This is a genomic window from Moraxella sp. CTOTU47915, from assembly GCF_031986685.1.
GTDB classification, from domain to species: domain Bacteria; phylum Pseudomonadota; class Gammaproteobacteria; order Pseudomonadales; family Moraxellaceae; genus Faucicola; species Faucicola tetraodonis.
On the sequence record NZ_DAMAAE010000004.1, the window covers coordinates 115,343 to 173,013 of the forward strand.

42 protein-coding genes, 1 other RNA gene and 1 pseudogene (1 of these 44 cut by a window edge) are annotated in these 57,671 nt (G+C 44.8%); 26 read left to right on the plus strand and 18 right to left on the minus strand.

Annotation, left to right across the window (positions count from 1 at the left end):
• On the plus strand, positions 1-717 hold the 3' portion of the coding sequence (locus RTL34_RS04910) for a multidrug resistance efflux transporter family protein (RefSeq protein ID WP_312115038.1). It extends 327 nt beyond the left edge of the window; only the last 717 of its 1,044 coding nucleotides appear in the window; the start codon falls outside the window, past its left edge; it ends in the stop codon at positions 715-717.
• A gap of 80 nt (positions 718-797) precedes the next feature.
• On the plus strand, positions 798-2,180 hold the full coding sequence (gene purB, locus RTL34_RS04915) for an adenylosuccinate lyase (RefSeq protein WP_312115040.1): 1,383 nt from the start codon (positions 798-800) through the stop codon (positions 2,178-2,180).
• Positions 2,181-2,291: 111 nt separating this feature from the next.
• On the opposite strand, the gene nfsA is transcribed toward purB, so the two are convergent.
• The 6 genes from nfsA to pepN all read right to left on the minus strand — a co-directional run bounded on the left by nfsA (position 2,292) and on the right by pepN (position 10,333).
• Positions 2,292-3,068, minus strand: a complete 777-nt coding sequence (gene nfsA, locus RTL34_RS04920) for an oxygen-insensitive NADPH nitroreductase (RefSeq protein WP_144917809.1) — start codon at positions 3,066-3,068, stop codon at positions 2,292-2,294.
• Between the two features lie 70 nt (positions 3,069-3,138).
• Complete coding sequence (locus RTL34_RS04925) at positions 3,139-4,002, minus strand: HpcH/HpaI aldolase/citrate lyase family protein (RefSeq protein WP_312115043.1); 864 nt, start codon at positions 4,000-4,002, stop codon at positions 3,139-3,141.
• A gap of 111 nt (positions 4,003-4,113) precedes the next feature.
• Positions 4,114-5,469 carry a solute carrier family 23 protein gene (locus tag RTL34_RS04930; protein WP_312115044.1) on the minus strand — a complete coding sequence of 452 codons (1,356 nt, stop codon included), beginning with the start codon at positions 5,467-5,469 and terminating at the stop codon, positions 4,114-4,116.
• A gap of 39 nt (positions 5,470-5,508) precedes the next feature.
• Positions 5,509-6,279 (minus strand): nitroreductase family protein, encoded by a 771-nt coding sequence (locus RTL34_RS04935; protein ID WP_312115046.1) that lies wholly within the window; start codon positions 6,277-6,279, stop codon positions 5,509-5,511.
• A gap of 21 nt (positions 6,280-6,300) precedes the next feature.
• Positions 6,301-7,578, minus strand: coding sequence for a YbfB/YjiJ family MFS transporter (locus RTL34_RS04940; protein ID WP_312115048.1), 1,278 nt, complete (start codon positions 7,576-7,578; stop codon positions 6,301-6,303).
• Between the two features lie 55 nt (positions 7,579-7,633).
• A complete protein-coding gene (pepN, locus tag RTL34_RS04945) occupies positions 7,634-10,333 on the minus strand; it encodes an aminopeptidase N (protein WP_409455440.1) in 2,700 nt (899 codons plus the stop codon).
• Positions 10,334-10,573: 240 nt separating this feature from the next.
• On the opposite strand from pepN, the gene RTL34_RS04950 reads away from it, so the two are divergent.
• Complete coding sequence (locus RTL34_RS04950; protein ID WP_312115050.1) at positions 10,574-10,984, plus strand: MgtC/SapB family protein; 411 nt, start codon at positions 10,574-10,576, stop codon at positions 10,982-10,984.
• A gap of 93 nt (positions 10,985-11,077) precedes the next feature.
• Here RTL34_RS04950 and uvrB read toward each other — a convergent pair whose 3' ends face one another.
• Positions 11,078-13,195, minus strand: a complete 2,118-nt coding sequence (uvrB, locus tag RTL34_RS04955) for an excinuclease ABC subunit UvrB (RefSeq protein WP_312115053.1) — start codon at positions 13,193-13,195, stop codon at positions 11,078-11,080.
• A 441-nt stretch (positions 13,196-13,636) separates the two neighbouring features.
• On the opposite strand from uvrB, the gene metK reads away from it, so the two are divergent.
• Both metK and RTL34_RS04965 read left to right on the plus strand, forming a co-directional pair.
• Entirely contained in the window at positions 13,637-14,803 is a 1,167-nt protein-coding gene (gene metK, locus RTL34_RS04960) for a methionine adenosyltransferase (protein WP_007115720.1), read from the plus strand.
• Between the two features lie 88 nt (positions 14,804-14,891).
• The gene (locus tag RTL34_RS04965) at positions 14,892-15,203 is read left to right on the plus strand and encodes a DUF3144 domain-containing protein (protein ID WP_050325523.1); all 312 of its coding nucleotides are present in this window, start codon (positions 14,892-14,894) and stop codon (positions 15,201-15,203) included.
• Positions 15,204-15,311: 108 nt separating this feature from the next.
• On the opposite strand, the gene RTL34_RS04970 is transcribed toward RTL34_RS04965, so the two are convergent.
• Positions 15,312-15,671 carry a hypothetical protein gene (locus RTL34_RS04970; protein WP_159676441.1) on the minus strand — a complete coding sequence of 120 codons (360 nt, stop codon included), beginning with the start codon at positions 15,669-15,671 and terminating at the stop codon, positions 15,312-15,314.
• Between the two features lie 373 nt (positions 15,672-16,044).
• Here RTL34_RS04970 and prpB point away from each other — a divergent pair, with 373 nt between their 5' ends.
• The 3 genes from prpB to acnD all read left to right on the plus strand — a co-directional run bounded on the left by prpB (position 16,045) and on the right by acnD (position 20,878).
• Positions 16,045-16,938, plus strand: coding sequence for a methylisocitrate lyase (prpB, locus tag RTL34_RS04975; RefSeq protein WP_050325521.1), 894 nt, complete (start codon positions 16,045-16,047; stop codon positions 16,936-16,938).
• A gap of 62 nt (positions 16,939-17,000) precedes the next feature.
• A complete protein-coding gene (prpC, locus tag RTL34_RS04980; protein WP_312115064.1) occupies positions 17,001-18,173 on the plus strand; it encodes a bifunctional 2-methylcitrate synthase/citrate synthase in 1,173 nt (390 codons plus the stop codon).
• Positions 18,174-18,271: 98 nt separating this feature from the next.
• The gene (acnD, locus tag RTL34_RS04985; protein ID WP_312115066.1) at positions 18,272-20,878 is read left to right on the plus strand and encodes a Fe/S-dependent 2-methylisocitrate dehydratase AcnD; all 2,607 of its coding nucleotides are present in this window, start codon (positions 18,272-18,274) and stop codon (positions 20,876-20,878) included.
• 66 nt (positions 20,879-20,944) lie between these two features.
• Here the strand turns inward: acnD and RTL34_RS04990 are convergent, their stop codons facing one another.
• Both RTL34_RS04990 and serS read right to left on the minus strand, forming a co-directional pair.
• Positions 20,945-22,522, minus strand: a complete 1,578-nt coding sequence (locus RTL34_RS04990; protein WP_312115069.1) for a GmrSD restriction endonuclease domain-containing protein — start codon at positions 22,520-22,522, stop codon at positions 20,945-20,947.
• A 314-nt stretch (positions 22,523-22,836) separates the two neighbouring features.
• Entirely contained in the window at positions 22,837-24,102 is a 1,266-nt protein-coding gene (gene serS / locus RTL34_RS04995) for a serine--tRNA ligase (protein WP_312115073.1), read from the minus strand.
• A 292-nt stretch (positions 24,103-24,394) separates the two neighbouring features.
• Here serS and RTL34_RS05000 point away from each other — a divergent pair, with 292 nt between their 5' ends.
• The 5 genes from RTL34_RS05000 to rpoD all read left to right on the plus strand — a co-directional run bounded on the left by RTL34_RS05000 (position 24,395) and on the right by rpoD (position 29,877).
• Complete coding sequence (locus RTL34_RS05000; RefSeq protein WP_076774109.1) at positions 24,395-25,081, plus strand: YcxB family protein; 687 nt, start codon at positions 24,395-24,397, stop codon at positions 25,079-25,081.
• Between the two features lie 273 nt (positions 25,082-25,354).
• Positions 25,355-25,948, plus strand: a complete 594-nt coding sequence (locus RTL34_RS05005; RefSeq protein WP_409418194.1) for a Dps family protein — start codon at positions 25,355-25,357, stop codon at positions 25,946-25,948.
• 318 nt (positions 25,949-26,266) lie between these two features.
• Positions 26,267-27,400 (plus strand): class Ia ribonucleoside-diphosphate reductase subunit beta, encoded by a 1,134-nt coding sequence (nrdB, locus tag RTL34_RS05010; protein WP_312115078.1) that lies wholly within the window; start codon positions 26,267-26,269, stop codon positions 27,398-27,400.
• Between the two features lie 40 nt (positions 27,401-27,440).
• Complete coding sequence (locus RTL34_RS05015; protein WP_128682112.1) at positions 27,441-27,701, plus strand: 2Fe-2S iron-sulfur cluster-binding protein; 261 nt, start codon at positions 27,441-27,443, stop codon at positions 27,699-27,701.
• Between the two features lie 271 nt (positions 27,702-27,972).
• Positions 27,973-29,877, plus strand: a complete 1,905-nt coding sequence (gene rpoD, locus RTL34_RS05020) for an RNA polymerase sigma factor RpoD (RefSeq protein WP_203172040.1) — start codon at positions 27,973-27,975, stop codon at positions 29,875-29,877.
• A gap of 57 nt (positions 29,878-29,934) precedes the next feature.
• On the opposite strand, the gene RTL34_RS05025 is transcribed toward rpoD, so the two are convergent.
• Both RTL34_RS05025 and RTL34_RS05030 read right to left on the minus strand, forming a co-directional pair.
• Positions 29,935-30,654: a hypothetical protein gene (locus tag RTL34_RS05025; protein ID WP_312115086.1), complete on the minus strand. Its 720-nt coding sequence runs from the start codon at positions 30,652-30,654 to the stop codon at positions 29,935-29,937.
• A gap of 77 nt (positions 30,655-30,731) precedes the next feature.
• Positions 30,732-31,172 (minus strand): hypothetical protein, encoded by a 441-nt coding sequence (locus tag RTL34_RS05030; protein WP_312115088.1) that lies wholly within the window; start codon positions 31,170-31,172, stop codon positions 30,732-30,734.
• A 330-nt stretch (positions 31,173-31,502) separates the two neighbouring features.
• On the opposite strand from RTL34_RS05030, the gene RTL34_RS05035 reads away from it, so the two are divergent.
• Positions 31,503-31,850, plus strand: coding sequence for a YbeD family protein (locus tag RTL34_RS05035; RefSeq protein ID WP_312115090.1), 348 nt, complete (start codon positions 31,503-31,505; stop codon positions 31,848-31,850).
• Positions 31,851-31,970: 120 nt separating this feature from the next.
• Here RTL34_RS05035 and RTL34_RS05040 read toward each other — a convergent pair whose 3' ends face one another.
• Entirely contained in the window at positions 31,971-34,349 is a 2,379-nt protein-coding gene (locus RTL34_RS05040; protein ID WP_312115092.1) for a hypothetical protein, read from the minus strand.
• 229 nt (positions 34,350-34,578) lie between these two features.
• Between RTL34_RS05040 and RTL34_RS05045 the strand changes: the two genes are divergently transcribed.
• From RTL34_RS05045 to RTL34_RS05070, 6 genes are all read left to right on the plus strand, one after another.
• Positions 34,579-35,484, plus strand: a complete 906-nt coding sequence (locus tag RTL34_RS05045; RefSeq protein WP_312115094.1) for an ATP-binding protein — start codon at positions 34,579-34,581, stop codon at positions 35,482-35,484.
• A gap of 1 nt (position 35,485) precedes the next feature.
• Positions 35,486-36,835 carry a DUF2868 domain-containing protein gene (locus RTL34_RS05050; protein WP_312115096.1) on the plus strand — a complete coding sequence of 450 codons (1,350 nt, stop codon included), beginning with the start codon at positions 35,486-35,488 and terminating at the stop codon, positions 36,833-36,835.
• 2 nt (positions 36,836-36,837) lie between these two features.
• On the plus strand, positions 36,838-37,395 hold the full coding sequence (locus RTL34_RS05055) for a hypothetical protein (RefSeq protein WP_312115098.1): 558 nt from the start codon (positions 36,838-36,840) through the stop codon (positions 37,393-37,395).
• Between the two features lie 32 nt (positions 37,396-37,427).
• Complete coding sequence (locus RTL34_RS05060; protein WP_312115100.1) at positions 37,428-38,972, plus strand: DUF3482 domain-containing protein; 1,545 nt, start codon at positions 37,428-37,430, stop codon at positions 38,970-38,972.
• A gap of 169 nt (positions 38,973-39,141) precedes the next feature.
• A complete protein-coding gene (locus RTL34_RS05065) occupies positions 39,142-39,840 on the plus strand; it encodes a VIT1/CCC1 transporter family protein (RefSeq protein ID WP_312115102.1) in 699 nt (232 codons plus the stop codon).
• A 215-nt stretch (positions 39,841-40,055) separates the two neighbouring features.
• A complete protein-coding gene (locus tag RTL34_RS05070) occupies positions 40,056-41,549 on the plus strand; it encodes an alanine/glycine:cation symporter family protein (RefSeq protein WP_312115104.1) in 1,494 nt (497 codons plus the stop codon).
• A gap of 89 nt (positions 41,550-41,638) precedes the next feature.
• Here the strand turns inward: RTL34_RS05070 and RTL34_RS05075 are convergent, their stop codons facing one another.
• Complete coding sequence (locus RTL34_RS05075) at positions 41,639-42,805, minus strand: MFS transporter (protein ID WP_312115167.1); 1,167 nt, start codon at positions 42,803-42,805, stop codon at positions 41,639-41,641.
• 484 nt (positions 42,806-43,289) lie between these two features.
• Here RTL34_RS05075 and RTL34_RS05080 point away from each other — a divergent pair, with 484 nt between their 5' ends.
• On the plus strand, positions 43,290-44,306 hold the full coding sequence (locus tag RTL34_RS05080; RefSeq protein ID WP_312115106.1) for an alpha/beta hydrolase: 1,017 nt from the start codon (positions 43,290-43,292) through the stop codon (positions 44,304-44,306).
• An 836-nt stretch (positions 44,307-45,142) separates the two neighbouring features.
• On the opposite strand, the pseudogene RTL34_RS05085 reads toward RTL34_RS05080, so the two are convergent.
• A pseudogene (locus RTL34_RS05085) lies at positions 45,143-46,723 on the minus strand (DEAD/DEAH box helicase); the annotation flags it as partial.
• Positions 46,724-47,291: 568 nt separating this feature from the next.
• An RNA gene (gene ffs / locus RTL34_RS05090) (signal recognition particle sRNA small type) lies at positions 47,292-47,388 on the minus strand.
• Between the two features lie 312 nt (positions 47,389-47,700).
• Here ffs and RTL34_RS05095 point away from each other — a divergent pair.
• Positions 47,701-48,492, plus strand: a complete 792-nt coding sequence (locus RTL34_RS05095; RefSeq protein WP_312115108.1) for an SIMPL domain-containing protein — start codon at positions 47,701-47,703, stop codon at positions 48,490-48,492.
• Between the two features lie 97 nt (positions 48,493-48,589).
• Here the strand turns inward: RTL34_RS05095 and pal are convergent, their stop codons facing one another.
• Together pal and RTL34_RS05105 are read right to left on the minus strand one after the other, a co-directional pair.
• Positions 48,590-49,108 carry a peptidoglycan-associated lipoprotein Pal gene (gene pal, locus RTL34_RS05100; RefSeq protein ID WP_007115689.1) on the minus strand — a complete coding sequence of 173 codons (519 nt, stop codon included), beginning with the start codon at positions 49,106-49,108 and terminating at the stop codon, positions 48,590-48,592.
• A 232-nt stretch (positions 49,109-49,340) separates the two neighbouring features.
• Positions 49,341-49,928, minus strand: a complete 588-nt coding sequence (locus RTL34_RS05105; RefSeq protein ID WP_312115111.1) for a DUF6231 family protein — start codon at positions 49,926-49,928, stop codon at positions 49,341-49,343.
• 216 nt (positions 49,929-50,144) lie between these two features.
• Here RTL34_RS05105 and ilvD point away from each other — a divergent pair, with 216 nt between their 5' ends.
• The 4 genes from ilvD (at position 50,145) to RTL34_RS05125 (ending at position 57,597) form a co-directional block, all read left to right on the plus strand.
• Positions 50,145-52,046, plus strand: a complete 1,902-nt coding sequence (gene ilvD, locus RTL34_RS05110) for a dihydroxy-acid dehydratase (protein WP_312115113.1) — start codon at positions 50,145-50,147, stop codon at positions 52,044-52,046.
• Between the two features lie 303 nt (positions 52,047-52,349).
• Positions 52,350-55,022 (plus strand): alanine--tRNA ligase, encoded by a 2,673-nt coding sequence (gene alaS / locus RTL34_RS05115; RefSeq protein ID WP_312115115.1) that lies wholly within the window; start codon positions 52,350-52,352, stop codon positions 55,020-55,022.
• A gap of 272 nt (positions 55,023-55,294) precedes the next feature.
• A complete protein-coding gene (yghU, locus tag RTL34_RS05120) occupies positions 55,295-56,086 on the plus strand; it encodes a glutathione-dependent disulfide-bond oxidoreductase (protein ID WP_312115117.1) in 792 nt (263 codons plus the stop codon).
• A gap of 227 nt (positions 56,087-56,313) precedes the next feature.
• Entirely contained in the window at positions 56,314-57,597 is a 1,284-nt protein-coding gene (locus RTL34_RS05125) for an aspartate kinase (RefSeq protein WP_159770956.1), read from the plus strand.
• Positions 57,598-57,671 lie beyond the last annotated feature (74 nt).

Below are 57,671 nucleotides of genomic sequence, written 5' to 3' on the forward strand. Positions count from 1 at the left end.
GTGGTGGCAAGCTTGGTGGTGCTGAGTTTTTTTGGGCAATCATTTCAAAAAAAAGTCATTGTGTATTCGGTGATTGTATTTATCGGTGTGGTACTTGCCAATGTGGGTGAAGGGTTAAGGCATAGCACGAGCCAAGGCACTGATTGGCATGCTTTGTTGCTATTTGGTGCGCTACCTGCCTTTATTGCCAGTTTTTGTTTTCCCTTAGGTAATCAATTGATTTGGCAAGCAGCACAACCCAAAGGGGACTCTACCCATCATACCCATGAAATAAGCAAGGCAGCGAACAATGAAACGCGCAAAGTAACGAGCGAATTGGCAACGAGCAAATTGTTGCAAAAAGTGCCGCAAGTGACTTCCCCGCTGCTATCAAATCCCCTGCATAAGGTCTGGCTGATGTCGCTAGGGTCATTGCCAATGTGGTTGGTATTAGGCTTTATGGTACAACCGCCCGCGCCCAGTGTCTCACAAATGACCATTAGTTTTTTGGTTGCCTTGATGGCAGGTGTGCTCGGTACGACCACTTTTTTACATGCCCGTAGTCTTGCCAAACAGCCACATCAACTGGCCGCCGTCGATGCCACACAAGGCAGTGAAATTATTTTTGCGTTGTTAGGCGGCATGTTGCTGCTGCACACGCCGATGCCGTCAGGCTTAAGTTTTGTGGGGATTGCGTTGGTGATTATTGGGCTTGTGCTGTTTGCCAAGCAACGCTAGCGGTAGTCCACGTTGTGATAGTTTGCTATAATGCAGGCACTTTTATTTTAACCCTTTATTTAACCGATTAGGATTATTTGATGAATACTTTGACCGCTCTTTCACCTATTGATGGTCGCTATGCCAGTAAAGTGGATAGTTTACGTCCTTACCTGTCAGAATTTGGCTTGATTCATGCCCGTGTGACGGTGGAAGTGCGCTGGTTGCAGACCCTTGCCAATCATGCCGATATTCATGAAATTCAGCCTTTTTCGGCAGCGACCAATGAGCGCTTGGACGCGATTATAGCCAATTTTAGCGAAGCAGACGCGATGCGTATCAAAGACATCGAACGCACCACCAACCATGATGTCAAAGCCGTTGAATACTTTTTAAAAGAAAAAATTGCCGACATCGATGCGCTAAAAGACGCGGGTGAATTTATCCATTTTGCCTGTACCTCTGAAGATATCAATAACTTATCACACGCATTGATGTTAAAATCTGGTCGTGACGTACTGGCGCAATCGATGCAAAAAATCATTGATGAGATTGCCGCACTCGCCGAAACCCATGCCGACCAACCCATGCTCTCACGCACGCATGGGCAAACCGCGAGCCCAACGACTTTGGGTAAAGAAATGGCAAACGTGGCATACCGTCTGCATCGCCAGCTCAAGCAATTTAATAACGTAGAGTTGCTAGGTAAAATCAATGGTGCGGTGGGTAACTACAACGCGCACCTGTCAGCCTACCCACAAATTGACTGGGCAAAAAATGCCGAAGACTTTGTCACCAGCCTTGGGTTGACCTTTAATCCCTATACCACCCAAATTGAGCCACACGACTATATCGCCGAATTGTTTGACGCGCTGCGCCGTTACAATACCATTTTGATTGATTTTAACCGTGATGTATGGACGTATATATCCTTAGGCTATTTCAAACAAAAACTTAAAGATGGCGAAGTGGGCTCATCCACCATGCCACACAAAGTCAACCCAATCGACTTTGAAAACTCAGAAGGTAATCTAGGTATTGCCAATGCCATGCTCGCGCATTTGGGTGAAAAATTGCCGATTTCTCGTATGCAGCGCGACTTGACTGACTCGACAGTCCTTCGCAATATGGGGGTAGGTTTTGCCCAAAGTCTGATTGCCTTTGACGCCTGCTTAAAAGGTATTGGCAAATTAGAGCTTAACGCCAATCGTCTCAATGAAGACCTAGCGCTTGCCCAAGAAGTATTGGCAGAGCCAATCCAAACCGTGATGCGTCGCTACAATGTTGAAAAACCCTATGAGAAACTAAAAGCCTTGACCCGCGGTCAAGCCATGACCCGTGAGATGATGGTCAACTTTGTCAATGGCGATGAACTGGCAGCCGTACCAGAAACTGAGCGTCAACGTTTGGCTGATTTGACCCCTGCCACTTATACAGGTAATGCAGCACAGCAAGCCAAAAACTTAAAAAATTTATTAAAATAATATCTTCCCACTTATAAAAAAGGACGTCTAAGCGTCCTTTTTTTGCGTGACTTTTTTACATGGTTGTTTTACATAAATTTTTTTAGATAAATTCGTTGATTGAGCTTTGGGTTATTTTTTGGCATAGCCTTGTTGGTTAAGATAAGGCAGCACCTCGGGACGGACGGGTTTATCCAAATAACTTTCAATGGTTTGCACCCAATCTGACCCTGCTTGACCACGCGCCGCATAATAATCTGCAACGGTTTGGTTATACTGGTCTAATGCGGATTTGTCAGCGGGTTGATATTGGTTGGTGGAAACCACCAATGCCTTTGGCAAACGTGGACGCATGGCAGGATTTTGGTCAGGATAACCCAATGCCATGCCAAATAGCGGCACCACGCCTTGTGGCAGTTTAAGTATGTCGCCCATCCGTCTGATATCATTGCGGATACTGCCCAAATACACACCACCCAATCCCATGCTCTCAGCCGCTAGTAGCAGATTTTGCGCCATAATGGCTGCATCAACCGCCCCAACAATGGTGACTTCAGTCCAATCAATTTGCGCATTGGGTACAAGGGTTTGGTGGCGGTGGTTGTCCATACAAAAAATTAGCAGCTCGGCACACTGCTCCACATAGGGATGACCGTATTTTTCTCCGTCTTTGGCTTGCTGGGCATCGGCGCAAATACGGCGTATGTCATAGCGCTGCGTTGCATCTGTCACCCGAATGATGCTTGCTGACTGCAAAAATCCCGATGATGAGCCTGCCATCCCCGCTTCGATAAGCTGCTCAAACGTCGCTGCATCTATTGGCTGATTGGTGAATTTGCGAATTGAACGATGATTGAGTATCGTCTCTAGGGTGGGTTTACTGTCGCTATGCTCACTATGCGTTGTCATGATTTTCCTTGTTATGATTTGCCTTGTTATGGTTTGTGTTGTTATAAGTTGGGTTAGGGTTTGATTAGCCTTAGGGTTGGTATGTTTGAATCAGCTTTTGGGCTTGCACAATCACCGGCGTATCGACCATTTGTCCATCCATGGCAAATGCCGCAAGCCCTGTCTGTGCATAATGGTCAGCCACTTTTTTGGCAAAGGCAAGCTGTGCTTGGCTGGGTCTAGCCAGTGCATTGACAATGGCGACTTGGTTTGGATGAATACACAGCATCCCTGAAAAACCCAAATCGCGCCACCCATTTACCCGCTGGGTTAAACCGTCATCGTCATTAAAAGGCGGGTATACGCATTCAATCGGTGGGGTGAGCGCATTGATGGCACTATGCAAGCTTAGCTGATAACGGATTTGGTTGGCAACCATCTGCCCTGCCTCGCTGTCTGCACGCACGCCCAATTTTTCACAGATATCCAAAAAGCCAAAACTCAGCGCAGTCAATCCTGCGGCAGCGGCGATGTCGGGTATATTTGCCATGCCTTTGGGTGTCTCAATCAGGGCAATCATGGGTTTGGCGAGCGCATGACGGACGCGGTCAATCTCTATGGCGTGCTCGACTTTGGGTAGCACTACCCCAATCACATTGTTGATTGCGGACGCTGGCAAAGATTTGAGCAACTCAATATCGCCCGCTTGGTGGTTGCTACTTGCGGCATTGATACGCACCCAAACAGGCTTAGCATCGGCGCCGCTTAAATAATTGACCACATTGTCACGCGACTGCATTTTGACACTATCACTGACCGCGTCTTCTAAGTCAATTATCACCGTATCTGCGCCACGGGCAAAGGCTTTTTCCACCCGCTCAATATTGATGGCGGGTACAAACAAATAACTGGTTGCGCTCAATCCCTTGGGTTTTGCTACATTGTTTTCGCTCATGCGACATCCTTTTTCGTCCATTTTTGGTGACATATTTTTCTTTTTGGCAAACAACTTATCAAACAGCTTATCCAGCAACAACGCCCTACCCAAAGTAGCGCGTTTTTTAAGTTATTTTAAAACCGTCAATTTGGCTTTTTCACTGCGGCTAAACAGTAAATTTAACACGATGGCGACCACTGTCGCAGTACCGATACCACCCAAATTAAATTGTCCAATATGTAAGCTAAAATCCCCAGCACCCATAATGACGGTCACCGCAGCAATGATTAAATTAGCATTTTTGCTAAAATCAATGTGATTATCGAGCCAAATTTTGACCCCTGCTACCGTGATAAGCCCAAACACCACGATAGAGGCACCGCCCAATAACGGCGCTGGGATAGTATGGATAAGCGCGCCAAATTTTGGTGACAGCCCCAGTAGCACAGCAATCAAGCCTGCCACCACAAAAACCGTAGTCGAGTATACTTTGGTGACTGCCATCACGCCGATATTTTCCGCATAGGTTGTCACGCCCGTACCGCCCATGCTCGATGACATCGCCGTACACAGACCATCGGCGAAAAACGCTCGTCCCATATAAGGCGATACCGCTTGTCCTGTCATGGCTTCTACCGCTTTGATATGTCCTAAATTTTCGGCGATTAAAATAAAGGCAACTGGGGCAATTAAAATTATTGCGTTGATATCAAACGTCGGATGATAAAAATTGGGTAATCCAACCCAAGCTGCTTGGGCAACTGGGGTAAAATCAATCGGCTTGCCATACCCAAGCACATTGGTGAGCACAAAATATGCCATATACGCCAATACCAATCCAATCAGTAGCAACAAACGACGTAGCATACCGCGGCTAAACACAGCGACCGCACTAATACACAGCACCGTCATCAACGCCACCCAACTATCAAACTGGTTCCCCGACACGCCTTTGATAGTCACTGGCGCCAAATTTAGCCCGATAATCATCACAATCGCACCGGTTACCACAGGCGGCATGAGTTTCTCAATCCAGCCAACCCCTGTTTTCATCACCAGTAATCCGACCATGCCATAAAAAATACCACAGACAAAAATACCACCGAGCGCCACGGATAAATTACCGTTAAAGCCTGAACCTGTATAAGCCGTCGCGGTAATCACGGGCGCGATAAACGCAAAACTTGACCCTAAATAACTGGGTACTCGCCCACCCGTCAAAAAGAAAAACAGCACCGTACTGAGCCCCGCCATCAAAATCGCAAGGTTGGCATCAAATCCCATCAATAGCGGCGCAAGCACAGTTGCCCCAAACATCGCAAACGCATGTTGCAGCCCAAGTAACAGACTTTTATCAGCAGGTAAATACTCATGAATACGCACAGGATGATGATCTAAATGCCCATCGTAAGGCTGCCATTTTGGGAACCAGCCGCTATCATTGCCGGTATTTTGATGGGTGGGTTGTCTTTGCGAATTTGCCATAATTTTGCTCTCATCTGTCAACTGCGCGAATTTTACACGTTATTTTTGTTTTGTCAAAAAACCCTGCGCTTTGAGCCAATCTTCTGCAGCAGCGACATACGGTTGACTGTAGTAATCGGCAAATTTTTGACGGTATGGCTTACGCTCACGCGCTTCATTAAAGGCCAAAATGGTTTGCTCATAATCGGCGAGCATTTGTGGTAACGCGTCAACTTGATACTGATTGTCAAAATACACCGCAGATTTTGGTAAACGCGGTTTTAGGCGCATTTCCACGCTAGGTTTACCAATACATAAGCCGAAAATTGGATAGGTATATTTTGGTAGCTGAAGCAGTTCGATTAAGTCATTGGCAATCATACGCAAACCGCCAATCGGACAGGTGGCATAACCCAAACTCTCTGCCGCCACTGTGGCATTTTGCGCCGCCAATGCCGTATCGGTAGCGAGGGTAATCAATGTATCACTATCCTTAAACCCCTCAAAGCTGCCGTCATACGCTTGACTGCTCAAATAGGAGCGATAGCCATCCATCACAAATACCAAAAACACACTACATTGGGCTATTTGTGGGTTACGCGGTTGCAAATCGACGATTTTTTGACGTAACGCTTTATCACTGATGTTGATAATGCTGTAGTGCTGTCCGTTTTGCCAACTTGGCGCTTGCTGGGCGCATTTGATGATGTCATTTAATTGCGAATCTGGCACACTCGCGCTACTGTCAAATTCTCGATACACCCGATGATTTTGTAAAAGCTCAATGGTTTGATTACTCACAGTTTGATTACTCGTAGCTTGGTTATTCATGGTTGCCCCGTTAAAAGTGATTTAAACATGATTTGATGATTGTTGATGTTGATACGGTCGCCAAAGTAGCGCCACCCCAATAAGCAAAACAATAGCTGAGACGGGTAACAACGCAAGCCAAATATTTTTGCCTGTTGCAACTAGCGCGGTTAAGGGTCCGATAAGCTGCCCAAACGCAAAACTTGCCGTCATCAGCGCACTTAGATTGTATTTAGGGTAGTGCGTGACTTGGCTTGCTGCCACTTGCAGCCCTGCCATCGTCACCACCATAAAGGTGCCGCCCACCATCAGCGCTGACAACATCAAACCTGCCAACGACTGCCAAAGCGCAGGCAATAACGTGCCAACCGCCATGATGATTTGCGACACTCGCCAAACACCGAGCAAAGAAAAGTTGTGATAACGGCGCTGTAATCCCTGCGACAACACCACCGACAAAGCCGCCGCCAACCCAAAAAACGGCCAAATCAGCAAATAACTTTGCCCCGATAACCATTGCTTGGCGATTTGTGGCAAAAAAGTCGCAGGTAAAATATAGCCAAACCCGAATAAACCATAGGCGGTTAATACATTCGCTAATTTTAGCTTGGCAGGTGTTATGCTAGCGGTAGGATTGGTATGGCTGGCGTTGGTATGAGCAGCTTTGCTAGGGTGGGCTTTGGCAGCGGCTGTTGTGGCAGCAGCTGTTGAGGCAAACTGTGAGTTGATTTTCGCCAGCAAAAAGGTGACAACCAAGGTGGCGAGCAGTGCAATCACGCCTAAATACTGCCATAATCGACTCGATAATGGACTGAATGATGACTGGGCCGCGATAGTCGCCGTCGCTGATTGAAAAATAAAATAGCTACAAATCAATCCTGTAAGGGTGATACCGATACCCACACCCGTATAAATCAAGCCGCTAGTGACTACCCGTCTTGATTTCAACCAATTGATTGCAAACGCACTGATAGATACCAGCACCCAAGCGCTTGCCACACCCGCCAAAAAGCGTAACACCAGCAACCAGCCAAAGCTGCTTAGCGAAGCCAGCCAAGTGGTAAGCGTGACTAAGGTAAGACCTAACACGACAAAAAGCGGATGTCGGTTATTTTTAAGCAGTGACAGCGCCCCGACCAAATAGCCAATATAGTTGCTACTTGATAACCACGCCGTTTGCGCAAGATGCACCGTGCCTTCTTGTATCATTAAAGGCAAAATCGGTGTAAAAGCAAATCGCCCGATTCCCATTGCCACCGCAAGCGCGGTACTCGCTAGGATAAAGCAAAATATAATCTGTTGTCGGTCAGATTGTGACATTTTGCATTACCCCTTGATTTTATTGATACGGCTTGTCAGCGTTTAAGCTTGCATTTTAAAGATTATTGAGCATACTTTGCAAGGTTTCCTTCACATTTTTGGACGACATATTAGCTTGGCTTAATATCAAAGCCTGTTTAACCATTGACTTTTTGTCTGCTACCAAGGCATTCCAATTTGATAACCCTTGTATCAAACGCGACGCCAACAGTGGGTTACGTTTATCCAAATCTTGCATCATACTCAAATACTGATCAACGCCCTGCTGGGTCCAAATTTTGGTAGGCTGCGCGAGCAATCCGCCGAGCACCGCACGCACCCGATTTGGGGTATTGATGTCAAAGTCTTGATGGTTTGTTAACGCAAAAATATCAGCAACGCTCGCCTGGCTGTCATTGGCTTGGACACCAAACCATAAATCCATCACCAATGCATCATGGTGAAAGCGTTGGTAAAAATCGGCAAGCCATTCGGCTTTTTGGGGTAGACCATGCTCCACCGCCGCATTTAACGCGCCTAAACGCTCAGTCATACAAGACGCTTGTTGGTATTGGGTAATCGCCCAGTGTTTGGCATCACTCACGCCCGCCAATAACGCCATATCCAGCACCACATTTCGCCATGCCCGCACGCCCATGGCTTCTGCTGTATCTTCATACGCGGTAATTGGCAGTTTGGCATACGCACTTTGCCAAATGTCTTTAAGCGCTGCCGCCACGGCTTTTTTGACCGCTTGATGACGGGCACGAACTTGGCTAGGGTCATAGTCGGTCTGAATCGCACTGCCCAGCTCTCGCTCGCTTGGCATATCTAGTAACCGCGCCGCTAGCATAGGATCGGTTTCTGATAGCGCTGGCAGACTGGCTTTTAATGCCGTGATATAGGCATTGGTATCGGCATTTTGCAATAAAATACGATTGACCAACAACTGTGCCGCTTGCCAACGGTTAAAACCATTGGTCTCATACTGCATCAAAAACGCCAAATCATCATTGCTATACTCAAAATTGAGCTGAACAGGCGCGGAAAAATCACGAAGCAATGACACCACAGGGTCAAAATCCGCTGTGGTAAACAAACCGTCAAAGTTAAACGTCTGACGGTCATCGCGCAGTAATACCAAATCTTCGTGTACCAGTTGCCCAGTGGCACGGTTAAAAATCGCCATTTTGATAGGAATTGGCAAAGGTTTTGGCGCAGGATAACCTGCCACTTGGCGCGTGTGTTGGCTTAGCGTCAAGATAAGCTTGTCAGCTGTTTTTTCAAAATACCCTGATAAGGTTGGCGTGCCTGGCTGGGTGTACCAATCAATAAATGTTTCAATACTTGGGTCTGCAACGCTCAGTGCAGATAACAAGTCTTCTACCGTGACCGCTTGCCCGTCATAACGGCGAAAATATTCGTCCGTGCCTTGGCGGAATTTTTCTTTGCCAAGCGTATTGGCAATCATGCGTACGATTTCTGCGCCTTTCTCGTACACTGTGGCGGTATAGAAATTATTAATCTCGACAAAATGGTCAGGGCGCGGTGGGTGCGCCAATGGGCTGGCATCTTCAGGAAACTGCGCCGCTCGCAATGTTGCCACATCATCAATCCGCTGTACCGCAGGGGAATGCAGACTTTCGGAAAAAGACTGGTCACGAAACACGGTAAAGCCTTCTTTTAGGCACAGCTGAAACCAGTCGCGGCAGGTGATACGGTTGCCCGTCCAGTTATGGAAGTATTCATGGGCAATCACCGCTTTGACATTAAAATTACGGCGATCGGTGGTAGTCTCTGGGCTAGATAGGACGCAAGCGGTATTAAAGATATTTAATCCCTTGTTTTCCATCGCGCCCATATTAAACTGGCTAACCGCCACAATCATATAGCGGTCAAGGTCATACGCCCGTCCGTAGTTGTCTTCATCCCATTTCATTGAGTCTTTTAACGCTTGCATGCCGACATGGCACTGCTCAATGTTCTCATGCTTGGCGTATAATTCAAGCAGCACCTCACGCCCTTCACTGGTGACATACTGATCGGTCAATACGTCCAAATCTGCCATCACGCAAGCGAATAGATAACTCGGTTTTTTGGTCGGGTCTTGCCACACCGCAAAATGACGGTCGCCTGCAAGCTCGCCTTGGTCGATTAAATTACCATTGGCAAGCAGCGTTGGGTAAGTTTTATCGGCTTCAATGCGTGTGGTGAAGGTAGCAAGCACATCGGGACGGTCCGGATAAAAGGTAATTTTACGAAACCCTTCTGGCTCGCATTGGGTACAGAACATTTTGTCCGCCCCTTCCCCGGCTTGGTATAAACCTTCAAGACTGGTATTGGTTTGCGGCACGATGGTGACAACGGTAGTAATCTGACAAGTGTCTGGCGCGTTAACAATCGTTAGGCTTTCTTGGTCCAGTTGGTAGTCGCTTTCGCTTAAAGTTTTGCCGTTTAAGGTAATTGATTCAAGTTGTAATTCTCGCCCAAAGAGTACCAAATCGCCTGCCGTGTTTCTTGCCATGTCAAGATTGGCGGTGACGGTTGCCTGCTTTTTATCGGCGCCGTCAAACAACTCAATTTTTAAGTCAATGTGATTGACACTAAAGACCGGCGGCGTGTAGTCTTTTAGATAGATTTTTTGCGGCTGGTTAGTATTTAATTGGTGACTATTTAAACTGGGGTCTGGTGTGGGTATATTAGCGGGTACATCGGGCATTTCGGTGTTTAATAGCTGGGGATTTTCGGTTTGGTTGGTTTCGGTGACGTTGGTCATATATTTCTTTAGCTCGCAATGTGTTGTTAAAAATTATTCTCATTCAATGTGGCTATTATGCCATAATTAATGACGTTTTTTGGTCACAAACCATAATGACTTTGTTATTACATTTTCATGCTATTTCTTTTTATTATACCAAGTAAAATTTTAACTCTTTTTGACTCGCTTGTTGGTGACATGATGGATAATTTTGTAGGTAATTTATTTGATTTAGATTGGAAATTGATGGTAGTTCACATGTTTCAAATGGTGATAGCGTTTGTGTTAGTATTACCTGTAGGATACAATCGTGAGAACAGTCGACAAAACATTGGGCTGCGCACTTTTCCGCTTGTAAGCCTAGCAAGCTGTAGTTTTGCGCTGCTTGGGTTTGAAGTGCAAGGCGATGACCCCAGTGCAATGGGGCGCATCGTAAGCGGCGTGGTAACGGGGATTGGCTTTATCGGCGGTGGGGCAATTCTCAAAAAAGATGGCATGATTGAAGGGACGTCGACAGCGGCGGCGATTTGGTCGGCAGGCTGTGTGGGTGTGGCCGTGGCGATGGGACGGCTAGAGATTGCGGTATTAATTAGTGTGTTTATGGTAGGGATTTTTTATTTTGTTAGTCCGTTAAAACAAAAACTTAGCAAGGATAATGATGATGTTTAATGTAAAAAGTTGGATGACAGCTTAAACTTGCCCCAAGAAAAGCTGTTACTCTTCTTGGGGTAAAACCGCTCATTTAACACCCATTGTCCATCATCATTGCAACACAAACTCTCTTAGGCTTACCACTTTATCGCGCACTTTTGCCGCTTCCTCAAACTTCAAATCACGCGACAAGGCTTTCATCTCTTTTTCTAACCGTGCAATCTCTTTGGCCAGCAAATCAGGCGAACGTAAAATCGAAATATCCACATCGGGGAACGCATGAGTGACCGCAATCGCTTGGTTATCATTCGGGGCTTCTGCCTCGCCTGTGTCGATTTTGTCGGTAATCTGACGGCGAGCGGATGTCGGCGTGATGCCATGTTCTTCGTTATACGCCATCTGTTTGGCACGGCGACGCTCAGTTTCTTCAATCGCCTTTTGCATACTTGGGGTAATGCTGTCAGCGTACAAAATCGCCTTACCATTGACATGACGCGCGGCACGACCGATGGTCTGAATGAGCGAACGCTCCGAGCGTAAAAAGCCTTCTTTATCCGCATCAAAAATCGCCACCAAGCTCACCTCAGGCATATCCAAGCCCTCACGCAACAGGTTGATACCGACCAGCACATCATGCACACCTGTGCGCAGTTCATGGATGATTTTCATCCGCTCCACCGTGTCGATATCCGAATGCAGATAAGCGACTTTGATGTTGTACTCTTTTAGATAACTGGTCAAGTCTTCTGCCATGCGTTTGGTGAGCGTGGTAATCAGCACTCGCTCATCTTTGGCTTTACGAATGTTGATTTCTGATAGCACATCATCAACTTGGGTCAAGACAGGGCGAATCTCAAGCTGAGGATCAACTAGACCGGTCGGACGTACCACTTGCTCAACGACCTGTTCGCTGTGCTCAAGCTCGTATTGGGCAGGGGTCGCCGACACAAAAATGGTAGAAGGGGTAATACGCTCCCATTCTTCAAACATCAGCGGGCGGTTATCCATCGCAGATGGCAGGCGAAAGCCGTAATTGACCAAGGTTTCTTTACGACTTCTATCGCCTTTATACATCGCGCCGACTTGTGGCACGGTTACATGGCTTTCATCAATAAATAACAAGGCATCGGGCGGAATATAGTCAAATAACGTCGGCGGTGCTTCACCCGCAGGACGTCCCGATAAGTGGCGCGAATAGTTCTCAATGCCGTTACAGTAGCCAAGCTGTTGAATCATTTCCAAATCATAAGTAGTGCGTTCTTTGATACGCTGCGCTTCAATCAGTTTGTCATGCGCTCGAAAATACTCAAGGCGTTGTTCAAGCTCAGCTTTGATAGTGCCACTGGCTCTTTCGAGCTTGTCTCGTGGGGTCACGTAGTGAGATTTTGGATAGATGGTAATGCGTGGCACACTGCGCACGTTCTTACCTGTCAACGGGTCAAACCAAGTGATTTTTTCCACTTCATCATCAAACATACTGATACGCACCGCAAGCTGTTCAGACTCAGCGGGGTAAATATCTAGCACTTCACCACGCAAACGGTAAGTACCTCGCCCAAAGTCAAGCTCGTTACGCGTATATTGCAGCTCCACCAAGCGTTTGAGCATGGCAGTGCGGTCGATTTTGTCACCCACCACGATATGGAGGAGCATTTTTAGGTAGCTTTCTGGGTCACCCAAACCATAGATACAAGACACCGATGCAATGATAATGGCGTCACGACGTTCGAGTAGCGCACGCGTGGCGGACAGTCGCATTTGGTCGATATGGTCGTTAATGGCGCTGTCTTTTTCGATAAAGGTATCGCTAGCAGGTACATACGCTTCAGGCTGATAATAGTCGTAATAACTGACAAAATACTCCACAGCATTGTGGGGAAAGAACGCCTTAAACTCGCCATATAGCTGGGCAGCAAGAGTTTTGTTGTGTGCCATGATAATGGTAGGACGCTGGCATTGGGCAATCACTTTTGCCATGGTGTAGGTTTTACCTGAGCCTGTCACCCCTAAGAGCAACTGACCGTGCATGCCTTTGTCGACACCGTCAACCAATTTGGCAATCGCTTGCGGTTGGTCGCCTGAGGGTTCAAATTCGGTCACCATCTCAAAAGGTTTACTTGAGATTTGGGTGCCACTGGCATTGACACCCGTGATTTGGGCATCATCTTGGATTTGGCGGGCAAGTTGGCTAAGTTCACGTTCGGAGCGGGAAGATTGAGGTGGTCGCATTTTATTGTCTTTATAGTAGTCACAGATGGGTAAATAATGGGGTTGATGGGTAAGAAGTTAAAGCAAAATAACGCGAAATATTGTATCAGTGACGGGTTATATCGAAAAAGACCACCCATTAACAAACCAGCCCTCATCAAATTTGTTAAAATTACCCCATTAGCCTATTCCAGTTAGGCATTTAAAAGCATTAGGTTAATTTGGCAAAATCCCTTATAATATCCCCTGACTTTTTCCACTGTAGCGGCAATGACTTGTATGAGTCATTTTGCTATTAGTCATATTAATCATTTTTTCGTTAATCATTTTGCAAACTTGCTCGTGCTGTATTGCAGTCCGTGACTTTCTATTTTTGCTTTGTTCTCGTTTTAAAATGTAAAATAGAGATAGGTTTGCAAAGCGATTAATTTTCTATCACCCTTAATGTAATGAGAAAATTAAATGCGTGAATATCAACTATTTACCTCTGAATCCGTCAGTGAAGGTCACCCAGACAAACTCGCTGACCAAATCTCTGATGCTATCCTTGACGCCATCCTTGAGCAAGACATCCATGCGCGTGTGGCGTGCGAAACCTTGACCAAAACAGGCGGCGTGGTGCTGGCGGGTGAAATCTCTACCACCGCCAATGTTGATTTTGAAAAAATCGTGCGTGATACCGTCCTGCGCGTTGGCTACAACAGCTCAGAATTGGGCTTTGATGGCGCCACCTGTGCGGTTATCAATATGCTTGGCAAACAATCTCCCGAAATCGCCCAAGGCGTTGACCGCTCGCGCCCTGAAGAGCAAGGTGCCGGTGACCAAGGTTTGATGTTTGGTTATGCTACCCATGAGACGGATGTGTTGATGCCTGCCCCTATTCAGTTTTCCCATCGTTTGATGGAAAAGCAAGCTCAATTGCGTAAAGACGGCACATTAGCTTGGCTGCGTCCCGATGCCAAAGCGCAAGTCACGGTACGCTATGATGGCGATAAACCTGCGTTTATTGATGCGCTGGTACTATCAACCCAACACGATCCAAGTATCTCGCAAAAAGACTTGCATGAAGCGGTGATGGAAGAAATCATCAAGCCTGTCATCCCAGCTGCCATGCTGCACAAGGACACGAAGTATCATATCAACCCAACCGGGTTATTTGTGATTGGTGGTCCTGTGGGGGATGCAGGTTTGACGGGTCGTAAAATTATCGTCGACACGTATGGCGGCATGGCGCGTCACGGCGGCGGTGCGTTCTCAGGTAAAGATCCGTCAAAAGTTGACCGCAGTGCAGCCTATGCAGGGCGGTATGTTGCCAAAAATATCGTAGCGGCAGGACTGGCGGAACGCTGTGAAATTCAAGTAAGTTATGCCATTGGGGTGGCAGAGCCAACCTCTATCTCTGTCAACACGTTTGGCACGGGCAAAATCAGCGATGACAAGATTGTCGATTTTATTCGCCAGCATTTTGATTTACGTCCGTATGGTATCACGCGTATGCTTAACCTACTCCAGCCCATGTATGAGCAAACAGCGAGCTATGGTCACTTTGGTCGCCAAGGCACTGAAACCGCTTTTACTTGGGAGCGTACCGACCGCGCGGCACTACTGAGAGCAGACGCGGGTTTATAATTTTATTGACGAAATACAAGATTTGTAGGGTGCGTTTTACGCACCTTTTTAACGTTTAATTGATGGTAGAAAATTGTAGAGAAAAATTATGAGCGAAAACACCAACCAAATCACCGAAGAAATGAATGCGTTTTATGAGCGCGCTGATGAGTTTATCCAGCTTGCCAATACCCTTCGCACCGATGATATACACGCAGGTAAAATCAATGCCTCAATGCTGTATGCAGTCGCGCGTTTTAGCGCATGGACAGCGGCAACGGGCTTTGTCAAAGGCAGTGACTACGCCAAAGAAAAACAAGACATTATTGAGCACTTTACCAAGAATTTTGAGCGTATGCTGTCGGATAATATCGATGATTATGCCGAAAACTTCCAAAAATATATGCAAATTGGCAATTGATTGCAGTCCAACAACACGAGCATTTCATTAAAAAAGCGTATTGAATTGTCATACGCTTTTTTTATTGCAGTGCTTATCATCTAAACCCGCAATTATTTGAACAATTAATTATTTAAATAATCGATAAAACAACCAACCTATTATCAGGATGACCAATATAATCACACTCACGCGTTTCACCCATCTTGGCAATAACGGTAGGGTGATATTTTCTTGTTTGAGATGATTATCAAGCCCTTGTGTCAATGTGCTAAAGCCTTGCTCTTTAGTCTCTACTGATGGCGCAGGATGGGCAGTAGGCGGTGTTTGACTGTTTGCTGCTAACGCTTGGTTTTCATACGCATCAATTTGTTGTTTTGCCTCATCTAAGCTAATCCCCTGTTCTTGTGCATGGGTTTTGATGGCGATGACGTAGTTTTTTTTATCGACCAGTTGCTTAATATGACTCGGTAACGTTGATTGTGCCATAAGTAATTCCTCAAATTTTAACCCGTATATCATGCCTAGTTTGCTAAACTTATTTTAGAAGAATGTAGCAACGAGCACCTGTTTATTGTAAATAAATGTAAACAAACAATCGACATTTTGAGCAAAATATTCACCTTTTAAAAGTTAGAGCGGCTAATTATGTAAAAATAGAAGTTTACTATTCATTTTTAGCATACTGTTATTTTTACTTAATTTAGTTTTTAAAAATCGCGTACTGACAGAGAATTTTTTTGTGCGTATACTTATGGATATACTAAGGCAAAGCAGCAAATAACCTAACCTAAACCTAAATCAGGGCTGATTAACACTAACTTTGCTATTTTCCCCTTCAATCATGTAAAAAGGAAGCAACATGGCACCTATCTCTGCAGGTCGCAAATTTCGTGACGCCATCGAGTCTGAAAAAGCCGAAGGTCGTCCCCTTCAAATCGTTGGCACTATCAATGCTTACACTGCCATGATGGCAAGCCAAGTCGGTCATAAAGCGATTTATCTCTCAGGTGGCGGTGTTGCTAACGCCTCATTCGGTTTGCCTGACCTCGGTATGACGAGCCTTAACGATGTATTGACCGATGCCACCCGTATCACCAATGCGGTTGACACGCCATTATTGGTTGACATCGATACGGGTTGGGGCGGCGCATTTAATATCGCCCAAACCATCAAACAAATGGAAAAAGCAGGTGTTGCCGCGGTCCATATCGAAGACCAAGTGGCGCAAAAACGCTGTGGTCATCGCCCAAACAAAGAAATCGTTTCAACCGCTGAAATGGTTGACCGCCTAAAAGCTGCGCTGGATGCCAAAGTTGACCCAGATTTTGTGGTGATGGCACGAACCGATGCGCTGTCAGTGGAAGGTTTGGATGCTGCGGTTGAACGTGCGGTGGCGTTTCAAGAAGCAGGCGCGGACATGATTTTTGCTGAAGCATTGACCGATATCGCCATGTACCGCAAATTTACCGACGTGTTAGACATTCCTGTCCTTGCCAATATGACTGAGTTTGGTCAAACCGACCTTTACAGCACCAAAGAGCTGTTTGACGTGGGCGTTGACATGGTACTTTATCCATTATCTGCGTTTCGTGCGATGAATAAAGCCGCCCTCAATGTCTACCAAGCGTTAAAAGATGAAGGCGTACAAACTTCCGTGGTCGACACCATGCAAACCCGCATGGAATTGTATGATTTCTTAAATTACCATTCATACGAGCAAAAATTGGACGCATTATTTAAATCAAAAAAATAATTGGCGAACTATGCTCAACACTTAATGCCAAACATTTAATAAAGCTAAAAAGGAGTTTTACCATGTCAAAAGACACCCCAGTGACAGACGCTAGCGACAACAAACCAAAACCTAAAAAAAGCGTTGCCCTATCAGGGGTACCAGCCGGTAACACTGCCCTATGTACCGTAGGGCGTACAGGCAATGACTTAAGCTATCGTGGCTATGATATTTTGGATTTGGCAAAGGACAGCGAGTTTGAAGAGGTGGCACACTTACTGATTCATGGTCATTTGCCAAACCGTCATGAGCTAGCGGCGTACAAGAAAAAACTCAAAACCCTGCGTAACTTGCCGGTCAATGTACTGGCGGTGTTAGAAGCCTTGCCTGCCCACGCCCACCCGATGGATGTGATGCGTACCGGCGTATCGGCACTGGGCTGCACCTTGCCTGAGCGTGAAAGCCAACCTACCTCAGAAGCCCGTGATATCGCTGACAAGCTTATCGCCTCATTAGGCTCAATGCTACTATACTGGTACCACTACAGCCACAATGGCAAAGTCATCAGCCTTGAGAGTGACCAAGACAGCATTGGTGGTCACTTTCTTGAGCTACTACAGGGTGAAGCACCCAGTGAATCGCATATCAAAGCCATGCACATCTCGCTCATCTTATACGCTGAGCATGAGTTCAATGCATCAACCTTTACCAGCCGCGTGATCACAGGGACTGGCTCGGATATGTACTCCGCCATCTCAGGCGCAATCGGTGCATTAAAAGGTCCAAAACATGGCGGCGCCAATGAAGTGGCGTATGACATCCAAAAACGTTATCGCACGGCTGACGAAGCAGAAACAGACATCCTTGATCGCTTAGCGAAGAAAGAAGTCATCATCGGCTTTGGTCACCCAGTTTACACGGTAAGCGATCCACGTAACGTTGTAATTAAAGAAGTTGCGCGTAATTTATCCAAAGAAACGGGCGACATGACCTTATTTGATGTGGCAGAACGCCTAGAAACCGTGATGTGGGACAACAAAAAAATGTTCCCGAACTTGGACTGGTTCTCAGCGGTAAGCTACAACAAAATGGGCGTACCAACTGCGATGTTTACCCCATTATTCGTAATCGCTCGTACCACAGGTTGGGCAGCACACGTCATGGAACAACGTGCTGACGGCAAAATCATCCGTCCATCAGCCAACTACACTGGTCCAGACGATCAAAAATTTGTACCGCTGGATGAGCGCCAATAATTAGCGTTTTAATCGTATAAAAAGCCTTTCAGGTCAGCTCACCCATTGATTTGAAGGGCTTTTTTTCTAATGGATTATTAATTTTAAGGTTAAGCCAAATGACAAGCCAATACCGCAAGCCCTTACCCAATTCTGATTTGGAATACTTTGATACCCGCCAAGCGGTGAATGACATCACCCCAGACGCGTATGACAAACTCCCCTACACCTCGCGTATTTTAGCCGAGCAACTGGTGCGTAAAGTCAGCGACCCAAATGAACTGACCGCTGCGCTCAAACAGCTCATCAACCGTGAGCGTACGTTAGACTTTCCTTGGTACCCTGCGCGTGTGGTGTGTCATGACATCTTGGGTCAAACTGCCCTTGTGGACTTGGCAGGCTTGCGTGATGCTATCGCCGAGCAAGGCGGCGACCCAAGCAAGGTCAACCCTGTGGTGCAAACTCAGCTGATTGTTGACCACTCGCTCGCTGTGGAATGTGGGGGTTATGACCCAGATGCATTTGAAAAAAACCGCGCCATCGAAGACCGCCGCAACGAAGACCGTTTTCACTTTATCAACTGGACAAAGACTGCCTTTGAAAACGTCGATGTGATTCCCGCAGGCAACGGCATCATGCACCAAATCAATCTGGAGAAAATGTCACCTGTTATCCAAGTCCAAAACGGCATCGCCTACCCAGATACTTGCGTGGGCACAGACAGCCACACCCCGCACGTGGATGCGCTGGGCGTGATTTCGGTGGGTGTCGGTGGACTGGAAGCAGAAACCGTGATGCTCGGTCACCCATCGATGATGCGCCTGCCTGATATCGTAGGTGTACACCTCAAAGGCAAACGCCAAGCAGGCATCACCGCCACCGATATCGTACTTGCACTCACTGAGTTTTTGCGTAAAGAGCGCGTGGTCGGTGCGTATGTGGAATTCTTCGGTGAAGGCGCAGATAGCCTATCCATCGGTGACCGTGCCACCATCGCCAACATGACCCCAGAATATGGTGCAACCGCAGGGTTATTTTATATTGATGGGCAAACCATCGACTATTTACGCCTCACAGGGCGTGAAGACAAACAAGTCGAACTGGTGGAAAACTATGCCAAAACTGCAGGGCTTTGGTCATCTGATCTCGTCAATGCCGACTATGAGCGTGTACTTGAGTTTGATTTGTCACTCGTGACCCGTAACATGGCAGGTCCTTCAAATCCCCATGCGCGTGTATCAACCGATGAGCTTGCCGCCAAAGGTATCGCTCACGCAGAGGGCGAAGCTGTACCACAATCAGAAAACGGCTTAATGCCAGACGGCGCCGTGATTATCGCAGCGATTACCTCTTGTACCAATACCTCTAACCCTCGTAACGTGGTGGCAGCGGCATTACTTGCCAAAAAAGCCAACGAACTTGGCTTAACCCGTAAACCTTGGGTGAAATCATCCTTCGCCCCTGGCTCAAAAGTGGCTGAACTGTACTTGCAAGACGCTAACCTATTGCCAGAACTGGAAAAACTGGGCTTTGGTATCGTGGCATTTGCCTGTACCACCTGTAACGGTATGTCGGGTGCGTTAGATCCAGCAATTCAGCAAGAAATCATCGACCGTGACCTGTATGCCACGGCGGTGTTGTCAGGCAACCGTAACTTTGACGGACGTATTCATCCATATGCCAAACAAGCCTTCTTGGCAAGCCCGCCGTTAGTCGTCGCGTATGCGATTGCAGGGACGATTCGTTTTGACATCGAAAAAGACGTGCTTGGCGTGGTTAATGGTAAAGAGATTCGCCTTATCGACATTTGGCCATCGGATGAAGAGATTGACGCGATTGTGGCAAAACACGTCAAACCTGAGCAATTCCGTCAAATCTATATCCCGATGTTCAATCTTGACCGCAGCGAAAAAGCCGACAGCCCACTATATAACTGGCGACCCATGTCAACCTATATCCGCCGTCCACCCTACTGGGAAGGCGCGCTAGCGGGCGAACGCACCCTCAAAGGTATGCGTCCATTGGCGATTTTACCTGACAATATCACCACCGACCACTTGTCACCGTCCAATGCGATTTTGGCAAGCTCGGCAGCAGGCGAATACTTGGCAAAAATGGGCTTACCCGAAGAAGATTTTAACAGCTATGCCACCCACCGCGGCGACCATTTAACCGCGCAACGTGCGACCTTTGCCAATCCAAAACTGTTCAATGAAATGGTGAAAAATGATGATGGCAGTACCAAACAAGGTTCACTGGCTCGCGTTGAGCCTGAAGGTCAAGTGATGCGGATGTGGGAAGCGATTGAGACTTATATGAATCGCAAGCAACCGCTGATTATCATCGCCGGAGCGGACTATGGTCAAGGCTCTAGCCGTGACTGGGCTGCCAAAGGTGTACGCCTAGCTGGGGTGGAAGCGATTGTGGCGGAAGGCTTTGAGCGGATTCACCGTACCAACCTTATCGGTATGGGTGTGCTGCCGCTTGAATTTAAAGCTGGGACGACGCGTATCACGCTAGGGCTAGATGGTACTGAGACGTATGATGTGATTGGTGACATTTCGCCACGCTGTGATTTGACGCTGGTGATTAATAAAGAAGGCTCGCAGCCGCTTGAAGTGCCTGTGACCTGCCGTCTTGATACCCAAGCGGAAGTGGATACCTATAAAGCAGGTGGCGTATTGCAGAAATTCGCGCAAGACTTCTTAAAGGGTGAAGTGGCGTAATTATTTTTTTAAATCAAAAAAGCCGAGTAATATAATAATTGCTCGGCTTTTAACTATTGATTAAGTTTATGCAATTTTACTTATAGCAAATTTTAAGATTAAATCAGAACGCTTTTCTATGAAATTTTCAAAATCATCAGATAAAAAAGAACTTTCTTCAATAAAACTTGACTCAAAAATTTCACGACTATCCTCAGGCATTAGCGCTCTATACTCAGAAGGCTTTTTATCGCTAATTTGTTTATTATCACTACGTGAAAGAAAACAAAAATTTGCTAAGCAATTTATTTCTTTATCGTTTTTATTCAATTTTTTTAGATAATTTTTTGGATAAATATGATGAAATTCTTTTCTATTATAATCTTTTAACACTTTCTCAAGTGTTATTGTACTGCCTGTTATAAAACTTAAAGGATTTACTGCAGCTAAGAGCAATATTAGAGTCTTTGTGTTTACAGTTCCCATGGTGAATTTATTTTCTTTAAAAAATTCTTTCGTTAAAGTTACGTTGATATTTGATAAATTATTTGCTTCATTATTTTTGAGTTTAATAATTTCAGTTATATCTTCAAAAAGTTTAGCATTTGTACCCGCACTGTATCTATTACTGAATGCTGTTTTCCAAAACCAATTGAGTAGAACTTCCCTTTGAGTACTATTATAATTAAAATGTTTATTACCTTTATTTGAAAAGAAAACTGATAAAGGAATTAATTGATGCTCATAAGGCAAGTACTTAATGTTTGCTACTTTTAATTCGTTTTTTATAAAATCTATTGCTCCCTCAATACCATTTATAATCTCATCAAATCTATCTCTAACTTCATTCCCATTCATCTCAATTAGACTTTCTGAAGTTGGCTTCCCCGTCAAGACAGCAGAACCAATTTTAAGTATTAAGTCTACATTTTCACCTAAACTACCGAACCCAAAAGGTTCAAGCGTTTCTTTTAATTCTTCAAATTTGTCTTGTAAATCGAAATTTTCACTCCAAGTCCAAGCTGTTAACAATTGTAAAGTATCAAGTGGAACACCTTGTCTATTAATTCTTTCAAAAACAATTGCAACTTTTGATTTATCATCCGTGGCTAAAGTTTGATAGGGAATTTTCGCCTCTTTGAAAATTTCTTGTAACTTATCAACTTTTTGAATTAAAGTTTTATTTTTTATTTTTTCAGTTTCTAATCTATATTCAATTGAATCAAACAGACAATTCAACGGGAAATACCTATCGTGTTCACTTTCAGAATTATCTAAAAATACAAACTGACTATCTTGAGAACCTTCATTCGCTAATAGGTCGAAATAAATTTTAAAAGGATTTTCTTCGCCTTCCGAAGGCATAAGGTTATTTTGGAAAACACCAAATATTGAAGTAATTCTTTGCTGACCATCTAGAATGTAATCAATTGGATATTCTTCATCTCTTTCAAATAATTGAAAAGGTCCAAATTTTTTTTCAGAAATTAATTTCTCTTTTGTTCGCCACAATTGAATATTACCGAATGGATATCCTTTATAAATACTATCCATTAGAAATGCCACTGCTTCAGCATCCCACACAAAACCTCTTTGAAAAGCTGGTATTCTTAAATTTCCTTTATCTATCTGTGTTAAAATATCTCTTATTGAAAAATCAGTCATAAATTATCCTTATTCTTACAAAGCAATTACGTTAGTTTAACTACCAAAAAAAATTATCTTATAATATTAAACCTAGTAGTATAAACTAGCAAAGAGTCCTCGACTAAAACTGTAATTTAAAATTATTCAATTACTTAGATGATAACCAACATCACTTTCGACTTTTTGTAGTTTATTAATTTTAATATGCTAAAAATTTAATAACTTTATAACCAGAAGTTATCAGCCTAGTGTCTATTGGGCTTTGGAAAAAAGAGCTGAGATTCGGATAATAACAGCCAGTCAAGCAACTGGCTGTTTTTTCAATTTTATCACTAACCAATCACATCAACGCCCATATACGGACGTAACACTTCAGGCACCGTAATCGTACCATCCGCATTTTGGTAGTTTTCCATGATGGCAAGCAGAGTACGACCCACCGCAAGACCTGAGCCATTTAGGGTATGTACCAGCTCGGTTTTTTTGCCATCTTTGACACGCGCTTGCATACGGCGCGCTTGGAAATCGCCACAGTTTGAGCAGCTAGAGATTTCGCGGTAGGTAGTCTGAGACGGTAGCCACACCTCGATATCATAGGTCTTAACCGCGCCAAAACCCATATCACCGCCACACAGCACAATCACCCGATACGGCAAACCAAGCTGCTGCAAGATATATTCCGCTTGTCCTGTCATGTCCTCTAAGGCTTGCATTGACTGCGCTGGATGGGTGATTTGTACCATTTCCACTTTTTCAAACTGGTGCTGACGAATCAAGCCACGGGTATCTCGTCCTGCGCTGCCCGCTTCACTACGAAAACAGGGGGTATGGGCAGTGACTTTTATTGGCAACGCTTCGGGGTCTAGAATTTTGTCACGCACGCTGTTGGTAAGCGGCACCTCTGAAGTAGGAATTAAGTAATACTCTTTTTCACCGCGCAATTTGAACAAATCTTCTTCAAACTTTGGTAGCTGCCCTGTACCCAGTAGGCTGTCGGCATTGACCATGTACGGTACATACATTTCAGTATAGCCGTATTTGTCGGTATGGGTAGTAAGCATAAAGGCAATCAAGGCGCGGTTGAGTTTGGCGAGTTGACCTTTTAGCACGCTAAACCGTGAGCCAGTCAGTTTGGCTGCCATTTCAAAGTCAAGTAGCCCCAAGTCTTCGCCCAAGTCGCTATGGTCTTTGACCTCAAAATCAAATTGGCGCGGCTCACCCCATCGACGCATTTCGACATTGTCGTTTTCATCCTTACCTGCCGGCACGCTGTCATCAGGCAAGTTTGGGATGGTTAAAGCTGCCGCCTGAATTTTATCTTGCAAGGCTTTGAGCGCGTCTTCCGCTTGTTTCATCTCGCTACTGATGGTCGCCATTTCTGCCATTAAGGCGTCAGTATTTTCGCCATTACGTTTCATCAAGCCGACTTGTTTGGCGCCCGCATTTTTTTTAGCTTGTAATTCTTCGGTTTTGACTTGAATGGATTTGCGCTGTTCTTCGACTTGCTGCCAAAATGCTTTATCAAGCTCATAGCCGCGTTTGGCAAGTTTTTCGGCGACCGTGTCTAGTTCTGTACGCAGTAATTTTGGGTCGATCATGGCGATAAGTTCCTTAAATTGTTCAAACTTGAGTTAAAGCAGCAAAATGGCTGTTGATATCAGCATGTATGATACCAAGATTGCAGCGATTTTTCACGGTAGCGACTAGAAATACACGGCAAATTGACGATTTATCGGTATGTGCTTATCGGCGTTCGCCCTTCGCTGCATTGGGGTAAAACAAAAATTTATCAAAAAGTGCGTTGTTAGGTTTATTTTTGGGTCAAGGTTGGGTAAGATAAGCCTTCTTTTATCGTTTTGTAACTATCGTTTGATAGTGAGTGAATTGTTTATGGCTCTGTACCCTTACACCCTACAACCTGTGGATTTGAATCTGACCGAGGACGAGTTTCGTCAAGCACAGCTACAGCTGTTTGATGCCAACAACCAAACTTTGACCAAAATCACCCCAAAAACTTGGGCAATTTTGGCAGTCATTGTGGTGCTAGCGATTTTGGGTCTGATTTTTGTGCACGGTTATTCCACCATTATTTTTTGGTTGATGCTCGTGGGTGTGGTGATTTATTTGCTAGCGCGTACCTACGGTCTAAAATGGTATGTCAAACGAGAATTTGAAAAACAAATGGCAAGCCAAAGCATGCCGCCAGAGATGCAACAAATCAAGCTTGGCGTACAGCAGCACGGGGTAGTGATGTCCATGCCTGCACCCAACATGCCCGCCATGCCACGCGGCTACAATCAGCCTTTGGTACGTAGTAGCGGTATGCAGCAAGCGGTCATCAAATGGGACAATGTCACCAACTGGCAAGAAACGCCTGACTATATCTTTATGATGTTTGATGTCAAAAATCCAAAAACGGGTGAAAGCCAACAAGGCAGCCAAATCGTGCCCAAACGCCTTGCCAACCAAAAATTCCCGATTGATACCCTACGTCATCATTTACAGCAAAACATCGGACAACCAGGTTTTGATTTAACCGACAAACCGACTGATAAATATTTTCCAGAAAACAATTAAGACAACGATTAAGATTAAGACAACAACTAATTATCGATGATCACAAAAACTGCAGCCAAGAAACTGCAGTTTTTTTATGGCAGCAAGCAAAACTATTTACCAAATTTGCACACAGCTGTGCCAAATGTTTGATATTATTTTTAGGGTAATACCGTACATTTTAATTGATAAAATTAAACGTACTGATAAAAACGATTAATTTTAATAACAGATTGTTTAGGCTTACAATTAAGTCCTAAACAAATAAAAATCATCATTTTAGGAGATAACAACATGGCAAAACAAGCCACTACAAAACAATCAGCAACCAAACAAGACTCAGAACAATTAGACAATACCGATAAATCAGGTGAAAAAGTGACTCCCTCCAAATCTACTGCTTCCAAATCTGCCTCAAGTAAAACACGTGATATCAGCTTAGCCGCTGCAGACATGAGCGCCATTGTTGAGCAATTAAATACCTTATTAGCCAACTATCATGTGTTCTATACCAATGTGCGTGGCTATCACTGGAACGTGCGTGGCTCAGATTTCTTTACCCTCCATGTGAAGTTTGAAGAGTTATATACTGCGCTGCAAGTCCAGATTGATGAAATTGCTGAACGCATTTTGACCTTACAAGGTACACCACTACATGCTTATAGCGATTTCTTAAAAATCTCAAGCATCAAAGAAGACAAAAACGTCTCTGACGGTGTGGCATGTGTGAAAGGTATTTTAACGGGTCTGACTATGACCATCGCTAAAGAACGCGAAATCATTGACTTAGCGGATGAAGATGACGATCAAGGCACTGCCGACCAATTGACTGCGTACGTGCAAGAACAAGAAAAATTGGTGTGGATGTACAATGCCTATCTTGGCTAATCGTCCCATCTGACCAAAAAGACGGCTTTAATAGTCGTCTTTTTTATTGCGTGGTAAAATAAAAACACAATATATAGATTTTCAAATGTCAATAAATTTAATTAGTTATTTTTTTGATATACAAATAGTTATATATTTCAATATGTTATAAATTTTATCCTTAGAAATCAAGTCCTTGGGTGGATTGCAATTTCTATATGTTGTTATCTATAATAGCCAAGCATACTAGCCAGTTGATGCATTTGTTAGCTGATTTACTTGTTAACTGATACTGCTACGCCACTTGTCTTGAACTTTGATTGAAGAAGATTCACCGCTATGTCATATTCCATCTTTTGCCAAACCAAAAATGACCCATTGCTTGAGCCGATGTTTTTTGGTCAGCCTGTCAATGTGGCACGTTACGACCAACAAAAATTCCCTGTTTTCGAGCAGTTGATTGAAAAGCAATTGTCGTTTTTTTGGCGTCCAGAAGAAATTGACGTTTCCAAAGACCGCTTGGATTTTAGCAACTTGTCAGTGCATGAACAGCATATCTTCTTAAGCAACCTAAAGTACCAAACCTTGCTTGATTCGATTCAAGGTCGTAGCCCCAATGCCGTGCTACTGCCGCTGGTATCGATTCCTGAATTAGAAACCTGGATTGAAACATGGTCATTTTCTGAGACCATCCATTCTCGCAGCTATACCCACATTATTCGTAACGTGGTCAATGACCCAAGCAAAGTATTCGACGATATCGTTGACAATCCTTTTATCCTAGAGCGCGCGACAGGGATTGCCAAGTTTTATGACGAGCTGTATCAACTATCTCAGCTATATAACCTATACGGGGAAGGTCGCCATGTCATCGATGGCAAGCCCGTCGAGGTTAATTTACGCCTGCTTAAAACCAAATTGTATTTATGTTTGGTGGCTATCAATGTGCTAGAAGCGATTCGTTTTTATGTGTCGTTTGCTTGTTCATTTGCCTTTGCTGAGCGCAAACTGATGGAAGGTAATGCCAAAATTATCAAAATGATTGCCCGTGACGAAGCGCTTCATCTAAACGGCACCCAGCATATGATTAATTTGCTGCAATCGGGTAAAGATGACCCTGACATGGTTGAAATCGCCCAAGATTGCCAACAGCAAGCCATTGAAATTTTCAAAGACGCGGCTGAACAAGAAAAAGCTTGGGCAAAATATTTGTTTAAAGATGGCTCAATGATTGGCTTGAATGAAAATATCTTGGTGCAATACGTCGAGTACATTACCAATCTACGTATGGATGCGATTGGCTTACCGCCGATTTTTGCGGCGATTAAAAACAACCCAATTCCATGGATTAATGCTTGGCTGTCCTCAGACAACGTGCAAGTCGCGCCCCAAGAGTCAGAAATCACCTCTTACTTAGTCGGTCAAATTGATGCAGAGCTGAGTGATGATGCGTTTGATGATTTTGAATTGTAATTCGTCATACGCTTATTTTATTTAGGCAAGATAATCGATTATGGCATGGATTTTTACCAACAATACGCAGTTTTATCTGCATGACGCCGAGACGTTGCTACAAGGCATGCTTCGCTCAAAAATCCCTGCCAATCACCAATGCCTTGAAGGTTATTGCGGTACTTGTAAGCTCAAATACCGCCGTCGCCACCATGACACCCGTATCGACTATATTCACCCGCCGCTCGTGATGTTAGACGATGACGAAATCCTACCCTGCTGTTGTCAAGTTAGAGGGGCAATCGAGCTTGATATTGATTGATTTACCAAGATAACCCGCCAAAAACTGCGCGAAATGCCGCATAAAGCGAAAACTTACCCGCTTTGCCTTTAATTTTCTCCCCGCGAACCTCATATAATCCGTTATAATAATAGGTTGACTACCGCTTTTTAATCATACTAAATCTTTATTTAGTCCTCGACTGTCATTTGCAGGGTGTATCCCTTGATAAAAATGAAGAAATACAGTCATTAGCTTATTTGTCGTGCTATTACATTATTTATTTTTTTAACCAATATCAAAGCGAGCCCTCATGAGCGAACATTCAACTTCTCAATTAGCCACGCTGATTCAATTAGGTAAAGAGCAAGGTTATCTCACCTATGCTGAGATCAATGACCAACTCCCCGAATCAGTAACTGAAAGTGACCAGATTGATGATATTATTCAAATGCTCACAGACGTTGGCATCAAGATTTTTGAGACCGCGCCTGATGAAGACGACATTATGCTTAGCGATGATGCGGATGATGACGAAATTGCTGTCGATGAAGCCGCCGCGGTACTTGCCTCAGTAGAATCTGAGCCAGGTCGCACCACTGACCCTGTGCGTATGTATATGCGTGAGATGGGTACGGTTGACCTACTCACCCGTGAAGGTGAGATTGCGATTGCTAAGCGTATCGAAGATGGTATCCGAGATGTACAACATGCCATGACCTTTTGGCCAGGTACCGTGGCTATGCTCATTAATGAATACCACCAAACCTTTGAAGGTGAAAAGAAAGTCTCGGATATTATTACAGGTTTTCTTGACCCTGAAGCCGCTGATGTGATTCCCCTTGCCGATGACGAAGAGGTGGAAATCGCGTTACCGATTATCAAACCCAAAGTCAAAGACGACAAAGCCGAGGATGAACTCGACGATGAAGCTGAAAACGCCGATGAAATCGAAGAGGCTGATGGCGACGTCAGCGAAGATGCCGATACCGAAGAAGCGAGCGGTCTTGACCCTGAAGAAGTGCGTCTGCGCTTTGAAGAATTAGAGCAATTGTTCACCAAGGTCAAAGATTTATTAGCCACTCATGACCGTGATAGCGACGTCGTCAAAGCGGCGATGAATGAGCTTGCCAACTGCTTTATGCTATTTAAGCTCAATAGCCGCGTCTCTGACAATATCATGGATATGATGCGCGAGGTGTATGAAGACGTGCGTAAAAACGAACGTCACATCATGAAACTGGTGATTCGCCGCGGTAAAATGCCAAAAGATGAGTTTCGCAAGACCTTTCCGCATAATGAAACCAACCTTGACTGGCTCCCTAACCGTATCGCAGGCAAACCTGCCTTTGCCGACACGTTAGAGCGGGTACTTGACGAAGTGTTACAGTATCAAGGGCGTATCCAGCAGCATGAGCAAAATCTTGGCATGAGCATCGACCAAATGAAAGTGGTCGCCCGTAACATGTCTGTGGGTGAAGCCAAAGCCCGCCGCGCCAAAAAAGAAATGGTTGAGGCGAACTTACGTCTGGTCATCTCGATTGCTAAAAAGTACACCAACCGCGGTTTGCAGTTCCTTGATTTGATTCAAGAAGGTAACATTGGCTTGATGAAAGCGGTAGATAAATTTGAATATCGCCGTGGTTATAAATTCTCCACTTATGCCACATGGTGGATTCGCCAAGCCATCACCCGTTCGATTGCTGACCAAGCACGTACCATCCGTATCCCTGTGCACATGATTGAAACCATCAATAAAATCAACCGTGTATCGCGCCAGCTATTACAAGAAATGGGACGTGAGCCGACTCCTGAGGAATTGGGCGAACGCTTAGAGATGGACGAAGTCAAAGTCCGTAAAGTACTCAAAATCGCCAAAGAACCCATCTCAATGGAAACCCCAATTGGGGACGATGAAGACAGTCACTTGGGTGATTTTATTGAGGACTCGAGCATCTCAAGCCCAGTGGATGAAGCAACGGCACAAGGGTTAAAAGAAGCTACCCGTGAAGTGTTGGCCAACCTCACCGAACGTGAAGCCAAAGTGCTTAAAATGCGTTTTGGTATTGATATGTCTACCGACCATACCTTAGAAGAAGTGGGTAAACAATTTGATGTCACCCGTGAGCGTATTCGTCAGATTGAAGCCAAAGCGCTGCGTAAACTGCGCCACCCTTCTCGCTCTGAACATCTACGTTCATTCCTAGAGAATGATTAATTTAAAATTTAAATAAAAAAGCGTTAGGATTATATCTAACGCTTTGTAACTAGACCATTAGTACTTTAAAAAACTAAAATACCCTTCTGCCTGTTTCATTGCCACTTTTAGCGGTAGGGAAGCATTCAATTTAAAGTTTTTTCGTATTTCATCTAGATCAGTTCGCGAAGCAAGTCGTATATTTTTTTTAGCTAGTTCAATTTTAGTAACATCGCTTAGGCCGTGCCTTTTCATTAGTCCTGCAAAAAAATGATCACCAGCCATAATATCAAAATCAAATTTAGCAAGATAATCTGCTATTACTAAAATAAATTCATCAGGAATAATAATTGTTTGCGGTAAATAAATTATATCGGAAATTCTGTTATTAGAAATATAATTCTTACCAGTATCGTTCTTAGCGTTAATTTCAATCAACCATTCAGGATGTTCTTTTGCTACTTCTGTTAAAATATCAAAAAAATTTTGATAATCCGTTACAAAATCTTCTAAGAAAAATTCTATGTTGGGCATACGGTAAGGGCTATATTTTGAAGTAGACAATAAATTTTGATTTTCTGAGATAATATGCGCACACAGAGGGTTAATATTTGGATTATAAGCTAATGCCATATGCACCTCTTTATCTGGGTGTAAAACTAACGCCAACTGAACTTTATCGAGCAATTTTTCACTTTTAGCAAGCTGACAGCAGTCTTCAATACTACCATGGAATACTGTACTTAATTGCTCATGGGACTTATCTACTGTAGTTGATTGGTTATCAATTTGACTCATGCGTATATCCTTATGTTTGTTGATGTGTCAAAACCACATATCAACAAGAAATGATTAATTAAAAACAACTCTATTAATTATTGGGTTAGTAAGGCAACAAAATGGGCAAAGTTGTCATTACGTCTTTGCTCAAGGCTAGTATTTTCTAAGTAGTTCGGAATAGGTGCATGAGCTTTTTTGTGAATATTGGGGTTTGTAAAGTCATAGCCATTATCGTTACCCACATAAAGATGAATAGTGTTATTATCATCGAACTCAAAAAAGGCAACACTTGGTAAGCTATATCCTTGAGTATTAAAACTTGGATGCTCGTTTACAATAATAAATGGCTCTAAAAAATGAATGATGTGTCGGTTATCATGATTAATAAGTTTTAAACGGTCAGATGTGCAACCACAATAGGTAGTCAAATGATATAAGATATCTTGCAAATAATCATATTGTGACTTTGGGAATAATGAAGAAGAATCAGTTAATGATGTATTACTGATATTTGTTTGGTTGTTTAGAGGGGGCATAAAAGATCCGATTTTTAAAAAATAAACAAATATAAAATATATCATATTTGTGATATTTTGTCAGTTTGTTAGTAAAAATAAAATACTAAAAAAATATTGAATTAAAACCATTTACCGCCATGATCTAGATGTCATTCTACGCTTAGAAAGCAATATTTATTTAACTTTTCAAATTAATGAAAATCTGACAAAAGAACAATTTATCTTGACCACTTTTCATAAAGATTAGTCAAGCAGCGCTTATTGATAGTAAACAAAACCCTTAACCGCCGGTTGAAATTTTTATAAAAACCCTTATGAAAACTACAATCAAAAATAACGGAACAAGTTATGAACAACAAAAAAACTAACATCAGCAACCTTGCCACCACCGCTACCGAACAAAAAATCCAAAGCAAAAAAACCGATATCCAGCACCCAGAATTGTGGAATTTTCCCATGGATTATCCGCTTAGCATCATCGGTCATGAGGGTCACAAAGAGACACTACTCGATGAAGTAAAATTAATTTTGGGTAGCTTATTTCCTGAATTTGATTTAGCAAGTTTGACTATTAATCCATCGCGTACCGGTCGTTTCCACTCCGTACGTGCCAATGTATATTTGACAGAAGCCGAGCAAGTCAATAACTTATATAAAATGCTGGATGAAGCGGCAAGTATTCGTACCGTATTATAAACCTGTCATGGTTAAAATGGCACGATTGATTGACGTACAAAAAAGCGGGATACATCAGTTATCCCGCTTTTTTTATCTGTTTTATATGGGTCATTAGCAGTTGATGCTTCGTTTGCCCGATTATTGACTCAAAAGTAACAACTGATAGGCAGCCTTGTAGGCATCATAATCAAAATCATAGCTCGCCTCAAAATGAGGTTTGAGTTTTTCAATTAACTCATCATCTTCATCAGATAGGCTGATATGCTTGGCTTGGGTCTGCATGTCTTCGATAGCGATTTCGCCCAGTAATTGATTAAACTTATCGCGCGCCTGCTTTTGCTTGGCAATATCGGCAGCCGTCATGCGGACGGGTGCAGTATCAGCGTAGCTAGATTGCTGGCTCGCTGCCTGTTCCTGGGCGGTGGCTGTGTCGATTTTTTCACAGATTTTAGCAAGGCGGGTGCGTGATGTTTTATCAAGTTTATCTGTGTCCAACAATAGCGAACAAGCTTGTTGTTCTTCGCTTTCCTCAACAACGTCTACTGCAGCTTCCGCCGCCACTGCATCTGCGCTTTCCACATCGCTGGGTTTGTCACTGATAGTTTGATACAACTGGCTAAATATCTGGGCGTCAGATTTGCCTTGCGCTTTAAGTCTAGCAATCTGTTGCAAGTATTGTTGATTGCGATAGGTTTTATCAACAATCCCTGCGATATGTTCAGCAAGTTCCTCATCGACATACGCATCAACGTCTGTAACCGCCTTTTGCTGACGGCTATCAGTATTTATGACCGCATAATTATCGGCTTGTATTTTTGCAAGTTTGGTTGCAGCGGCGTTCAGCGCTGCCATATCTATTTCATTGAGGCTTGCTTCATCTTTTTGCAACACAAACTGGTAGGTATAAAGGGTGACAAAGGTCTCGACAAACCCTTTGTTTTGTTTGAGCAGGCTATAGGACAAGGCTTCTAAATTTTTATCACTGTCAAAGGTTTTGGATTGTTTTGTCGCCGCCCATAGATTATTATCTTTTGATGCTTGTTGCCAAGTGATTGCCTTGTTGAAGATATCAGGATTGACGCGGGCTTTGCCATAATCATAAAAGTTAACCACTGTGCGCATTTGGGTCTTGGGCTGATTGGTTGTCGGCGTGGTTTTTTCAAATGATGGCAAATCACTCACTGCCACCATATTGAGTAGTTGATTTTGGCGGTTGAGTCCATAGCTGATGCGGATGTCGTCATCCATTGACATAAAGCTGCTGTTTGCCTCTTTGCTTATCTCAGCTTGCAGCGCTTTAAACGCTTGCGGATTGGCGTCGATGATTTTTGCCAGTGCAGCGGCACTGACCAATTTGTCTGATTGGTATTTGTCAAAGGCTGCTAAGGCTTTTGCAGTTTGGCCCAATTCGTCACTGGTCGACTCATCAGTGGTTGGCTCGTCAGTGGCTGTTTGGGTTTCTAAACTGTCCATTGCCTCTGTAGCATCGGCACTGGCTGGGTTAGCAGCGCTGTCATCTGATTGTGCCCGCATTTTGTCAATGGCTTCATACAGGCGCATGGCAGATTCATACGCTTTTTCCTCAACGCTTGCCAACTCATTGCTGTCAAAGGCTTTTTTCATCAGATACCGTGGGCTAACGACAAGGCTACTAAGCTGCTTTAGCTCATCATCTTTGACAAAATCGGCTGGATTGATGAATGATTTTAGGTAGCGCTCATTGACGTGGAAGAACAGCAAATACTCTGCTAGCATTTGATTGTAGCCAATGCGGTAGCCAATGCGCTGGCTCACACCTTTGGCTTTATCTTCAGTAGTCAAAGCCAATGTCTGATAATCGCTTTCTTTGGCAAGGGTGGCATTTAGCAGTGACATCTGTTCAAATACCTTGAATAAGGCTCTTTTATCTATCTTTTTATCTTTTAGCAGTTTGCTATAGTCATATTCAATGTAGCGTCCATCATATTGCGGGTCGGTAGCAAACTCAGAGAGTCCCGATAAGTCAGCATATACTTTTGAGCGCGCGAAATCAGCCGCTAGTGGCACTTTGATAAACGCCCCCGCATTGTTCTGCACGTAGCGAAATTCAGGCACGATTGACATTTGCCCTCGGCGAAGATCTACCACACCTGTGGAGGCAAACTCAAAGCGCTTGGTTAAAATATCCATCACTTGCCCCACTTCGCTTTGTTCACGGGTTTGGTGATTGACCCCCTCTGTAACCAAGGCTTGTTGGCGAGCATCAAGGTGCTGTGCTGTGCTCAGCTGCCCGATAAGTTTTAAACGATTAGGGCTTGCAGCTAACGCTTGTGCGCTACGTAAGTGCGGGCGCACCACATTGACTCGATAGTCATAAGCATAACTTTGGCGACTGAGCAAATTTTGGTTGGCCTGCAACACACGTTGAGACAGCGGCTGACTCGCGCTAGGCTGCGTGGCACAGCCGTGAATCCCCAGCATGACAATAGCAAAAGTGAGAGGTTTGATACTAAAGGCGATGGCTTGTTGCGCATTCATTGATCTTCCTTAACAAATTTTATCATAAATCCTATCTTTATAACTGAATTGATTTTTTTTGTAAACAAAAAGCCAGTGTTATGCTGCAATGTTTACAAAGATAATGGGTAATCTAACGGAGTTTTGCTATCATACGAACTAAATACCGCAAAATTGCTTAAAAACCACTCATTTAAAAACCACTAATTTAAAAACTAACCACTTAAAAACCATTCAGAAGAACCCTTGTATGTCGCAACTTAGTCTACTCGCTAACCTTAGTTTACCCGCTCATTTAGAACACTTACTCACCCAATTTTTACAGGCGCAGCTGCCCAAGCCCATACAACTTGACCCAAGCGTGCTTGCCTACCGCTGGCAATCCAATAGCCGCACAGGCAGCGGTGAACTGGTGCCTTTAACCGTAGATTTGCGATTGACGTTGGATGATTTGCTTGGCATTGAGGTGCAAAAAAATAAACTGATTCAAAACACGCGCCAATATTTAGCAGGCTTACCTGCCAATCATGTACTCATGACAGGCACCCGTGGCGCAGGAAAATCGTCGCTCATTCGGGCATTGCTCAATCAATATAAAGCGGATGGTCTTCGTATTATCGAAGTGTCACGAGATGATTTGGTAATGTTAGAGCCGATTCGCCAAGCGGTACGAGACCTTCATAAAGCCCAGCCCAATCATGGCTGTCATTATGTGGTGTACTGTGATGACTTAGCGTTCAATGGGCAAGATGAGAATTATCGCACACTCAAAAGCGTGCTCGATGGCGCGCTAGATAGCGAGCAAGACAAACTACTGGTCTACGCGACCAGTAATCGCCGTCATCTACTACCGCAACTGATGAAAGACAATGTGAGCATTTATAATGGGCAAACCGATGAAGTCAATCCGTATGAGACAATTGATGAAACCGTGTCGTTGTCTGACCGCTTTGGGCTGTGGCTGTCGTTTCATCCCATGACCCAGCCTGTGTATTTAGATATTTGTGCGCATTATTTGGCCCAAGCAAGTTTGCCCTTTGATGAGGAAGCAAAAGCCGCTGCCTTGCGCTTTGCCAGTGAACGGGGTGGACGCTCTGGGCGCGTGGCTTATCAGTTTAGTCGGTATTTTATTGGCATGAAAGGGTTGGAAAATTAACATGTACGCGAATCAAGACCAACTGACCGAACTAGTGCGCAGGCTAGAAGAAAAACAGCATATTTTTGCCGCTGACCCTATCCTTATCACGGAAAAACTGCAACATGAGTCGGGCGAACCGCTGACCAAATTGCGCCGCCGTGCCACACGCATTGATAATGATGGCAAACTTGCGCAGTTGCTCACTATCATTGACACCCGCGTCAATGGCGTGATTTGGGGATTGACCGTACTGTGGTTTATTCTAGGCTTTGTCGCGTTATTTGGCTTGATGCAAGCGCAGGTGGTGAACTTTTTTTATGTGCTAGCCAGTTTATTAGGGTTTAATACCATTATCTTGCTGGTTTGGCTCGGTTGGATGCTGTTCTCACCGCGTAACAAACCCAGTTTTTTTGGTGCTTTTTTTACCCCGGCAACCCTAGTGCGTGGCAAAGATGTTGTCACCCAAACAGCGGTCGAGCTATATCAAGACCAGCTCAATCACGCTGGCACCAAATGGTACGTCAGTCGTATCAGCCACCAGTTTTGGTTAGCCAGCCTATCGGGGATGTTGGTCTCATTAATTCTATTGTTATTGGTGAAAAATTATAATTTTGTGTGGGAATCAACCCTACTACAAGACAGCAACGTGGTGGAAGTGGTCAAGCTGATGTCTTGGCTCCCCCATTGGGTAGGCTTTCCTACGCCAACGGCACAAGATATTATCACCGCGCAAATGAATCCTGAAACCACGCCACAGATGATTTCGTTTCGCTGGGCGATGTTATTAATCGGCAGCCTACTGATGTACGGTATCGTGCCGCGTTTGCTCGCATGGCTATGTTGTCTGGTGATGGTACGCTCAAGTCGTATGAAACTTGATATCAAACAGCCGTACTATCAAAAAATTATCGATTTTTGGCAGCGCAAAGTGATTGACCCCGATGACAGCCCTACGGAGCAAAAACCTATCGCACCCACTGCCCAAATCAGCCTAGCCAACAAACTTGCCGTGTTGCTCGAATACCCGCAAGCCAACCCGCAATGGTATGCCAAAACCGTTGGTATGGCGGCGCAAGACTTTGGTCGTATCGATGATCGTGATGACTTGGAAAAACTGATTGCCTACCTTCAAAGCAACCCTGTTCAAGTGCTCGTCGGTATCTCCAATCTCGCACTTCCCGACCGTGGCACCCTGCGAAAACTCGATAATATCGCAAGCGCGGCAAAAGGTGGCATGATTGTGCAACTGCTCGATGCCAATCAAGGCTACCTGCCGAGTCCGAGCGAAATTGAAACCATCAAAACCCGTCAACTACAATGGGAAACCGCGTTGGCAGAACGCCAAATTGCCCTAGTAAGAGAAAATTAACCATGAATGCCACAATCAGCTATGCCGATGTAATTGATAGCATTGCCCAGACTGCTGCACAGCTTACGCTCGCAGCGCAAAGCGCTTTTGTGCAAAATCTACTGCGTCAATTTGTGCAAAATTTACCAGCCGATTGGCTTGACAATGAACTCGACAGTGAAAAACCCTACTATCAAGCCCTGTTTGACGCCATAAATACTCAGACTTGGCAACCCGATAGCATCGAACAGGCGCTAAATGCGCTCGATGACATCATGTTTGCTATGGGCGATAGCTATCCACACAGCACCAGTGACGCGATTTTACTGATGCTTGATATGCTTGGGGTTTATCTATCTTTGACAGCCATGGAAGAAAAATCCGAAGTAAGTGATGGTTGGGTGATTTTAACTGCGGAAGGCTATTTGGATTATTATGACCAATTGGCAGAAGATAGTAGCGAAAACACCGACGATGTTGCCCATAGTTTTGATGATTGGCTGGCACATCCACTGGCCCAAACTGCCTTCAATCATGTCAACCATGCCCTAGAACTTGCCAAAAGAACTTGCCAAAAATAGCTCGCGCTGAATATATAAAGGTTAACAAAATAATGGATAACAGAGACATAACCACCCAAGAAAAATTGACAATTGATTTAACCAAAGATTATTTGCCAGCGACGGCTACTGACAGCGCGACCCATCCAAGCACTGATATCGCTACGCAGCCAACCAATCATCCATTAGCCCAAGCTGAACAAAACCCCTATCCAAGCCGCAAAATCAGCATTGGCGAAAATGAAGCGTTAAAATTGGCGATCGTGGGTCATACCAATACCGGTAAAACTTCGCTACTACGCACCTTGTTGCGTGATATGTACTTTGGCGAAGTCAAAAATGCGCCTGCCACTACCCGTCATGTGGAAAAAGCCATGATCAATGACAGCCAAACGGGTCAAGGCTTGGTGGCACTGTATGACACGCCCGGTCTAGAAGATGCGTCAGGGCTACTTGATTGGTTAGAAGACAATACCGCCGCCCGCCGTGACGGTGTGGAGCGGTTACAGCAATTTTTGGCAAGTGCACCTGCACAAGACGAGTTTAGCCAAGAAGCCAAGGTCATTCGTCAGCTGATTGCCAGTGATATGGCCGTCTATGTGATTGATGCGCGTGAGCCTGTGCTCGGCAAATATAAAGATGAGTTAACTGTGCTGTCATGGTCAGCCATCCCCGTCATGCCCGTATTTAACTTTACTAAGGGTCAAGATAGCAATATCAATGAATGGCAGCAGATGCTCGCGCGCCGCAACTTGCATGTATCTACGCGGTTTGACTCAGTGGCGTTTGAGTTTGATGATGAAATCAAACTGTGGCAAAACTTAGAAACCATGCTGATACAACCTGAAATTATCAAACAACTGATTGAGCGTCGTAAAGCCGACTGGGATGATTTGTACGATGATGCCAATATTATCATTGCGCATTTTTTATTAAACGTTGCCGCCTTTGTTGAAACCATTCACGAGGAGGATGATCCGCTGCCTACCTTACAAAAAATGCAAGAAAAAGTACGCCAAGCTGAACGCAGTATGCAAGACGAACTATTAAACCTGTATAAATTTTATGACAATACCGTCACCACCACACCGCTTGAGCTGACTGAATATCGCCGCGATCCGTTTGATAAAGACGTACTAGCCAGTTATGGGATTCGTACCACAGGCGGTGCGGCGGCAGGCGCGCTGATTGGACTGGGTATTGATGTCGCCACCCTTGGCACGTCACTGGGACTGGGTACGGCGCTCGGTGGTTTGGCAGGTGGCTTACTGTCAAATACCAGCGCGATTGCCGACAAAATCAGTGGCGTCAAACGGCTGCACATAGACCCTGCTACCCTGACCTTACTGGCGACTCGAGCGATGGATTTGCTGACTGCGCTACGCCATCGCGGTCATGCGGCGACTGATAGCATCATGGCGAACCAATCGCTCGCGCCTTGGTCAGTTGATAGATTGCCAAGTTTGCTCAAAAAAGCGCGTGGTAAGCCCGAATGGTCATCGCTTAACACAGGTAGACAAGCCACTGTGTCTGCCAAGCAGTCACATGCGCTGCGCGATGAGGCAGCTTGGCAATTATCACGCCAACTAAGACGCTGACTTATCAACCTACAATCATAATAAAAAACTTGGCTAAAAACTATCTAGCCTTGTTAAGGCTATTATTTGTTAAGCACATTATAAGAATTTATTAAGCCAGTTTTGTTATGTTTACCTTTTACTCTATCTTTTAATTTATGTCAATTTTTTTGTTTTTGAGGGCAAGACCATGTATTCAGCACATCATGAACCGCATTTTAGTAATCGCAACAACTGGCTACGCGCAACCGTGCTCGGCGCCAACGATGGTTTGATTTCCACTGCCAGTATATTGATGGGGGTTGCGGCAGCGCGAGTGGACAGTCACACCTTGCTGTTGACAGGGGTGGCATCGCTGATTGCTGGCGCAATTAGTATGGCAGCGGGTGAATATGTCTCTGTCTCTTCGCAAGCCGACACCGAAAAAGCAGACTTGGCAAAAGAAGCCTATGAACTTGAGCACAATTCAGACCGCGAGCTAAAAGAACTGACGCATATTTATGTTCAGCGCGGCTTAACGCCTGTTATGGCACATGATGTTGCGGTAGCACTCACTGCTCACAATGCCCTAGAAGCGCACGCACGCGATGAAATTGGACTTACCGATACCGCATCCGCCAATCCCCTACAGGCAGCCGTGGCATCGGCTTTATCTTTTATCACAGGGGCGCTGTTACCGGTGCTATGTATTTGGCTGTTACCAAAACAATATTTGGTTGGCGGTTTGGGCACAGTGACCTTGATAGGATTGGCAGTTTTGGGGTGGTTATCGGCGTATTTAGGGGGTGCCAAAATTTTCCCTGCCATTGTGCGGGTGGTCATTTGGGGCGTTGTCGCGTTAGTTACTACCAACCTTATCGGTGAAATGTTTGGGGTAAAAACAGGTTAGTCAATCACTTTTTATCGCATTATTTATCGCCAATTTTTATCATTACCATTTGCAAAACCAATTTTTTCTTATAAGATAAGGAAACTGTAATAATTCAGCAAGTTTATAGAAACTATTATTGGGTGATAGATTATCGTTTCTATAAATTAAACAGTTGGCAAATAGTCAAAAATCCTATGGGATTTTAGCTTTCTACGGTAGTGGGAGATAAGGTTATGCAAGATTTTGTCAATGCGATTAATGATTGGGTATGGAGTCCCGCATTAATCTATCTATGTTTATTGGTTGGTTTATATTTTTCAATTCGTGGTCGTTTTTTACAAGTGCGCCATTTTGGTCGCATGATTCGATTACTGATGGACGGCAAAAGCACGGATCAGGGTGTGTCCTCATTCCAAGCACTTGCTATGTCACTCGCAGGTCGTGTGGGTACAGGCAATATTGCCGGTGTGGCAACGGCGATTACGTTTGGTGGTCCTGGTGCATTATTTTGGATGTGGATGGTTGCATTCTTGGGTGCAAGTACCGCATTCGTTGAATCAACGCTTGCGCAGATTTATAAAGAACGTGATGATAAAGGCTTCTTTATCGGTGGTCCCGCCTATTATTTTGAAAAAGCGCTAGGGCAAAAATGGTACGCGGTATTATTTGCGATATCGGCAATCGCCGCTTGTGGTTTATTGTTACCAGGCGTACAGGCCAATTCGATTGCTGAAGCGATGAACAATTCACTGGGTGTCGCACCTAGCGTTTCAGCCGCGATAATTGCGGCACTACTTGGCTTTATCATCTTTGGTGGTGTCAAACGTATTGCCTCCTCGGCTGAGTTAATTGTACCTTTTATGGCACTTGCCTACATCATCGTGGCGATTGTTATCATCATCATGCATATTGGTCAGTTACCTGAAGTGCTAGCGTTGATTTTCCGCTCTGCGTTTGGTATGGATTCTACGTTTGGTGCTGTGTTGGGTCTTGCCATCCAATGGGGTGTGAAACGTGGCGTTTACTCAAATGAAGCAGGTCAAGGTACAGGTCCTCACCCATCGGCAGCCGCTGAGGTGTCACACCCAGCCAAACAAGGCTTAGTACAAGCGTTTTCAGTGTATGTCGATACGCTATTTGTTTGTTCGGCGACAGGTTTCATGCTAATCATTACTGGCATGTACAACGTACAAGACCCTGCCAACAAAGAAGCCTTCTTGTATCAAGGGGTTAAAGGTGTTGCCGCAGGTCCAGGTTACGTTCAAACTGCGATGGAGAACATCATGCCAGGTTTTGGCTCAGTGTTTGTAGCGATTGCGCTATTCTTCTTTGCCTTCACTACCATCATGGCTTACTACTATATTGCAGAAACCAATATCCGTTATCTCAATCGTAGCATGAAGCTAAATTGGGCAATCCCTGTACTCAAAGTAGTGATTTTATTTGTGGTAATTTATAGCTGCTTAAAAACCGCCGACTTGGCATGGGCACTGGGTGACTTGGGTGTTGGTTTGATGGCATGGCTCAACATCATTGGTATCTTATTCTTGCAAAAACCTGCGTTTGCCGCACTGCGCGATTATGAAGCACAGGTCAAACAAGGCAAAGATCCGATCTATGATGCGCGCGCCAATGGCGTACACAATGCGCCAATTTGGGATGAAATTTCAGCCAAATATCGTAAAGAATTTGGTGAACATCCCAACCATGATCGCTTTGTACCCTAATTTTAATATGTGACTGCTTTAATGCTTTCACTTAATAACCGTTAAAAAAATAAACCCCATTGATTGGGGTTTATTGTTGTGATGAATGATTATCTTTTGATTGGGATTTTAATTAACCCAAAAAACGCAATCAGTAAGGCGATGACTTGTACAGCCAGCAGCGTATAGACTGTATATAGCCATTTGCCTTGTGCATATGCCAGACCACACGCCCACGCACCGATACTACCACCGATGTAATACGCCATATAATATAAACCTGACGCCAGTGACCGCCCTTCTTTGACATTCACCGCGATATAAGTAATGGTCGCCGATTGGGTAATAAATACCCCAGTTGACATCACCGCAAGCGCCACAATGACCAAAGAGATAGGCGCAGCCAGTGTCATCAGCACGCCCATCATCGAAATCATCACTGCCACGCGCACCATACGGGCAGCGCCGTATTTGGCAATTAAACTACTTGCAATCGGTGTGACCACCACCCCAATCAAATACACAGCAAAAATGTTAGCAAGCCCAGCACTCGATAGATGATAGGGGGCATCTGCCAAGTGCAAATTGACATAGGTAAAACAGCCCACTAATGAAAACAACACGCACGCGCCAAGCAGTCCTGCGGTCACCACATAACGGTTGCGCACATGTTTACTTAGCATGTGCAGCGCCGATACAAAATTTGGATTGGCATGAAAATGACGTGAGCCGGGTAATAACCAAGCCACTAAGGCAGCGCCTAGCACCGTCAACATGCCCATGAACATAAAGCCTTTTTCCCAGCCGATAAGCTCTTCTAAATGCCCCAAGATAAAGCGCCCTAAAAATCCCCCAAATACCGTACCTGAGACATAGTAGGACATCATTTTTGCCATCTCTTTGCCGGCGTATTCTTCCCCGACATAGGCAATCGTCACCACTGTAATGCCAGGTACCGCCAACCCTTGCATAAATCGCCAAATAACGATACTGGAGAGTGAGTCAGACAGCCCAATCATCATCGTGGGTATTGCCATAAAGGCAATGGATGCCACAATGATATTTTTACGACCCACGGCATCAGACAACATCCCCATAAACGGTGACATCATGGCAATGGCAATCACCGTCGCCGCAACTGTCATGCCCACTTGCGTTTCGGTCGCTGAGAACGCTTGCATCATAATCGGCAAAATCGCTTGAATCGAATAAACCTGCAAAAATGCAAACGCGCCAATCATGCCAATCATGATTTTGACTATCAATGAGGGTGGCATTGTCGGTGGTTTGGCATTCGGTTGTTGAGAGGGCGGTTGTTGAGAAGGCGGTTGGTTTTGCGGTTGGCTATGGGTTGATTTGCGGCTAGTTAAGTTACTGGATATTAGTGTGTGAGTATTAGCATCAGTGGAATGATTGGAAGAATCCAAATGCCCAGTGGCATGTTGTGGTTGAGACGTCATAGGTGACCTTTTTACAGAGTAGTGCCAGTCATAAAAATGCCTATACTAGCACTAAAGCGCGGTATTTATTGTTAAAAGAAGTTTAACCTTAAGCTGTAATCTTCAAAACCAATCACGTGAATTAAAGGTATTTAAAAACCCTTAAATACCAAATTTGGCGCCCTAGCGTGTAATATTTTTAACACATGGCTGTTTGTCAAAACATCCGTATTTTTCAAAACATGACTATCCAGCTATGACAAAATTGCAGTAATATTTAGCACATTGTGGAAGTTAACCTTAAAATCAATAGGATTGAATTATGCCGGAGAATTTAAAACAGCCAATGCCCGCTGCCATGCAAGCGTATTTGACACAACTGCATCAAGTGATTGTTCCATATCTGTTAGCGCAAGGGGTTACGCCCAATGCCATCAACGCACGTGAGGCGTTAGCCAATTTGACAACCGCATTTGTCACTGACGCACCCAACATGGCAAAAATCATCGATACGGTGCTAGTGACGCCAAGCAATTTTCGTGGTTATAACGTACCACTTAGGCTATTTGTACCGAGCAACTGCCCGCTACCAAATGAACAAACAATGGCTGACGTGCCGGTAATGGTGTATTTTCATGGCGGTGGTGGCATGGCAGGTAGCGTCACTGTGTATGATAAACTCTATAAAAAATTGGCTGAAGCGACAGGCTGTGTGGTGGTAGCGCCCGAATATCGCCTTGCCCCAGAAAATCGTTACCCTGCGGCGATTGATGATGCCCACGCGATTTTAACGTATTTAACAACGACCCTACAGCAAGTCGGTTATGCCTGTAACGGCAAGCTTATCATAGCGGGTGATAGCGCTGGCGGGGCGATTACTGCCACCTTGGTGCAAGATTGGCTTGCCAACCGTGTGAGCACAGACTTGGCTATCACCCATCAAATTTTGATTTATGCCAGTCTAGACTACACCATGTCACAGCCCTCGATTGAGGAAAATGGCACGGGTTATTTACTAGAATCCAGCAAAATCCGCTGGTATTTTGACAATTATTTTTCAGCGTATGATGACCGTGAGCTGAGCTCACCGTTTTGGACCGATATGGCCACCCTACTACATCATTCGCCGTATCAAGCCCCAAAGACACTGCACCTAACGGCTGGTTATTGTCCGCTGCGTGATGAAGATATCGGCTATCATGACGTACTACAAGCCGCAGGCGCGTCATCCCAACTCATCCATTTTGCGGATATGCCGCACGCGTTTTTGAATATGGAAAATCTGTGCCCTGACCAATGCAAACAACTGTATCAAACCGTTGGCGAATTTTGCCAATAACATAACGCCCACAAACACTTGCACAGCCGGATAAAATTTGCCCAGTTTGATGACAAGCCAAAATAAGCTACCCAATAAAAAAGCACCCAGTTAGGTGCTTTTTTTAGATTTACGAAAACTTATAGCGGTTTGCCTGTGCTATTGCGACGGCTACGTTTTGGCGCATCCCAACCATCTTGTTTGCCAGCCGGTTTAGCGGATGGCTTGCTTGATGAGGCATAACGGTCAGACGATGACTTAAATCCTTCCGATCTTGATGATTTACCGGCAAATGGTTTATCTGATTTTCTGAAACCCTCAGATTTAAACCCGTTTGAGCGTGAATCACCTGCACGTTGACCATCTTTTGCCGGATACGGTCTGTCGCTACGTTTTTTAAGCGGTTGACCAAAGGTTTCTTCTACGATTGGACGCGGCTTTCGAGCGCGGTCATCGCCACGAAACTCGCTAGAGCGGTCGGTTTTTTTAGCAAAAGGTTTGTCACCAAAACGGTCATTTTTTTCAAAGCGGTTAGGACGCTCGCCATGACGCTCACTGGTGTTACGGTCAGTGTTGTAACGTGGTTTATCACCTTGATAGCCTTTAAAGCCATCTTTGTTAAAGCTACGGTTATCATCGCGGCGACGATCTGCATACTCACCTTGGCGTGGCTCACGATTGCCTTGGCGTGAATCACGGTCAAAATTTGGTTTATCCGATGATTTAGCGGCGCGGTGAAAATCGCCCTGACTGTTGCCATGACGGTTATCTGAATCACGATGACGACGCGGCGCACTCGCATCATCACGCCCATAACGACTATCGCTGTTGCCCTGGTGAGCTTTGTCAAAACGCTCGCGTTTTTCAAAACGTGCCGAACTATCGTTGCTCGCTGGTTTGCCATAGCGTTCTTGGTTGTCAAAACGTGGCTTGTCTGCAAAACGACGCTCGCTTGAAGGTCTGTCGCTTGAACCAGCAAAACGTTGTGAGCGACTGCCACGGTCATCACGACCGCCACGGCTATCATTGCCGCTGCGACCACGACCGCGACCATCACGACCATTAGGTTTACCACGACCTTCAAATTTTTCCACAAAACGCGGTTCTAAGCCTTCAACTTGCGCTTCATTGATATCACGTTTTAGGTAACGGGCAATATTGCCAAATTGACGACGGTCATCGCGGCTACATAGGTTGATGGCAATACCCGTACGACCGGCACGACCTGAGCGACCGATACGATGGACATAATCTTCTACTTGGCGCGGTAAATCATAGTTGAATACATGGGTAATGTTGGGTAAATCAAGACCACGAGCTGCCACGTCTGTTGCTACCACGATGTCAAATTTGCCACTGCGTAGATCTGAGACGATACGATTACGTTTGCTTTGTGGCAAGTCACCATGTAGATAACAGGCTTTGTGTTCCCATTGTTGTAGGCGCTCAGCGACTTCTTCACTACTGCGTTTGGTCGCGGTAAAGATAATCGCTTGACCACGCTCTGGGTCACAGATCAGCTGCTCTAATAATTTATTTTTGTGGTCAAAGTTGTCACAGAAGTACACTTTTTCATCGATGTGTGCGGTTTCAACTTTGATGTTGATACGCTCAGGATCTTTGGTAAAGCTTTCAGCGATTTTACCGACTGGACCATCCCATGTCGCAGATGACATGATGGTTTGGCGATGCGCCGGTGTGGCTTCCAAAATCGCATTGATGTCATCGGCAAAACCCATGTCTAGCATACGGTCTGCTTCATCAAGTACCAACATGGTCAAATCAGAAAGATTTACACGCTGGGCATTGATATGATCTAGCAAACGACCCGGCGTCGCCACGATGATTTGTACGCCTTTTTTTAGCGCGCGAATTTGACCACTGTATGCCGCACCACCCACAAGTGGCACACTGTACAAATCTTTCATGGCTGAGCCATAACGACGGATACTGTCTTGTACTTGGTTAGCCAGCTCACGCGTTGGTGTCAAAATCAACGCTTGTACGACTTTTGGCTGTTGGCGACCACGTTTGCCACTTGCGGTTTTTTCTGCCGCTTTTTCTTTGGCTTGTAGTTCACTTAATTGATGCAAAATTGGTAATACAAACGCAGCAGTTTTACCACTACCTGTTTGTGCTGATAATAGCAAATCACGGCCCGCTAATGCAGCAGGAATCGCGCGCGCTTGGATAGGCGTTGGTGTGGTATAACCCGTTGCCACAATACTTTTTAGTAATGAACCTGAAAGACCTAGTGCAGTAAAACCATTTTCGCTAGGGTTAGCACCATCAGACGTTGGCGCATCCGTTGCTACAGTATCAGTCGCTACAACATCCGTTGTCGCAGTTGCTTCTGTGTCATCAACTGGGGTGTTGTCAGTAGGCTCATTGCTGTTGGCTTGGCTATGGCTATGGGTATGGCTAAAAAAATTATCGATTGAGTTATCAGCAAAATCTGTGGTTGAATTAAAATCAGTCATGTAAGTCCTTAAAAAATAAGTTAATCAAAGTGTCGGTGGTAACCTTGATTGAAAACACGCAACAAGCAAAAGCCCTCAAGCTGACTGCACTTTCAAAATGGATAAGCAAAATGAATAGGCAAATTATCAGCTATCATTAATCACAAATATCGTGTTAATCGCTTTAAAGCATTGTAATCGTGTCTGTAAAACTTATTTTCGCTATAAAAATAGCGACAAAACCTACTGTCAGACTTATCAAAACTTTTGAAACAGTAAAACCATCAAAAAGTTCGTATCGCGGCATTCACAAGAATGCTTAAAAAAATACAATGCTAAATATTAGGTTATCATCGGAAGATTATCAGCGCTTACAATGGCGCGCTTGATATATAGGCAGATGGATAAGCTAGATTAATTGGAAAATTGACGTTGCTCTTAGCGTTTAGGTAGCGTATATGAGTCATTATTGGTCAGTTTTCTTTCGCAATTAAAAAACTTACCAAGTGAAATAGGCATCAAAAACACCTACTTAAAAAAGTGATAACCCCACTAGCACATCTTCGGCACACTGGCTGGCTGCTACCGTTGCTACCTTCCGGTCCTGGCGGGGTTCACAGCAGCTAGTTGCGAAGCTACCAATGGGGTTACCGAAGCGGTATTCTAGAGAATTTGGCGACCAAATGCAAATTGTTTTTATCATATACGCCAAATTTTTGTATTTACTTCACTTTTTCACACGCTAAACCATCAGCAAGCAACATTTGGGTAAATTTTTGTCGAATTTCTTACCCTTTTTCTACAATTCTTGCGCTACAAATGTTACAAAATATTTTATAATGCCGATTCAACAACATATTGAATGAGCTAAATAGCAGTTTAATCAGCAATAGATTCATGTCAACCCATATAAAGAAGCACTAGAAAAAACTAGGAAAAAAACAATAGGAAACACTATGACACACTTAAGCACCGCGACTAATAGCTATGCCAATCATACAGTGACCAAACGTATTGCAGCCAGCTTGCTTGCTATGGCGACGCTATTACCTTTTACCAGTGTTTCAGCCGCTACCTACCCTGTAAACCCATCCCCTGCGAACTCATCAATGACCAATACTTTAAACTATGGCTTGCTTAACTTTGCTGCCTCTGCAAGTAAAAAAGTCAGCAATGACCAAATCAATGCTACCCTTAGCAAAACTGTGCAAAACAAATCAAGCAGTGAGGTGGCTAATCAAATCGCTACCACGTTGAACCAAGCGGTAGCTATTGCCAAAAAATACCCACAAGTGCAAGTGAGTACGGGCAATCAAGCGACCTATCCGCAATATGATAAAAACCAAAAAATCATTGGTTGGACGGGGAGTGCAAGCTTGAATTTAAAAAGCACTGACACAGTTGCCGCTAGCAAATTGATTGCCGAATTGCAAAGTTTTATGACGGTTGATGGATTAGACTTTAGCGTGTCTGATGCCGCGCGCAAAGCCACTGAGCAAGAATTGATGATGGAAGCTTCCAAAAACTTCCAGCGCCAAGCGCAAACGCTGCTACCTGTGTGGGGCGCAAAAGGCTATCAATTAGTCTCGTTGGATTTTAGTCAAGGGGGCGATTATCGTGCACCGCGCGCGTATGGCAGTGTAATGATGCTAGAAGCCAGCAGTGCCAAAGTCGCTGACCAAAACTTCCAAGCGGGCGATAGCACCATTACGGTCACTGCCAATGGTACCGTTCAACTGGTCAAATAAACCGATTTTAACCACAAAAAAACCTGTTGAATCAACAGGTTTTTTTGTCTTTTACTCACTAAGAAATGCTTAGTAACAAATACTTAGTAGATAATACTTAGTAAGAAATTTCTGCACGGCGGTTTTTTGCCCATGCTGATTCGTCATGACCGGGATCGGCAGGTTGGTCTTCACCGTAGCTGATGGCTTCCATACGTGAAGCTGATACCCCTGACGTAGCTAAGTAGGCTTGGGCGGCTTGGGCACGGCGCTCACCCAATGCCAGATTGTATTCACGGCTACCACGCTCATCGGTGTGACCCGCAATAGCGACACGGGCACTTGGGTTGGCTTGTAAGAATTGCGCTTGTTGATTTAACACGGCTTGACCTTGAGCGTCGATTTCACTGCTATCAAAGCCGAAATACACGGTATTTGGGTTAGCACCCGCGGCAGTGATGACTGACGTCGAGTTTGTTACCACAGCGCCACCGTTATAGTAGCCTACGCCACCGGGTACGCCCATCGGCGCAACCACCACTTCAGACGTGCCAGTACGTTTGGCAGAACACCCTGTTAAGGCGATGGTTGCCATCATCGCAGCAGCGCTTACTACTTTTAGTATCGTTAATTTCATAGTCTTTCCTCAAAAATTATTATTTAACGCGTTTACCTATTTTGTTTGTTACTTTTCGATAGAGTAAATCAATCTCGCGCTTTTTGTAAACAGTATTACTGTAAATTTAGCCAACTTTTCCTCGAAATTCTCAAAGTAGTTTAATTTTTGGATTAAACGAATAGCTGAAGAAATCACCTTTTATAAGATAAGTGATAAAAAAACAAACTGTCTAAAGTTGTGTCTACAACCGCTACCAACGAAATTTATTCCATAATTCAGGGTTTGCCCAAAACTTGCTATTAAACCAATCTGGCAAATGTTTATAGTCAAACAGATTAAATTGCCATACTTGGTAGCTGGTTGCATGGTGATCTTGGTCATTTTCCACAATCGGCTGCTCATGTAATCGGCTAAAGCCAAAGCTCACCATATCCACGCCTGTTGCCGGCTCGGATAAATTTTGCACCACCAAACAATGCTTGGCAAACAAGTCGCGACAGCGCTGAATAATTTGGGTATCGATAGCGCTATCGTTTGATAATATTATCACTGCCAACTCATAGCGTTTGGCAAACCGATGCGCGATAAACGCTTGATAATCAAACGCTTCCCAGCTCACGGCTTGACCAATAGCTTCATCAATGGCTTGAATTTGGCTAAAAACCGACTGCGTGTCATTACCAATAATCAGCCCAGTGAACGGTTGATTTGCTGAGGCGTTATTTTTATCTTTGCTTAAATCGTATTTGCTTGAATCATGTTTGCTTAGGCTATCTTTACTTAAAAATGCCAGACTTTGTCGGATGACATCCGTAATGCTTAAGGTGGGATTGGTCAAAATAAAATCCTTTTGATGAGTTTTTATTAGATACTGTTGATAGATACGGCTGAGTGATAGCTGTGATATAGCAATGATAAGGATGGCTAATATGCCATTCTTTAAAACCAATTATAACTATCTATCATGAGCCATGACTAGCCCTTTTGGTCGAGACAGAGTACACTAAGTGCTAAATTTATCACTTGTATTGACTGTTAGAAATAAGGAACAACCATGCCACAATATCGCTCAAAAACCTCCACGTCTGGCCGCAATATGGCGGGTGCACGCGCACTTTGGCGTGCAACCGGTATGACAGATGAGGATTTTAACAAACCGATTATCGCGATTGCCAACTCGTTTACCCAGTTTGTACCCGGTCACGTACACCTAAAAGACTTGGGTCAGCTGGTTGCCCGCGAGATTGAAGCGGCAGGTGGTGTTGCCAAAGAATTTAATACCATTGCGGTGGATGATGGTATCGCCATGGGTCACTTGGGTATGCTCTATAGCTTGCCAAGCCGTGATTTAATTGCCGATAGCGTGGAGTATATGGTCAATGCCCACTGCGCCGATGCGCTGGTTTGTATCTCCAACTGCGATAAAATCACCCCTGGTATGCTGATGGCAGCGATGCGCCTCAATATCCCAACGATTTTTGTGTCGGGCGGTCCAATGGAAGCGGGCAAAGTATTGGCATCCACGTTGGGCGATGGACATACCACCCATGAAACCGTGATGAATGAATTGGGTGAAAAAATTCGCAAACTTGACCTAGTCGACGCCATGATTGATGCGGCAGATGACTTGATTAGTGATGAAGATGTGGCACAAACCGAGCGCTCTGCTTGCCCAACTTGTGGCTCATGCTCAGGTATGTTCACTGCCAACTCGATGAACTGTTTGACCGAAGCCTTAGGCTTATCCCTGCCTGGTAATGGCTCGCTACTTGCCACTCACGCCAAACGTAAAGATTTATTCTTAGAAGCAGGTCGCCGTATCGTAACACTTGCCAAACGTTATTATGAGCAAGATGACGCCAGCGTATTGCCACGCTCAATTGCGACCAAAGCGGCATTTGAAAACGCCATGAGCCTTGATATCGCCATGGGTGGCTCAACCAACACGATTCTACATTTGCTTGCCGCTGCCCATGAAGCCCAAGTAGATTTTAAAATGGCGGATATTGACCGTCTAAGCCGGCGTGTGCCTTGTCTATCGAAAGTTGCCCCTGCGACACAAAAATACCATATGGAAGACGTGCACCGCGCTGGGGGTGTGATGGCAATTTTAGCCGAACTTGATCGCGCAAACCTGCTGCAAACCGATGTACCCACCGTTCATAGTGCTTCACTCAAAGCAGCGCTGAGCCAATGGGATATCATGAATCCTGATAATACCGAGGCACGTGAGCGTTACATTGCAGCCCCAGGTGGGGTACGCACCACGCAAGCCTTTAGCCAAAACAATGAATGGTCAAATCTTGATGTCAACCGCGAATCTGGCTGTATCCGCAGCAAAGAATTTGCCTACTCACAAGACGGTGGTTTGGCGGTACTGTTTGGTAATATCGCTGAACGTGGCTGTGTCGTTAAAACAGCGGGCGTGGATGACAGCATCCTAAAATTTACCGGTCGTGCCCGTGTGTTTGAGAGCCAAGACGATGCCGTGGCTGCCATTTTGGCAGACCAAATTGTCTCAGGTGATGTCGTGGTGATTCGCTATGAAGGTCCAAAAGGCGGTCCGGGTATGCAAGAGATGTTGTATCCGACCTCTTACCTAAAATCAAAAGGTCTAGGTAAAGCCTGTGCGCTACTTACCGATGGTCGTTTCTCAGGCGGTACGTCGGGTTTATCCATCGGTCACGTCAGCCCAGAAGCCGCTGAAGGTGGTACCATCGGTTTGGTCTATGAAGGCGATACCATCGAGATTGATATTCCTAATCGCTCGATTCATTTGGCGGTTGATTTTGCCGAACTGGAAAAACGCCGAGAAGCGATGGTGAACCGTGGCAACCAAGCTTGGAAACCTGTCAATCGTGAGCGCCAAGTGTCAGCCGCCTTGCGGGCGTATGCAGCGATGACTACTAGCGCGGATACAGGTGCGGTACGTGATGTCAGTCAAGTAGAGCGGTAATTTTTTACTCCAAACTACATTGCTATAAAAAATTGGCAAAAAAGAATTATCAAAAAAGACCGATGGTATCTATCGGTCTTTTTTTTATCCCCATGAAAAACGTTGCAAACCTCATACTTTTGCCCAAGTTTCTAGATTCAATGTGCATTTTATAAAAAGTGCGGTTGTTAAAAGGTGTGGTTTATAAAAGGTGCTATTTATAAAAGCATTATCCACATCGAATGAATTCTGCTAAAATACAATGTTTACATTTTTTTGATAATATATGCCAAATTTAATTTTGAAATATCTTAAGGAGCCGCTGTGAGCCGTCCGTTTTTTTCAGCCGATATACGTCAAGCTTTTATCAATTATTTTGCCGAAAATGGTCATACCCCAGTGGCATCATCGAGCCTAGTCCCACATAATGACCCTACCCTGCTATTCACCAATGCCGGTATGAACCAATTTAAAGATGTGTTCTTAGGGATAGACAAACGCGATTATAAACGTGCAGTATCGTCGCAAAAATGTGTGCGCGCAGGCGGTAAACACAATGACCTTGACAATGTCGGCTATACCGCGCGTCACCATACGTTTTTTGAGATGCTCGGCAACTTTTCGTTTGGCGATTATTTTAAACAACAAGCCATCCCATTTTGTTGGGAGTTTTTGACATCGGATGAGTGGCTTGGATTACCCAAAGATAAACTTTATGTGACGGTGTATCACACCGATGATGAAGCCTTTGATATTTGGCATAACGTAGTGGGCTTGCCTGCCGAACGCATCATCCGCATTGGTGATAATAAAGGGGGTCAATACCAATCGGATAACTTTTGGGCAATGGGTGATACAGGTCCTTGTGGTCCTTGTACCGAAGTATTTTATGACCACGGCGAGCATATTTGGGGCGGTCTGCCAGGTACACCTGAAGAAGACGGCGACCGTTTTGTCGAGATTTGGAACAACGTCTTTATGCAGTTTAACCGCCAAAAAGACGGTACACTTGAAAAACTGCCTGCGCCAAGTGTCGATACGGGAATGGGGCTTGAGCGTATTAGTGCCATCATGCAAGGCGTGCATAGCAACTATGAAATCGATATATTTACCCATCTCATGCAGCACGCGGCGCAAGTGATTGGCTTGCCAAACGATATCGATTTACAGTCTGAGCCATCACTCAAAGTGCTTGCCGACCATATCCGCTCCGTTTCCTTTTTAATTGCAGACGGCGTATTGCCAAGCAATGAAGGCCGTGGTTATGTGCTGCGTCGTATCATCCGCCGCGCGGTTCGTCATGGCAACAAATTAGGCGCTAATGACAACTTCTTTTATAAGCTCGTCGCGCCACTTACCCAAATCATGGGCGACGCCTACCCACAGCTTCGGCAACAGCAAGCCAACATTGAGCAAGCCATCTTAAAAGAAGAAGAGCAATTTGCCAAAACCTTATCGCAAGGTCTCAAACTACTATCCCAAGAATTAGATAGCTTAAAATCTGGCGATACGTTGTCGGGTGCAACCGTGTTTAAACTGTATGACACTTACGGTTTCCCTGCCGATTTGACAGCCGACATCGTGCGCGAACGCGACATCAGCATTGATGAAGCCGGTTTTGAACAAGGCATGGCGCAGCAACGCGCCCGCGCCCGTGAAGCAGGTAAATTTGGCGTTGATTATAACCAATTGATTCAAGTTGACAGTGCCACTGAATTTTTGGGGTATGACAAAGCAGAGCACAGCAGCACTATCACCCATTTATACCTTGAGGGCAAATCGGCTGAGCAATTGCAGGAGGGCGATGAAGGCGTCATCGTATTATCGGCAACGCCTTTTTATGCTGAAGGCGGTGGTCAAGCCGGTGAATTAGGTGATATCCAAACCGAGACCGGCGTATTTGAAGTCCAAGACACCAAAAAATCTGGTCAAGCCATCATCCATCATGGCGTAGTCAAAATGGGCAGTATCCGCCAGGGTCAGTCAAGCGAAGCACGCGTCGCAAGCCAAGTACGCGCCATGAGTGCCAAAAACCACTCCGCCACTCACCTACTGCACGCCGCCCTTCGTGAGCATCTTGGCACAGGCGTCACCCAAAAAGGGTCATTGGTCAATAGTGAGGTGTTGCGTTTTGACTTCTCGTATGACAAAGCCTTGACTGAGCAAGACATCATCACCATTGAAAACATCGTTAACCAACAAATCCTTGCCAACCAACCTGCCACTGTAGAAATGCTCAGCATGACGCAAGCACAAGACAAAGGCGCGATGGCACTGTTTGGTGAAAAATATGGTGACACGGTTCGCGTATTGTCGATGGGTACGGTAGATAAAGACGGCAAGCCTTTCTCCATCGAACTATGTGGTGGTCTGCATGTACAACGTACGGGTGATATCGGCTTATTCAAAATCGTCAGTGAGCAAGGTATCGCGGCAGGCATTCGCCGTATCGAAGCAGTGACAGGCATGGGCGCAGTCAAATATGTGCAGCAAGGTGAAAAGCAGCTCAATCAACTTGCCAGTCAGCTTAAAGCGAAGCGCGACGAAATCGCCGACCGTGTCAATCAAATGACCGACAAAACACGCGACTTTGAAAAACAGCTTGAGCGTTTGCAGCAAAAATTGGCCAGCAGCCAAGCCAAAGACTTAATCAACAACGTGCAAGATATCAATGGACAAAAAGTGCTGATTGCAAGCTTACCAGGCATGGATGGTAAAGCATTACGCACGATTGCCGATGACATGAAGTCAAAATTGCATGATGGCATCGTGGTGCTCGCGGGCGTGGCTGACGATAAAATTGCGCTGACTGCCAGTGTCGGCAAAGAATTAACCAGCAAAATCAAAGCCGGCGATATCATCAAACACTTAAGCGAGCAATTGGGTGGTAAAGGGGGCGGTAAACCTGACTTTGCCCAAGGCGGCGCAACTGACGTGGCAGGCTTGCCAACCGTATTAGCAGCGCTACCAAATTGGTTGGCTGAGCGACTTTCCTAAATAAAACTACACCTAAAAAAAACGCTGGATGACTTATTCGGCTTTTTTTATGGGTTATTTTTTATGCGGCTATATTTATGTGGCTATATAAGGCATGCGTTTAATCAGGCTTAATCAAAGCGCCATTTACTTTAGCCAAACATTCGGTATCATAAAGCCTAAAGCACATTGTGTATAATCTTCTCTATAATCACATCTAGCATCTTATCAACCAACGAAGCTTTAAATCACGCCTAGCGCTTTAAAACGCTCATAATCTACAAGGAAAAATCATGGACAATCATTACCAGCCCCCAAAAATTTGGACAAATGATAGCCAAAACGGTGGCAAATTTGCCAGTACTAACCGCCCTACCGCAGGAGCGACCCATGAGCAACACTTACCGATTGGTAAAAATCCTTTGCAGCTTTACAGCCTTAACACCCCAAACGGTATCAAAATCAATTTGTTACTTGAAGAATTGGCAGAGCTCGGTATTGAAGGCGCACAGTATGACGCCTACAAAATCGACATCATGAATGGCGACCAATTTGGCTCAGATTTTGTTGCCATCAATCCCAATTCTAAAATCCCTGCACTGGTGGATAACAGCGTTAATCCACCGATTAAACTGTTTGAATCAGGGGCTATTTTGCTATATCTTGCCGAAAAGTTTGGGCAGTTTATCCCAGCAGACGCCGCCAAACGTGCCGAATGTTTGTCATGGTTGTTTTGGCAAATGGGCGCTGCGCCGTATGTCGGTGGCGGCTTTGGGCATTTTTATGCGTATGCGCCAGAGAAGTTTGAATATGCCATCAATCGCTTTACCATGGAAACCAAACGCCAATTGGATTTACTCGACCAACATTTAGCGACTCACACGTTTATGGTAGGTAATGACTACAGTATCGCGGATATCGCGATTTGGGCATGGTATGGTCAGTTGGCACTGGACAAATTGTATAACGCTGCTGAGTTTTTACAAGTACAAAACTACACCCACCTGCAACGCTGGGCAAAAAACCTGCATGACCGTCCTGCCCTGCAACGCGCTATAACCCTACCTCTACAACCGATTGCCTAAACTGATAACTTTTGGTTCATAATACCCATCCAATTTTCAGCCAGTCATTTGGGGGTTTTTGGCAATTTTGCCTTGCCCCAAAATTGGGAAATATGGTATAAAGTACCGTTTAATTTACGTTTCGTGACATTGTAAACAATCTGCTAAGCAATCCATTAGGACTTGGTATGGCAAGTCTTGGATAGCGATGGCAAACAATGTGCGCGATATTATAGGGTGTATTGACAATGGCTTTAATCGTACAAAAATACGGTGGTACGTCGATGGGTAGTGTCGAACGTATCAAAAATGTGGCACAGCGCGTCAAACGTTGGCATGACAATGGTCATCAAGTGGTGGTTGTCGTCTCTGCCATGAGTGGCGAGACCAATCGCTTGATTGATTTGGCACGTCAAATCAGTAAAGAACCGAACGCTCGTGAATACGACCAAATGGTGTCAACCGGCGAGCAAGTTTCGATTTCTTTACTTGCTATGGCATTAAATGAAATCGGTGTGAGCGCCAAGTCAATGACGGGTGGACAAGTGGCGATTCGTACCGATGACAGTCATACCAAAGCCCGTATTCAACATATCGATGATAGTCAGCTTCGCGCCGCACTCGATGCTGGCATGGTCGTTGTGGTGGCGGGTTTCCAAGGGGTGGATGAAAAAGGTGACATCAACACCTTAGGTCGTGGTGGCTCAGATACCACAGGCGTTGCACTAGCTGCTGCCCTATCTGCCGATGAATGTCAAATCTATACCGATGTCGACGGCGTGTACACTACGGACCCACGTGTGACACCAAAAGCCAAAAAATTATCCAAAATCACCTTTGAAGAAATGCTAGAAATGGCAAGCCTTGGCTCAAAAGTGTTGCAAATTCGCTCGGTTGAATTTGCCGGAAAATACCAAGTACCACTGCGTGTTTTATCCAGTTTTGATGAAAACGCCGATGGTCAATTCGATGATGATTTTAAAAAGAATGTAGGTACATTAATTACCACCGATGAGGGAGACAGCATGGAACAACCAATTATTTCGGGCATCGCCTTTAACCGTGACGAAGCTAAAGTATCTATTTTAGCAGTGCCTGATCGTCCTGGTATTGCATCATCGATTTTAAGCCCAATCAGTGCTGCCAATATCGAAATCGATATGATTATCCAAAACATCGCAGAAAACGGATTGACCGACTTTACCTTTACCGTTAACCGTGGTGATTTTGATAAAACCCTAGCGATTTTGGGTGACAATCTTGCTGAGATTGGTGGCAAAGAAATCGTGAGCAATAACAAAGTGGTTAAAGTATCACTGGTGGGTGTTGGAATGCGTTCACATGCAGGCGTGGCAAGCAAAATGTTTGAAACCCTCGCAGAAAATAACATCAATATCCAAATGATTTCTACCAGCGAAATCAAAATCTCGGTACTGATTCAAGAAGAACAACTGGAAAAAGCGGTTAAAGCGTTACATACTGCTTTTGGTCTTGACCGTGAAGACGGTGAAAGCAAGGTTGCTGGATTATAAGAAATTTGTAATTCTCCACAAAAACAAGGTTAATATCCGCGTTTTGCGGGTGTTAACCTTTTTTTTACTTCAGC

Excerpts from the sequence above, each read along its gene's own strand:
- purB (WP_312115040.1), top strand. The coding sequence starts at position 798 with ATGAATACTTTGACCGCTCTTTCACCTATTGATGGTCGCTATGCCAGT.
- nfsA (WP_144917809.1), bottom strand. The coding sequence starts at position 3,068 with ATGACAACGCATAGTGAGCATAGCGACAGTAAACCCACCCTAGAGACG.
- RTL34_RS04925 (WP_312115043.1), bottom strand. The coding sequence starts at position 4,002 with ATGAGCGAAAACAATGTAGCAAAACCCAAGGGATTGAGCGCAACCAGT.
- RTL34_RS04930 (WP_312115044.1), bottom strand. The coding sequence starts at position 5,469 with ATGGCAAATTCGCAAAGACAACCCACCCATCAAAATACCGGCAATGAT.
- RTL34_RS04935 (WP_312115046.1), bottom strand. The coding sequence starts at position 6,279 with ATGAATAACCAAGCTACGAGTAATCAAACTGTGAGTAATCAAACCATT.
- RTL34_RS04940 (WP_312115048.1), bottom strand. The coding sequence starts at position 7,578 with ATGTCACAATCTGACCGACAACAGATTATATTTTGCTTTATCCTAGCG.
- pepN (WP_409455440.1), bottom strand. The coding sequence starts at position 10,333 with ATGACCAACGTCACCGAAACCAACCAAACCGAAAATCCCCAGCTATTA.
- RTL34_RS04950 (WP_312115050.1), top strand. The coding sequence starts at position 10,574 with ATGTTTCAAATGGTGATAGCGTTTGTGTTAGTATTACCTGTAGGATAC.
- uvrB (WP_312115053.1), bottom strand. The coding sequence starts at position 13,195 with ATGCGACCACCTCAATCTTCCCGCTCCGAACGTGAACTTAGCCAACTT.
- metK (WP_007115720.1), top strand. The coding sequence starts at position 13,637 with ATGCGTGAATATCAACTATTTACCTCTGAATCCGTCAGTGAAGGTCAC.
- RTL34_RS04965 (WP_050325523.1), top strand. The coding sequence starts at position 14,892 with ATGAGCGAAAACACCAACCAAATCACCGAAGAAATGAATGCGTTTTAT.
- RTL34_RS04970 (WP_159676441.1), bottom strand. The coding sequence starts at position 15,671 with ATGGCACAATCAACGTTACCGAGTCATATTAAGCAACTGGTCGATAAA.
- prpB (WP_050325521.1), top strand. The coding sequence starts at position 16,045 with ATGGCACCTATCTCTGCAGGTCGCAAATTTCGTGACGCCATCGAGTCT.
- prpC (WP_312115064.1), top strand. The coding sequence starts at position 17,001 with ATGTCAAAAGACACCCCAGTGACAGACGCTAGCGACAACAAACCAAAA.
- acnD (WP_312115066.1), top strand. The coding sequence starts at position 18,272 with ATGACAAGCCAATACCGCAAGCCCTTACCCAATTCTGATTTGGAATAC.
- RTL34_RS04990 (WP_312115069.1), bottom strand. The coding sequence starts at position 22,522 with ATGACTGATTTTTCAATAAGAGATATTTTAACACAGATAGATAAAGGA.
- serS (WP_312115073.1), bottom strand. The coding sequence starts at position 24,102 with ATGATCGACCCAAAATTACTGCGTACAGAACTAGACACGGTCGCCGAA.
- RTL34_RS05000 (WP_076774109.1), top strand. The coding sequence starts at position 24,395 with ATGGCTCTGTACCCTTACACCCTACAACCTGTGGATTTGAATCTGACC.
- RTL34_RS05005 (WP_409418194.1), top strand. The coding sequence starts at position 25,355 with ATGGCAAAACAAGCCACTACAAAACAATCAGCAACCAAACAAGACTCA.
- nrdB (WP_312115078.1), top strand. The coding sequence starts at position 26,267 with ATGTCATATTCCATCTTTTGCCAAACCAAAAATGACCCATTGCTTGAG.
- RTL34_RS05015 (WP_128682112.1), top strand. The coding sequence starts at position 27,441 with ATGGCATGGATTTTTACCAACAATACGCAGTTTTATCTGCATGACGCC.
- rpoD (WP_203172040.1), top strand. The coding sequence starts at position 27,973 with ATGAGCGAACATTCAACTTCTCAATTAGCCACGCTGATTCAATTAGGT.
- RTL34_RS05025 (WP_312115086.1), bottom strand. The coding sequence starts at position 30,654 with ATGAGTCAAATTGATAACCAATCAACTACAGTAGATAAGTCCCATGAG.
- RTL34_RS05030 (WP_312115088.1), bottom strand. The coding sequence starts at position 31,172 with ATGCCCCCTCTAAACAACCAAACAAATATCAGTAATACATCATTAACT.
- RTL34_RS05035 (WP_312115090.1), top strand. The coding sequence starts at position 31,503 with ATGAACAACAAAAAAACTAACATCAGCAACCTTGCCACCACCGCTACC.
- RTL34_RS05040 (WP_312115092.1), bottom strand. The coding sequence starts at position 34,349 with ATGAATGCGCAACAAGCCATCGCCTTTAGTATCAAACCTCTCACTTTT.
- RTL34_RS05045 (WP_312115094.1), top strand. The coding sequence starts at position 34,579 with ATGTCGCAACTTAGTCTACTCGCTAACCTTAGTTTACCCGCTCATTTA.
- RTL34_RS05050 (WP_312115096.1), top strand. The coding sequence starts at position 35,486 with ATGTACGCGAATCAAGACCAACTGACCGAACTAGTGCGCAGGCTAGAA.
- RTL34_RS05055 (WP_312115098.1), top strand. The coding sequence starts at position 36,838 with ATGAATGCCACAATCAGCTATGCCGATGTAATTGATAGCATTGCCCAG.
- RTL34_RS05060 (WP_312115100.1), top strand. The coding sequence starts at position 37,428 with ATGGATAACAGAGACATAACCACCCAAGAAAAATTGACAATTGATTTA.
- RTL34_RS05065 (WP_312115102.1), top strand. The coding sequence starts at position 39,142 with ATGTATTCAGCACATCATGAACCGCATTTTAGTAATCGCAACAACTGG.
- RTL34_RS05070 (WP_312115104.1), top strand. The coding sequence starts at position 40,056 with ATGCAAGATTTTGTCAATGCGATTAATGATTGGGTATGGAGTCCCGCA.
- RTL34_RS05075 (WP_312115167.1), bottom strand. The coding sequence starts at position 42,805 with ATGCCACCCTCATTGATAGTCAAAATCATGATTGGCATGATTGGCGCG.
- RTL34_RS05080 (WP_312115106.1), top strand. The coding sequence starts at position 43,290 with ATGCCGGAGAATTTAAAACAGCCAATGCCCGCTGCCATGCAAGCGTAT.
- RTL34_RS05095 (WP_312115108.1), top strand. The coding sequence starts at position 47,701 with ATGACACACTTAAGCACCGCGACTAATAGCTATGCCAATCATACAGTG.
- pal (WP_007115689.1), bottom strand. The coding sequence starts at position 49,108 with ATGAAATTAACGATACTAAAAGTAGTAAGCGCTGCTGCGATGATGGCA.
- ilvD (WP_312115113.1), top strand. The coding sequence starts at position 50,145 with ATGCCACAATATCGCTCAAAAACCTCCACGTCTGGCCGCAATATGGCG.
- yghU (WP_312115117.1), top strand. The coding sequence starts at position 55,295 with ATGGACAATCATTACCAGCCCCCAAAAATTTGGACAAATGATAGCCAA.
- RTL34_RS05125 (WP_159770956.1), top strand. The coding sequence starts at position 56,314 with ATGGCTTTAATCGTACAAAAATACGGTGGTACGTCGATGGGTAGTGTC.